Raw genomic sequence first — 57671 nt, forward strand, 5'->3', positions numbered from 1 at the left:
TTCCAGGCATCTATAAATCTCAAGACTTATGGAGAAAAATTTGCAGGCTGACACTGAAACGTTAATGCAAATATGTACGGATACGTTAGTCCGGAATTTACGCCTATGGAGAGTACAGGAACTTGTGAGTAGATTGATATTTATATCATCAAAAGCATACTCGTTGAAGTAGGAATGGAACATAGAAGTTTATAACTTTTTATAAGTTTTCAGTAACGGCAGAAGATGCTGACAGAACAGAAATTTGACATTATCTGAAAAAGGAGGATTTTTAAGTGATCAATAATATTAGTGATTAAATGTGTTAAAATATGCTCATGGAGGTATTGCTATGAACACATCGAATATCACTAATTATAAACCAAAAGATTTTGCTGAATTATTAGGTGTCTCTGTGAAAACATTACAGCGTTGGGACAGGGAAGGAACGCTAAAAGCAAATCGAACTCCAACTGACAGGCGTTATTATACTTACAATCAATATCTTCAATTCAAAGGCATAGATACAGAGAATGATACTCGACAAATTGTTATTTATGCAAGAGTTTCTACAAGAGATCAAAAGGATGATTTACAGGATCAGGTATCGTTTTTACGTCAATTCTGTAATGCCAGAGGAGTGATTGTAGACCAATGTATTGAATAGTATGGCAGTGGTTTAAACTATAACCGCAAAAAGTGGAATCAGCTGTTAGATGAAGTGATGGAACAAACAATTAAAACCATCATAGTTACACATAAAGACAGATTTATCAGATTTGGATATGACTGGTTTGAAAAATTCTGTATGAAGTTCAACACAACTATAGTGAACAATGAAGAACTATCACCGCAAGAAGAACTTGTACAGGATATTGTATCTATACTTCATGTTTTTTCCTGCAGATTGTATGGACTTCGTAAGTATAAAAAACAAATAGAAAGGGATGAAGAGATTGCTAAAGAGCTTCAAGACGGAAATCAATCCAACTGAAGAACAGAAAGCCAGGATCCGCAGGACGATAGGCACTTGCCGATATGTCTATAACTTCTACCTTGGTCACAACAAAGCTCTGCATGATAATGGTGAAAAGTTTATGACTGGTAAGGACTTTAGTCTATGGCTTAACAACAAATACATTCCAGATAATCCTGACAAAACATGGATCAGGGAAGTGTATTCAAAAGCCGTAAAAAAGTCTATCGAAGATGGATGTACTGCTTTTACAAGATTTTTTAAACATCAGAGTGATTTTCCTAAATTTAAAAAGAAAGGTAAATCTGATGTGAAGATGTATTTCGTCAGAAATAACCCAAAGGATTGTCAATGCGAAAGGCACAGACTTAAGATTCCAACCTTGGGATGGGTCCGCATCAAAGAAAAAGGATATATCCCAACAACAAAGGATGGATATATGATCAAAAGTGGTACAGTGTCTGTTAAGGCTGGCAGATTTTATGTTTCTGTTCTTGTAGAGATTCCTGATATCAATATCGACAATAACTCAAACGAGGGAATCGGTATAGACCTTGGACTAAAAGATTTTGCCATTGTTTCAAATGGAAAGACATACAGGAACATCAACAAATCGGCAGGATTAAAGAAACTTGAAAAACAACTGATCCGGGAACAGAGAAGTCTTTCCCGAAAGTATGAAAATTTAAAGAAAGGAGAGTCCACTCAAAGAGCAAATATACAGAAACAAAAGCTTAAGGTACAAAAACTTCATCATAAAATGGATAATATCCGTACTGATTACATTAACAAGACGATCGCTGAGATAGTGAAAACCAAACCATCTTACATAACGATTGAAGATTTAAATGTAAAAGGAATGATGAAAAACAGGTGTCTTTCAAAAGCTGTTGCATCTCAGAAGTTTTATGAATTTAGAACAAGGCTTAAAGCCAAGTGTGATGAAAACGGCATTGAATTAAGGGTAGCAGATAGATTTTATCCGTCTTCAAAGACCTGTCACCATTGTGGTTCTGTCAAAAAAAATTTAAAGCTTTCAGATAGAATTTACAGATGTGAATGTGGCTATGTTGCAGACAGGGACTTCAATGCGGCACTTAATTTAAAAGATGCTAAAACTTACAAGATTGCATGATTAAAAGCAAATGTAAGTATGTACCGAAGGCTGTTTCGGGAATTAACGACTGTGGAGTGTACAAGAACCTGTGAGTAGCGTATTGTTTGCAATCGTCAAAACATACACAATGAAGCAGTAAGAAGTATTCGTGAGAACTTCAATTTCTCGATGCGTTTGAGTATATTTAAACACATTTTGAGTGGCAGAGAGAAAATGAGTCTGAAAATTGAAAAGAAAAATGAAGGAACAAAAGATACGGTATTTTTGACCGGGAGATTAGATACAGCAACTGCACCTGAATTGGATACTTTTGCCGAGAAAGAGTTGATCAATACTCAGGAACTTGTATTGGATTTTGCAGGGCTTGAATATATTTCATCAGCCGGCCTGCGTGTTATTCTGAAAATGCAGAAATTTATGAATGTAAAAGGAACTATGAAATTGATTCATGTGAGTGATATCATACAGGATGTATTCGATATTACGGGATTTGCAGACATACTGTCAATCGAATGACTGTGGCTGTAAAGATACAGAACTGCACAGCGAAAAGGAGGATTCTATCTATCTGAACTGAATGAAGGAAGGAGAGGTGGATTTGAAAAGTATTACAGAAGAAGCAAAAATAGAGAATATAGCGGTAATTACAGATTTTGTAAATTCCATACTGGAAGCAAATGGATGTTCTGCAAAAGTACAGATGGAGATAGATATTGCGATAGATGAGATATTTGGCAATATTGCCTATTATGCTTATACGCCAAAAACTGGAGAGGCAACTGTACAGGTTGAAATAAAGAATTTTCCTGAAAGACTGGAACTGACGTTTATAGACAAAGGCATTCCTTATAATCCATTAGAAAATAAAGATCCGGATGTTACCCTGGATATAGAAAAAAGAAAAATCGGGGGGCTTGGAATTTTTCTGGTTAAGGAAATGATGGATGAAGTTTCATATGAATATGCAGACGGACAAAATATATTGAAATTAAAAAAGAATTTATAGATTTCATACATTGTAAGTGTATATTGCTATTCATGAACTTTTGAATAACTGCGCGTCGCATTATAGTTACTGTGGAGTGGACAGCAGCGATTTATGTGCTCATATGTTGCAAAATGACAGAAAAGAGGAGTTTTTGCGCATGACAATTCGGAAAATGTATGATATGATGAACTTATAAATATCAATTTGTAACTGTAAAAATATTATATTGTAAAAAAACACACATAATTACCCACAAAATAAGAAATTTAGACGCAAGAGCGTTCGAGAAATCAACTTGTCGGCACACTAACAGGAAATATGGGTAGAAAATATCTGTAAGAAATATGTATAAAATAATATGTAATCAGGAAGGAGATATAAATTATGGGATTGATCAAAGCAGCAGCCGGTGCATTTGGCGGAACAATGGCAGATCAGTGGAAGGAGTTTTTTTACTGCGATGCAATAGATAAAGATGTTCTGGTTGTAAAGGGTGAGAAGAGAGTAGGCGGACGTTCTTCCAACAAAAAAGGCAGTGATAATATTATTTCAAGCGGTTCCGGAATTGCTGTTGCAGATGGTCAGTGTATGATCATCGTAGAACAGGGAAAGGTTGTGGAGGTTTGTGCAGAACCCGGACAGTTTACCTATGATGCATCCACAGAACCAAGTATTTTTGCCGGAAGTCTGGGAGAGGGGATCCACAGGACTTTTGATACAGTAAAGAAGCGTTTTACATTTGGCGGCGATACAGGCAAAGACCAGAGGGTTTATTATTTTAATACAAAAGAACTGGTAGATAATAAATTCGGAACAGCAAATCCAATCCCATTCCGGGTAGTTGACAGAAATATCGGTCTTGACATAGATGTATCTGTGCGCTGTAATGGAGTATATTCTTATAAGATTGTCGATCCGCTCCTGTTTTATACAAATGTGTGCGGAAATGTTGAACAGCAGTATGACAGAGAAGAAATTGAAGTTCAGTTAAAGACAGAATTTGTAAGTGCTCTTCAGCCTGCATTTGCAAAAATCTCAGAACTTCAGATCCGTCCAAGTGCCATTCCGGGACATGTTCTGGAATTATGCGATGCCATGAATGAAGCCCTTACGAAAAAATGGCAGCAGACCAGAGGTCTTGCGGTTGTTTCCATTGCCATGAATCCTGTGACTCTTCCGGAAGAGGATGCACAGCTTATCAAAGATGCACAGAAGAATGCCATTCTCAGAGATCCGACTATGGCAGCAGCGACACTTGCCGGTGCTCAGGCAGATGCAATGAAATCAGCAGCCTCCAACACTGCAGGTGCTATGACCGGATTTATGGGAATGGGCATGGCAGGCCAGGCAGGTGGAGCGAATATGCAGAATCTCTATCAGATGGGGGCACAGCAGCAGGCAGCACAGAATATGCAGCCGGCATCCGGGGCAGGAACATGGAAATGTGAATGTGGTGCAGAGAATACAGGAAAATTCTGCTCTGAATGTGGTAAACCGAAACCGCAGCGGGAAGAGTGGATATGCAGCTGCGGCGCAGTAAATACCGGTAAATTCTGTTCTGAATGCGGAAGCCCAAGACCGACCGGAAAGTGGACATGTAGCTGTGGTGCGGTAAATACAGGAAAGTTCTGTGCAGAATGTGGAAAGCCAAGACAGTAAAATACAGCAGGGGGAGAAATGTCTATGTCTGATCTGAGAGAATATAAATGCCCTGCCTGTGGCGGTGCAATAGAATTTGACAGTAAGTCCCAGAAAATGAAGTGTCCATACTGTGATACAGAATTTGAACTTGAGACATTAAAAGAACTGGATGCGCAGATGGAGCGTGAAGCCGGACAGCAGGATGATCTGTCAGGATGGCAGACAGATGCCGGTGGAGAATGGCAGGAAGGTGAGACAGATGGAATGAATGTCTATACCTGTCAGTCCTGTGGTGGTGAGATTATCGCAGATGAGAATACAGGAGCATCAAATTGTCCGTATTGTGGAAATCCCGTAATTATGACAGAGAAGTTTAAAGGTGCATTAAGGCCGGATCTGGTGATTCCGTTCAAATTGGATAAGAAAGCGGCAAAAGAAGCATATTACAGGCATATTAAGGGAAGAACATTTTTGCCAAAAGCATTTCGCAGGGAAAATCATATTGATGAGATTAAGGGGCTGTATGTTCCGTTCTGGCTTTTTGACGGGGATGTTGATGCTGATGTGCGTTATAAGGCGACAAAGGTAAGAATGTGGAGTGACCATGATTATGATTATACGGAGACCAGCTACTATTCTGTGGAGCGAAGCGGAGAGATGACATTCGTTTCTGTACCTGTAGATGGATCAGAAAAGATGGCAGATGATTTGATGGAATCCATTGAACCATTTAAAATTTCAGAGTCTGTGGATTTTCAGACCGCATATCTTTCCGGATATCTGGCAGATAAGTATGATGTCAGTGAAAAAGAGAGCATCAACAGGGCACATGACCGTATGAAAAAGAGCGCAGAGGAAGTACTGGCAGATACAGTGAAGGGTTATGCTTCTGTTGTTCCCGAAAATACAAACGTAAATATTTCAGGCGGAAAAGCACAGTATGCACTGTATCCGGTATGGATTCTGAATACAACATGGAAAGATAAGAAATATATATTTGCAATGAACGGACAAACCGGAAAAATGACAGGAGACCTTCCGATTGACAGGGGAATTTATTTGAAATGGCTTGCCGGACTGACCGCTGTATTTACGGTTGTTTTGTGCCTTGCCGGACTGCTGATTTTTTAGGGGAGGACGAAAGATATGCTGAAGAAAAAGATCATACCTGTATTTCTGGCTTCTGTTCTTACTGTATCAGGTACAACAGGATTTGTGACGGAAGCATTTTCAGAAAATGTTTATGCGGCAGAAGAAGTGCATACAGAAAGGCTGGCAGATTTTGCAGATCTGTTAGATGATGGGCAGAAAGAAGAACTGGAGGCGAAACTGGATCAGGTCAGCGAGGACTACGGCTGTGATGTTGTGGTTGTCACAGAGGAGACTCTGGATGGTGCAGTTCCGCAGGATTATGCAGACGATTTCTTTGATTATAATGACTATGGCATGGGAGAGGACAAGAGTGGTATATTGTTTTTGATAACCATGTCAGAACGTAAGCGGTGTATCTCCACACATGGAGAGGCTATTCAGATTTTTACTGATGCAGGACAGGAATATATGACGGATAACTTTGTGTCATATTTATCCGATGGTGAGTATTATGAGGGCTTTATGAAGTTTGCTGATCTGTGCGAAGAATTTATCATTCAGGCACAGAGCGGAGAACCGTACGATGTAGAAAATCTGCCGGAGGAAACCATCCCTTTTTATATGATATTTCTCATTTCGCTTGTGGTCGGATTTGTGATCGCGCTGATCGTAACCGGAGTAATGAGAAGCCGGATGAAGACTGTACATATGAAGCCGGATGCAGCAGATTATATGAAAGACGGAAGTCTTCATATTAACAGAAGCCGGGATATATTTCTGTATCATCAGGTCACACGTACGGCGAAGCCGAAGGAAGAAAGTTCCGGTGGCGGTGGAAGCAGTACCCACACAAGTTCTTCGGGTGAGACGCATGGGGGTTCCAGTGGATCATTTTAACTGACTGGCATGACATATAAAAATCCTGATCTTTTATATTATTTTATGGGATAACCATAAAATGACAGGAAAGATTGGGATTTTATTTTGCGCAAAATTACGGATACCGGTTGCAAGACATCAGAGAATATGATACAGTACAAGGTGGTTTGTTTTGTGTAGAGACAGTTGTCCGGCAAAAAGAAAATAAACTGCGAAGCGGATTGCAAATATCCGCCTGACGATAACAGATTTCTGCACAAAAGAATTATAAAATGAAATAAAAAACAGAAATAATGGAGAGGACATGAAAAAATACGTTGATAATTTTATGCAATACCGGTTTCTTTTGTCAGAACTGGTAAAAAAAGGGATTAAGCTGAAATACAGACGTTCTTATCTGGGAATGATATGGTCTATGTTGGAGCCGTTGCTTACCATGATCGTGCTTACAATTGTATTTGGTACTTTGTATGGGAATACAGACAGGACCTTTCCTGTATATATCCTGACCGGACGACTCCTGTACAGTTTCTTTTCACAGTCCACCAAGGCCGCTTTGAAATCTATACGTCAGAACTCGGCAATGATCAAAAAGGTATATGTACCCAAATATTTGTATCCGCTGTCCAGTGTGCTTTTTAACTATGTGATCTTTCTGATCTCACTGATCGTACTGGCAATGGTGAGTGTGATACTTGGTGTAAAGCCTACGTTCTATCTGCTTCAGGCACCAATCGCACTGATACTGATTCTTATTATGTCATATGGATGCGGAATGATCCTGGCAACAATAGGTGTATTTTTCAGAGATATGGAATATCTCTGGTCTGTAGCACTTATGCTGGTTATGTATACATGTGCGATTTTCTATTATCCTGAAAAGCTTTTGAAGAGTGGATGGGCATGGATACTGAAATATAACCCATTGTATTGTGTGATTGATATTTTCAGATGTTCAGTATTTGGAAAAGCAATGAATATTCATTATTTTGCATATGCACTTATCTTTTCCGTTGTGGCAATGGTGATTGGATTATTCTGCTTCAAGAAGAAACAGGATGATTTTATTCTTTACATCTGAGAACTGAGACAGAAAGCTGCAGGGCAGCGGAACGAATTATTTTTGAAAAATAAGGAGAAAAAATGAGCAAACAACCAGCGATTATTGTTGATAATGTGAGTATGAAATTTAATCTCAGCAAAGAGAAAGTAGACAGTCTGAAAGATTATATTATCAAGTCAATTAAAAAAGAGATTAAATATAATGAATTCTGGGCTTTGCAGAATGTGAGCTTTACAGTGGAAAAAGGAGACAGGGTAGGAATCCTCGGACTGAATGGTGCAGGAAAGAGTACTCTTCTTAAGGTTATCGCAGGCGTTTTCAAACCAACAGAAGGTTCAGTTACAAAACATGGGAAGATGGTTCCGCTTCTGGAACTGGGTGCAGGATTTGATCAACAGTATACAGGAAAGGAAAATATTTATCTTTACGGAGCAATGCTTGGATATTCCAAAGAATTTATTGATGAGAAGTATGATGAGATCGTGAAATTTTCCGAATTGAAGGATTTTATTGATGTGCCGATCAAGAACTATTCATCAGGTATGAAATCCAGACTTGGATTTTCGATTGCTACAGTGGTTTCTCCCAAAATTCTGATATTGGACGAGGTATTATCTGTGGGTGATGCGAAATTCCGTAAGAAGAGTGAGAAGAAAGTACTCAGCATGTTTGATTCGGGTGTAACAGTGTTGTTTGTCTCTCATTCTCTGGCGCAGGTTCAGAGAATCTGTAATAAGGCGATGATCCTTGAAAAAGGAAAACTGATCGCTTACGGAGATATTGATACGATTTCTGAACAGTATGAGAAAATGACTAACTGACAGAGAAAAAATTTAAGAAGTCAGAAATATCCGGAGGAGTATATGACAAACGGATTAAAAAAAGAAGATTCAGCAGCTTTAAAAGGTCTTGCAGTGTTACTGCTGATCTTTCACCACTGCTACCGTCTTGCAGACAGAATCGAAAGATATCAGGTGGATCTGTGCGGGCTGACAACAGAACAGCTTGTTGCTATTGCGGAATGCTGTAAGATCTGCGTGGCAATATTTGCATTTGTATCCGGTTACGGGCTGATGTATGGATATTCGGCTAAAATGAAAAATAAAGAAAAGTATGCAGTATCAGAATGGATATCCGGACATCTTCTTTCCACTATGTCCGGATTCTGGTTTACTGCAGCTGTATCCTATCTTATTTACTTTGGATTTGGACTTAAGGATCCGAGCAAGTGGGGAGAAACCTTTTATGAAAGAGGATTCGCCGTATTTGCAGATATACTGGGAATCTCCAGACTTTTGGAGACTGAAAGTCTTAACGGGGCATGGTGGTATATGAGTGCTGCGTTTGTATTTATTATATTGCTTCCTCTGTTAGATGGGACGATTGAGAAATTTGGAGGCATATTCTGTATTGCAGTTATCTTTTTGCTTCCGAGAATTTTAGGTATTGGATTTCAGGGAGGCTCAAAGCCATATTCATTTCTTTTGATATTTGTGGCAGGAATGTTATGCTGTAAATATAATTTCTTTCAAAAATTGCATGAATACAGGCGGAAAAAATTAAAATTCATCTGTTTGTCTGCTTTACTGTGTGCCGGCCTTTTCCTGTACCATAAAATCGACCTGAAAATTTTCTGGGAATTTCGGTATGCACTTGTTCCATTCCTGCTGATTCTCTTTTGCGTTGAATATTTGTTCAGGATTACGCCTGTATCCTTGTTCCTTCAGTATCTGGGCAAGCATTCCATGAACATTTGGCTGGTACATACATTTGTGAGAGATTCTCTGGGAAAATATGTATTTGCATTAAAAAAATTCTGGCTGATTCCTGTTGCAGTTCTTGTGATTTCGCTGGGAATCAGTTACTGCCTGGATTTTCTTAAGAAGATTACAGGATATCAGAAATTGATACGGCTGTTAAAGAAAAAGGTGACGGAACATTATGCGGTACGGGAATGATTTTTCGAGAGGATCGCAATAGGATTCAGAGTGGACAATAGTGACGGATGGGAGAGCGTATCATGAAAATACTGCAGATTGGAATGGGAAATGTTGCCGGAGGTCTGGAAGCATTTGTGATGAATTACTATAGAGTTCTGGTGCATATGGATATACAGTTTGATTTTGTGTGTATGTATGATAAAATTGCATATGAAGAGGAAATCAGGAAACTGGGTGGAAGGATCTACTATATTCCAAATGTAAAAAAGAACTATCAGGGCTATATAAAAGAACTGAAAAAAATATTAAAAGAAACAAAATATGATGCAGTACATGTAAATATGCTTTCAGCTGCAAATATTGTTCCGTTACGTGTGGCTCATACAATGAAAGTGCCAAAGATAATTGCGCACAGCCACAGCTCTTCCTGTCCCGGACTGATCAGAAAAATCATGGACAACTGGAACAGACCAAAGATTGCAAAATATGCTACTGACAGGATTGCATGCGGAGAAATGGCGGGCAGGTGGCTGTTTGGAGATAAAGCTTTCCAAAGCGGTCAGGTTACGTTGATCAATAATGCCATTCAGGCAGAGAAGTTCAGTTTTTCAGAAAAAGACAGAGATTCACTCAGAAAGGAACTGGGATGGGAAAATAAAACAGTGATCGGTCATGTAGGAAGATTTGATATTCCGAAGAATCATGACAGAATGCTTGATATTTTCCAACAGATCGTTTCCGAAAAAAAAGATGTGATGCTGTGTCTGGTAGGTCCAAAGGAAGGTCTGTACAAAGAGATAAAAGAGAAAACAGTGCAGAAAGGACTGGAAGATAAGGTATATTTTGCCGGTAAACAGGAGAATATCCGCAGGTATTTATCTGCTATGGATGTTTTTCTGTTTCCGTCTGTTTTTGAGGGTGTGCCATTTGCGCTTATTGAAGCCCAGGCAAATGGACTTGCCTGCGTAATGTCAGAGGCGGTGTCTGAGGAGGCAGTTGTTTTTCCTGAGAGAGTCAGACGGCTGTCACTTGACAGAGATAATATACAGTGGGCGGCAGCAGTGATGGCAATGAGTTCTATGAACAGAGAAGCGGCTGATCTGATAAAGATGCGGCTGTCAGATGCGCATTTTAACATTGAGACAGAGGCAAAACGTTTGAAAGATTTATATTATCATACGAGGTAAATTACAGATGGACAAGATTGATTTTGTATTGCCATGGGTGGATGGATCAGACTCAGCCTGGATAAAGCAGAGAAATGAGTATCTGGGAATTAAAAATGACCAGACACAGGACAGCAGATTTCGGGACTGGGAAAATCTGCAGTACTGGTTCAGAGGTGTTGAAAAGTTTGCTCCATGGGTGAATCATATATATTTTGTGACATGGGGGCATATCCCTTCATGGCTGAATACAGATCATCCGAAGCTGACAGTTGTAAAACACGAGGATTATATTCCGAAGCAGTATCTGCCCACATTCAGCAGTCATCCCATTGAACTGAATATGCATCGGATCCGAGGTTTATCCGAACAGTTTGTATATTTTAATGATGATACCTTCATCATAAATAAAATGGAACCGGAAGACTTTTTCAGAAATGGTCTTCCAAGAGACTATTGTATAGAAACAGCGTTGGTACAGGATGATATCAATAATCCGTTTGCCTGCATTCTTATGAACAATGCGGCACTTGTAAATATGCATTATTCAAAGAGAGAAGTGATTGGCAGAAACTGGAAAAAATGGTTTCATCCTGCATATGGAAAAATGGTATTCAGAAATATGCTGATGCTTCCGTACAGGGAGTTTTCCAGTTTTAAATATTCTCATATCTCAAGCTCTTTTTTGAAGAGTACCTTTGAAGAAGTGTGGAGGGAAGAAGGCGAAGTGCTGGACAGAGTATGCAGGACACGATTCCGTTCTCCGGGGGATGTAAATCAGTATGTGATGAAATACTGGCAGTATATGGAGGGAAAATATGAACCTCAATCACCGAAAATCGGGAAATTTTTTACCATAGGTCTTCACGACCGGCAGATACATGATGTACTCAGAAATCAGAAGTGTAAAATATTGTGTATAAATGATACGGAAAATATAGGAGATTTCAGACAACAGAAAAGAAATATCAAAGATTCTTTTGAGAGTATCCTTCCCGAAAAGTCTGCATTTGAATTATCTTACAAAGATTCCGGAGGCATGTATGACAAAAAGTGCGATTAAAAAACATACGGAAAGGTTGGGCTTTTTCGGAATGATCCTGCACTATATCGGTCGTTTTATGACAAAAACAGAGCAGCAGGTCATTGGAAAGCTGACTGTGCGTTTTGGAAAAGTAAAGAAAAACCGGCTTGTGTTTAAAAATCGGGAAATGATGGACTGCACAGATAATCCGGAAGCTTTTTATGAATATCTTATAAGTTCCGGGTATAATAAAAAATATGAGATCATCTGGCTGGTCTCTGAAAAAAGAAAATTCAGAAATCAGAATACCGGAAATGTAAAATTTGTAACTGCTGAAAATAAATATGGATGGAGCAGTCCGCTGGCATATTATTATGGTGCTACAGCCGGATTTTTCTTTTATTCTCATAACAGTGCAGGACTGAACAGGTATCGGTGTAAAGGACAGACAGTTGTAAATCTGTGGCATGGGTGCGGTTATAAAGATGCAGAGCAGGGAAAGAAAAAACAGAATATAAAGCCTGATTTTGACTATGCACTTGTTCCCGGACCGGTATTTGTGAAAACGAAATCCGGACTATGGAACTGCGAACCGGACAGGCTGTTAATGATGGGATATCCCAGATATGACTGGATGCTGCATCCGTCAATGAGTAAGGATGAAATTCTGGACAGTCTGTTCGGATGGAAAGGGAAAAAAGTTGTTCTGTGGATGCCGACTTTCAGAAAAAGTGATCTGGGAGGGTGTGCGGAAAATGAGATTGAGCTTCCCTGTCAGCTTCCGGCAATACAGGATATGAACGAGCTGAAAGAACTGGACAGTTATCTAAGGGAGCAGGAGATTATTCTGATCATAAAGAAGCATCCGCTTCAGACGGAATGGGATGAGAATGAACAGGAGTTTACCAATATACGTTATGTTGCGGAAGCCCTGTTGGAGAAAAAACAGATAAAACTTTATGAACTGATAGGGATCAGCGACGGTCTGCTCTCTGATTACTCGTCAGTGGCAGTAGATTATCTGCTGTTGGACAGACCGCTTGGATATGTGCTTGCGGATTACAATATATATAAAGAAAAAAGGGGATTTGTATTTGAAGATCCGCTGGAATATATGCCGGGTGAGAAAATCTATAATGCCTGTGATATCAGAAAATTTATGAAACATCTGACTGATGGAACAGACAGTTACCGGCAGGAGAGAGCAAAGAATCTGAAACAGATGCACAATAAAACAGAAAACTATTGCAAAAGGCTTGCAGATTATTTACAATTGTAGCTGTTATATGAATGCGAAGAGAACAGTTATCTATTAATGCAATAAAACAGGGAGAATGTAATGGAGAAAAAAATAGGATATACACAGGGAACCTTTGATATGTTTCATATAGGACATCTGAACCTGATCAGAAATGCAAAAAAACATTGCGATTATCTGATTGTCGGTGTGAATGCGGATGATCTGGTAGAGTCATATAAAAACAAAAGACCGATCGTTCCGCTGGAAGAAAGGGCAGAGATTGTACGGGCCATCAGATATGTTGATGAGGTGATCGTGACGACAACCCTGGACAAAAAGCAGGTATGGGAAAAAGTCCACTTTAATGAAATCTATATCGGAGATGACTGGAAGGGCAATGCACGTTGGGAGAAGACTGGAAAAGAAATGGAAGAGCTGGGCGCTAAGCTGGTATTTCTGCCATATACCAAAGATACATCCTCAACGATGCTTCGTGAGAAATTAAAAGAATTCTAGGGAGCCAGATATGAAAAAAAGAATAAAAAAGAAAATAAAAAAACTGAAAAAATCCATTAACAAGATTAACAAGGTCAGAGTTCAAAAGGGAAGAAAAGCCATGTTGCAGGAGACATGGGCAACTGTGACCTATGGATTATATGATAATCGCAAGATCAGACGCCTTAAGAAATTCCCCCCTGCACTTGTAGAGAATAGAATGCTCTTTGAAACAAATGATGATTTTACGGATAATGGTCGTGCTTTGTTTGACTATCTTATTGAGAAAGGATACAACAAAAAGTATGAGATTGTATGGCTGGTCCATGAACCGTCTAAATATAAAGAATATCAGTTTGAAAATGTGAAATTTGTGCAGAACTTTAAGAAAGGTTCCACGATCCGAAGAGCAGAAGCATATAAATATGCACTGACATCAAAATATATTTTTTACACCCAGGCTTTTAACTGGATTGGTATGTCGAGAAGAAATCAGCTCTTTATCGATCTCTGGCATGGCTGTGGTTACAAGGCAAATAAGAACGGGCGTAAGGTTTTCTTTGATTATTGTCTGGTACCGGGGGACATTTTCATTAAGACCAAAATGGAATTTTTTGGATGTACTTCCAAAAAACTGCTCTCGTTTGGATATCCCCGTTATGATATGATGCTTAAGGGCAGTGAACGTGCAGATGAATATAAAAAGAAACTTCTGAAGGAAACAGACAGCGAGAAACTGATCCTGTGGATGCCAACCTACAGACATGCTTCCAGTGAGCGTCTGAACGAGGAAACCTTAAATAATGAATTCAATATTCCTATCATTGATGATGCAGATAAGCTTCTGGAACTGAATAAGTTCTGTAAGGAGAATCATATTCTTATTGTTATCAAGAAGCATTACCTTCAGGTACCTTATGATTTTGGTGAGAATGTCCTTACCAATATTGTTTATCTGGAGAACAGAGATCTTGCGGATAACGGACTGCAGCTTTATGAGTTTATCAACTGTTCGGATGCGCTGGTTTCTGACTATTCTTCTGTTGCGATCGATTATCTGCTGTTAGACAGACCGCTTGGATTCACACTGGATGATTATGAGGCTTATACGGAATCCAGAGGATGGGTGTTTGATGATCCGCTGGAATATATGCCTGGCGAACATATGTATAATATGCAGGATTTTGAGAATTTCATCCTGGATATTAAAAACGGAAAAGATAATTATAAAGAACAGCGTGCCAGTGTAAGAGCAAAAACACATAATGTGTGTGACAATTACTGCCAGCGTGTGTTGGATTATTTTAACATTACAATGTAATGATATTATAGCAATTCTATAAATTACTGCAAACAATCCAGTCCATCATAGCGTGAAGTCCTGCGTCAGATATCTTTGCCGTGCGTCAGCACGCCTGCAGATATCTTCCTTGTCCTTCACACTCTGCTGAACTGTCTTGATTGCATTATTTTATGGAATTGCTATAGGATACAGATATCAGAAAGTCATAACAGGAGAAAAAGATAAATGAAAATATGTATTTGGTGCACCAAGATATTTGATCTTGGCGGAACTAAGCGAGTTGTCACACTTCTTGCGAATGAACTTGTAAAAGAGCATGATGTGACGATCATGGTATATCAGGACAGATTTAAAGAAGACCGGAATATGTATCATATGAGTGAGGATATCAAGGTTGACTTTATTGATAATAATGAGTTTGTCAATCGACATCATACACCGGCTTTCTGCTGGCGTTATCTTGTTCAGAAACTGAATGCCAAATATGGGATTTTTAATAAAGAAAAATATAATGATATTCTGGCAGATGCGATTTTCCCGAAAAAGACCAGAGAAAAATGGGTAAAATATTTAAATGAGCAGAATTATGATATTATTATCACAACTGCAAGTTTAAGCCTTCGTCTGGGTATGCTGGCGCCGGAGCTGAATGCAAAGACAATCGGATGGCAGCATAACTGTTATGCCGGATATCTTGATGTTCCTAATGTCGTATTTTGGAAACAGGAATGTCTGCTCCAGGAATATCTGCCGAAGCTGGACAGATACATTGTTCTCAGTGACTATGATAAGCGCGATTACAAAAAATTTCTGGATATTGATACAGAAGTTAAAATTAATCCCCGAAGCTTCGTGAGTGAGAGAAAATGCGACCCAAAATCCAAGCGTTTCCTTATGGCTACACGATTTGTATATGCCAAGGGTCTTGATCTGATGATGGAATCTTTTGAAGAGTTCTGTAAGCAGGATGATGAATGGCAGCTGGATATTATCGGAGCCGGTGATCTCTGGAATCAGATTGTGGCGGATGCAAAGAGACGTGGTATTGAGGACAGAGTTAATTTTGTCGGTTATACAAATGAGCCGGAGAAGTATTACCTGAATTCTTCTGTTTTCCTTCTTCCGTCCAGGTGGGAAGGATGGCCGATGGTTATCATGGAAGCCTTTGAATTTGGTCTTCCTGTCATCGCATTCCATACAGGAGCGATGGATCTGATCATCGATGATGGAAAAACAGGATACCTGCCGGAAGCTTTTGATACAAAGAAATTTACAGATGCGATGCTGAAGCTGGCACATGATGAAGAACTCCGCAGAGAGATGTCCAGAAATGCAATCTGGAAATCTGAAGATTTTGCCATTGAGAAGGCAGTTAAAGAGTGGAATCGTCTTTTTAATCGTGTAATGGGAATCAAGACCTTTTATATGAAAAATGAAGAACAGATTCTGGAGTGCAGGGAGAAATATCCGCTTAGAACCAGCTATGCCGAGTTTGTAAAGGAATACCAGATAAGAGATAATACAATTCTTTATGAAGCTTTTGGCGGACGTGGTATGATCTGTAATCCTTATGCTCTGTTTTTGTATCTTCTTGAAAAAGAAGAGTATCAGGATTATACCCATATCTGGGTGCTTGAGGACTTCGAGGATAACAGAAAACAAATTGAAAAATACGAAAAATATCCGAACGTGCGATTTGTAAAATATAAATCAAAGGAATACTGTAAAGAACTTGCGACAGTGAAATATCTGGTAAATAATGTAAGCTTTCCAAGCTATTTCCTTAAAAGAGAAGGTCAGGTACTGATCGATACCTGGCATGGAACTCCTCTGAAGAATATGGGATTTGATATTCCGGGAGCAAATATTTCTCAGGGAAATACAGCAAGAAATCTGCTCAGTGCAGATTATATAGTTTCCTCCGGACCTTATATGACAAAGACAGCATACAAAGATTCGTATAAAATGCAGAATCTGTATGAAGGCACAGTGCTGGAAGAGGGCTTCCCGCGTAATGATAAGCTTTTTGACAGTGACAGAGCAGAAGTGATACAGGAACTTAAGGATTGCGGAGTGGACGTAAAGGAAGATAAAAAGATTATTCTTTATGCACCGACATGGAGAGGCGAACAATACAGCCGTCCGGATACAGATTTGCAGGATGTCTATAAGCTGATCAATGTAATGGAGAACAGTATAGATACAAATGAATATCAGATCTTTGTCAAGCTTCATCAGATCGTATATCACTATATGAAAGAGAATGCCATGGAACCTGGTGATGCGCAGACAAAATTTATTCCTGCAACAATGGATACAAATGAGATTTTGTCAGTGACAGATGTACTGATTTCTGATTATTCCAGTATTTTTTATGATTTCATGCTGACAGGAAAACCGATTCTGTTTTATGTGCCGGATGCGGAGAATTTTGAAGATTACAGAGGTCTGTACTTCGGATTTGACAAACTTCCGGGACCGGCAGTGTCTACCCCTGAGAAGCTTGGTGAACTTCTGAAGGATCTTCCGGGAGTGGCTGCTTCCTGTAAAGAGAAGTATGAAAAAGCAAGAGAACAGATATGTCCGAGAGATGATGGAAAAGCATGCAAACGTATAGCAGAAGTCCTGCTTGATGGAAAAGAACCGGTAAATCCGATATATCTGAATCAGACAGATAAAGTAAAACTTCTGGTATATGCAGGAGATTTCAGTGATACACAGGAGACAGAGGCATTCTATGAATTTCTGAACAAAGTGGATTATGAGCATTTTGATGTGACGTTGATCGGGAATGGTGCAAAAGAAGAGGAGTCTTCTGAGAAACTGGATAGTCTGCCAAAAGAAATCAGGGTTTTATACTGGAAGCGTTCCTACCCGGCTACGGACGAAGAATATGTATGTCATAAAAAATTTATGAAATCTAAGAAAACAGAAGTGCCGGAGATGCTTCTGGATTTTTACAGGCGTGAGCTTCGTAGGATGATCGGAATGTCAAAGTTCGACTATGCTCTGGTATTTACTGATATGAAGAAGTTCTTTCCTGCAATGTCAGGGGCTCTGGATGTGAAGCAGATATTTAATATAGAAAACTGGCAGAATTTGTTGAAGTGTTAAAGCTTCATTAAAGCTTCACAGACGGATCAGAACTTCATTGGAAAGAGGCGGAAAACGGTATATTTTAAAAGATATGTAAGGCAGTCTGGCAGGTATTGGGCCAGGCTGCTTTTCTGAATACGGATCTTGAATTATCATTTTATGGACGCAGATAATTACGCATGGATTTCAGTGCATTTTTTTCGAGACGACTGACCTGTGCCTGGGAGATGCCGATTTCCTGAGCTACTTCCATCTGCGTCTTTCCTTCGTAGAAGCGCAGTTCTATGATATGCTTTTCGCGGCTGTTCAACCTCTGCATAGCTTCGCGGAGAGCAAGATTTTCAATCCAGCGTTCTTCTTTGTTTTTTTTGTCACTGATCTGATCCATGACATAAAGAGTATCACCGCCTTCTGTATAGACCGGTTCAAAGAGACTCACAGGATTTTGGATAGCATCAAGGGCATATACGATCATTTCTTTTTCGATACCAATTTCCTGTGCAATTTCGGTAACTGTAGGTTCTTTCAGGTGCTGTTTCATATAATTTTCGCGGGTATAGATTGCTTTGTATGCAATATCACGAAGAGAACGGCTGACGCGGATACTGTTGTTATCCCTGAGATATCGCCTGATTTCGCCTATGATCATTGGAACTGCATAAGTGGAAAATTTTACCTGTAAAGTGGTATCAAAGTTGTCAATGGCCTTGATCAGACCAATACATCCGATCTGAAAAAGGTCATCGGCATTTTCGCTGCTGTTCTGAAATCGTCGTATTACGCTGAGAACAAGACGTAGATTTCCTTTAATGTACAATTCACGTGCCTGTTCATCGCCGTTTTTGATCCGTCTGAACAGTTCCGCTTTTTCTTCTGCTGTAAGAACAGGAAGTTTCGACGTATTGACTCCGCAGATTTCAACTTTGTTCAGTGCCATCTTATTGAATCCTCCTTATTATCTCTGGATGTAAACCGACTATTCGCAGATATGAGCCAGGATCCTCCGAAATCATTTCAGGAAATAAAAAAAGGACAGTGGCTGCCGAATAGTTGTCATATACTTCAGTAAGAATGATTCTCATATAGCAGTGGATTTATACTTTGACCGGGAAAATATAAAAAATATAGGTCCTTGACAATTCTCTGCGGTGAAATATCAGCCTTTATGGAAACATTTTTCTTCGTCTATTTTCACAAGGATGATATCGTCCCCGATCTGGCTGATACATTCCCAGGGAATGATATATTCATTATCACGTCCGAACAGGCAGCAGAATCTTCCGGGGCCTGGAAGTATAAGGGCAGTGAGCTGACTGCTTTTGCAGTCAAATTCCGCATCAATGGGACATCCGAGACTGCGGCAGGTACAAATATTAATTACTTCTTTTTGCTTTAATTCACAGATTTTCATAAATCAGATACAGTCCTTCCGGTTAAAATCAGACTGTCGTGCCAATGCTTTCAGAATCTGATATGCGTTTGATAACAATTTATGTATTTTTGCAAAAATTTATGCAAGTCCTTTTATTGACACCTTAAATAGAAATACAGTATAATAAAACTATATATAACTGTTTGTATTTGTGTTACTGAGAATGGAGTGAACAGTAACGTATTTGTAGCCGTTTAACCGAATCAAGTATATAGTACATAAGCAGAAAACAGTAATACGAATTAAAGGGGGACGTCGTATGAAGTGTCCATTTTGTAATCAGGATAATACGAGAGTAGTTGATTCCAGACCGGTAGAAGATACCAATTCTATCCGTCGCCGTCGTTTGTGTGATGCCTGCGGAAGGAGATTTACCACATATGAAAAGGTGGAAAGTATTCCGCTTACTGTGATCAAAAAAGATCAGAACAGAGAACAGTATAATCGCAGTAAAATTCAGTCGGGAATTCTGAGAGCCTGCTATAAAAGACCAATATCCATAGATAAGATTGAAGAGATGATGGATGCCATAGAGGGAGAAATCTTTAATACCGAAGAGAAAGAGATTTCCAGCACCAGAATTGGTGAGATCGTTATGGAACATTTGAAAGATCTGGATGCAGTTGCTTATGTACGTTTTGCGTCTGTATACAGAGAATTTAAAGATGTCAGTACTTTTATGGACGAGCTGAAGAAGTTTATGAATTAAATAAGAGTTCTGTGTGAACAGTAATGTATGAATGCTCTGTGTGAAAGGATTTACGGGCAAATATAAAGAGCCGACGAGAATAATATCCCGCCGGCTCTTTATGTGTATTTTTATGGGGGTAATTAACTAAAATAAATTAAACAATACCCTGAGCGATCATAGCATCTACAACTTTCTCGAAGCCTGCGATATTAGCGCCTGCAACATAGTTGCCTTCCATATCATAACGCTTGGAAGCATCATCAACTTTATGGAAGATATCAACCATGATCTGATGAAGTTTTGTATCAACTTCTTCTGCTGTCCAGGAAAGTCTTGCAGAGTTCTGGCACATTTCAAGTGCGGAAGTAGCAACACCACCGGCATTAGCTGCTTTACCAGGCATAAATGTTACACCGTTTGCCATAAGGTAATCAGTTGCCTCGCGGGTAGTAGGCATATTTGCACCTTCTGCAACATATTTGCATCCGTTTGCAATAAGGATCTTAACAGCATCAAGGTCAAGTTCATTCTGAGTTGCGCATGGAAGATAGATATCACATTTGATGTTCCAGATACCTTTTCCTTCTGTATAAGTAGCGCCTTCTACGCGATCTGCGTATTCTTTGATACGTCCACGTTTTACTTCTTTGATATCTTTAACGATGTCAAGTTTGATTCCTTCCGGATCATAGATATATCCGTTGGAGTCGCACATAGCAACAACTTTACCGCCAAGTTCGGCAGCTTTCTCTACTGCGTAGATGGCAACATTACCGGAACCTGTTACGATGAGAGTTTTACCGGAGATTGTGTCGTTTTTAGCTTTAACCATTTCGTTCAGCATATATACAAGACCATATCCTGTAGCCTGTGTACGAATCAAAGATCCACCGTAGGAAAGACCTTTACCTGTGAGAACACCCTCGTATAATCCGCGGTTTCTCTTGTACTGTCCGTACAGATAACCAATCTCACGTCCGCCTACACCGATATCACCTGCAGGAACGTCCATGTCAGCACCGATATATTTGGAAAGTTCTGTCATAAAGCTCTGGCAGAATGCCATAACTTCTCTGTCAGATTTTCCTTTAGGATCAAAGTTTGAACCACCTTTACCGCCACCGATCGGAAGACCTGTAAGGGAGTTCTTGAAAATCTGTTCGAAACCTAAAAATTTAAGGATTCCCTGGTTTACTGACGGATGGAATCTTAAACCACCTTTGTATGGTCCGATCGCACTGTTGAACTGTACACGATAACCTTTGTTTACCTGTACAACACCTTTATCGTCTACCCACGGAACTCGGAAAGAGATGATTCTTTCAGGCTCAACAAGACGTTCCAGAATGGAAAGCTTGCGGTATTTCTCTTCATTTTTGTCGATTACGACTTTAAGGGAGTCTAAAACTTCCTTTACTGCCTGATGGAATTCAGGCTCATTTGGATTCTGTGCTACGACTCTTTCGTATACTTCTTCAGTATAAGACATTATGATTTCCTCCTCGTCCATCGTATAATTATTTTTTAAATCGACGTTATTATACACTAAAGTGTTACAAATGGAAAGAGCCAAATGAAAATTTTTTTATGAAAATTTTTTGAACAAAATTTGTACTTGCGAAATGGCGCCAAGTATGAGAAAATGTTAAAAATCATCCATACAATTTATAGCAATTTCTAAAAAATACAGTATATTTATAAAAACTGCATAAATTCGCACTGTACGTTTCGGTTCTTATATTGCCATGTATCCGTAAGAAACTGCAAATGGAAAGTCAAGCGGATATTCGCAATCCGCTTCGCTACTTGCTCATAACCGAATAACTGCTTCGCAGGACAGTAGTGCGTGAACAGTAAGTGGCAATCTGGAATGAATTTTGGCTACGTTACTGTGAACGGAGTGAACAGTAACAATCTGGTTTTTTATGTTCAGAAACAGAATATATAAGATGTAGACCGAAAGAGAAAAAAATGCTATAATATTTACAGAGATGTGCATCTGCAAATTGTTGCGATGACAGAAACGAGGAGGGAATCATTATCGAGAGAATTGTGAAGAAAGGAGATTTATTACATGGCGGGATTTAAAACCAAAGTAACACCTGAAATTGAAAATCTGACGGAGGTTTGCAAGGAACATACAAGTCTGGATCTTTCTCTGTATGCAAAATATGATGTGAAGAGAGGTCTTCGTGATATTAATGGAAAAGGGGTTCTTGCAGGCCTGACTCAGGTTTCTAATGTGAAAGCCACAAAGATTGTTGATGGCAAAGAAGTTCCATGTGCTGGAAGTCTTTCCTACAGAGGATATGATATCAAAGATCTTACCAGGGGATTTATCGAAGATGACAGATATGGATTTGAAGAAGTTACCTATCTTTTATTATTTGGCAGTCTTCCGGATAAGAAACAGCTTGCAGATTTTACACAGCTTCTGGCAAATCAGCGGTCACTTCCTACAAATTTTGTGCGTGATGTTATAATGAAGGCCCCGAGCAAGGATATCATGAACGGGCTTTCCAGAAGTGTGCTTACTTTATATTCTTATGATACCAACCCTGACGATACATCTTTGCCGAATGTGCTCAGACAGTGTCTGAATCTGATCAGTGTATTTCCGCTTTTATCTGTTTATGGATATCAGGCTTATAACCATTATATTAAAGATAAGAGTCTCTATATCCATAATCCGAAGAAAGAACTTACCACAGCAGAGAACATTCTGAGAATGCTTCGCCCGGATAAGAAGTATTCACATCTGGAGGCAAAGATCCTGGATATTGCGCTTATCCTTCATATGGAACATGGCGGAGGTAATAACTCTACATTCACAACTCATGTGGTTTCCTCATCAGGAACTGATACATATTCTGCGATTGCCGCAGCACTTGGCTCATTAAAGGGACCAAAGCATGGCGGTGCCAACATTAAAGTTGTCAGGATGTTTGATGATATGAAGAAGGAAGTTAAGGACTGGAAGGATGAAGACGAGGTCCGGACATATCTGAAGAGACTTCTTCATAAAGAGGCATTTGACCGGAAGGGACTGATCTATGGAATGGGACATGCGATTTATTCAGTGTCTGATCCGCGAGCTGAAGTTTTCAAGGCATATGTGGAAACTCTGGCAAGGGAAAAAGGCAGAATGAAAGATTATGCCCTGTATTCTATGGTGGAACGTCTGGCACCTGAAGTAATTGCAGAAGAGCGTCGTATTTATAAAGGTGTAAGCGCCAATGTAGACTTTTATAGCGGTTTTGTGTACAGTATGCTGGATCTGCCACTGGAATTATATACACCGATGTTTGCAGTTGCACGTATCGTAGGATGGAGTGCGCACCGTATGGAAGAGCTCATTAATGCAGATAAGATCATCCGTCCGGCATATAAGAATGTTCTGGAACCGGCAGTATATGTTCCTCTTAATGAACGCTGATCATAATGATTCAGTATTTCGGGGACAGCGTACTGTTAGACACTTATCGCTGATCTTGTTTTCAGAAAAATATAAATAAAGGAAATGACTACGGATGTTTAATTGCTTTTTTCCGGATGAATATCTGGATTCTACCTATGTGATAAACTTCGATGATCTGTATGCGCAGGGATACAGAGGACTTCTGTTTGATATAGATAATACTCTGGTACCTCATGGTGCACCGGCAGATGAGAGAGCATGTGCGTTGTTTGCACATCTGAAGGAACTTGGATTTAAATGCTGTTTTCTGTCAAACAACCAGTACGAGAGAGTTTCTTCTTTTAATGATGCGATAGGAGCGCAGTTTATCGAGAATGCACACAAGCCTTCAACAAAAAATTATATCAGGGCAATGGAACTTCTTGGGACAGACAGAAGTAATACAGTTTTTATAGGAGATCAGCTCTTTACTGATATATATGGTGCGAAACGCACAGGAATCCGGAATATTCTGGTGAAACCACTCAATCCGAAAGAAGAGATTCAGATTGTACTGAAACGATATCTTGAAAGAATTGTACTATATTTTTACCGCAAAGAGGAGGGGAATTCATGAACCATATTGTTATCATAGGATTTATGGGTTCAGGTAAGACAAGAGTAGGAAAACGGCTGGCAAAAGATTTCAATCTTCCTTTTGTAGACGTTGACCGCGTAGTATCAAAGAAGATGAACCTTACAATGAAAGAAATCTTTGACAGATTCGGAGAACCATTTTACAGAGCTCTTGAGACAACTGTGATCAAGGCACTGATCGATGATCCGGAACAGAAGATCATTTCTCTGGGGTCCGGTCTTCCGATGCAGGAACAGAATGCAAAATATATTAAAAAACTGGGAACTGTAGTATATTTGAAGGGATCTTATGCAACGTTGAAGAAGAGACTGGAAAATTCCAGCAGCAATCCTCTGATCGAGGGAGAAGACAAAGAAGATAAGATCAGAAAACTTCTTAAACAGCGCGATCCGGTTTATACAAAGTTTGCAGATGTTGAGATGATCACAGGAGACAAGCCATTTGAGGATCTGATTGGTCAGCTTGAAGAAAAATTAAAAACATGTGTAAAAAATAGTTGAAAAAAACAGCAGAATATTATAAAATTAAATAAGAGTGTGTCACAAAACTGAGAAAAGCATGAGAGGGACACACACTTTGAACGGCTGTTGTTGTCAAAAGACACAGCATTGCTGAACTGTACTATTAAGGAGGAAATATAACTATGATTTCAGCAGGTGATTTCAAAAACGGTATCACACTTGAAATTGACGGAAACGTATGTCAGATTGTTGAATTCCAGCACGTAAAACCAGGAAAGGGTGCTGCTTTCGTAAGAACAAAATACAAAAACATTATTACAGGAGCAGTTCTTGAGAAATCTTTCCGTCCAACAGAGAAATTCCCGGCTGCACGTATTGAGCGTGTAGATATGCAGTATCTGTATGATGATGGTGATCTGTACTACTTTATGAACGTAGAGACATACGATCAGGTTGGTCTTACAAAAGATCAGGTTGGAGATTCTCTTAAATTCGTTAAAGAGAACGAGATGGTTAAGATCTGTTCCCACAACGGAAATGTATTTGCTATTGAGCCTCCTCTGTTCGTAGAACTTGAAGTTACTGAGACAGAGCCGGGATTCGCCGGAAATACAGCACAGGGTGCCACAAAACCGGCTACTGTAGAGACAGGTGCACAGGTTCAGGTTCCGCTGTTTGTTAACCAGGGCGATAAACTGAAAATTGATACAAGAACAGGAGAATATCTTTCTCGAGTATAATCAGGATGAAACCAGTTGTTTTTTCTGATTAACAGTTGTAAAGAGATAATCAGACTGCCATCGGTAAGATCCGGTGGCAGTTTTTATCTTTGATTGGAATAGGAGAAAAAATATGGAATACGTAACACTTGGAAAAACCGGTCTCAGGGTTTCCAGAATGGGCCTTGGCGGGATACCGATCCAGAAAATTGATGCGGAAGGAACAAAGACACTGCTGCATAAGCTAGCAGACCGGGGAGTAAATTATATTGATACAGCCAGAGGATATACGGTCAGTGAAGAATATCTGGGATATGCACTGGAAGGTATCAGGGACAGATTTATAATTGCCACAAAGTCCATGGCACGTACAAAGGAAGCCATGGCTGAAGATATTGAGAAGAGTCTTCATAATCTTCGTACAGATCATATTGAATTATACCAGGTGCATAATCCGAGTATGGAACAGCTTGATCAGGTGCAGGCGGCCGGTGGTGCCCTTGAAGCACTGCAGGAGGCAAGAGCAGCAGGAAAAATCGGACATATTGGTCTGACCGCTCATTCTGTGGAGGTTTTTGCCCGGGCTCTGGAGCTTGACTGGGTGGAAACTATTATGTTTCCATATAATATTGTAGAGAGTCAGGGGGAAGAGCTGATCTCAAAATGTGAGGAGAAAAACATCGGCTTTATTGATATGAAACCTCTGGCCGGTGGTGCAATTGAAAATGGAACGCTGGCATTGCGTTATGTCTGTTCGAATAAGAACGTTACTATTGTGATCCCGGGAATGGCGGAAGAGAGGGAAATCGAGGAGAATATAAAGGCCTGTCTTGATGATTCTCCGTTAAGCGAGAAAGAACTGGAGGAAGTTCAGACAGTACGGAATCAGCTTGGAACAAATTTCTGCCGCAGATGTAATTACTGTGCTCCATGCAGTGTGGGAATCGATATTTCGGGTGTGTTCCTGTTCGCAGGCTATCTTAACCGTTACGGGCTGGGAGACTGGGCAAGAAACCGTTACAGTTCTCTTGCGGTGAAGGCTTCCGCCTGTATAGAATGCGGCAAATGTGAAACCAGATGTCCGTACCATCTGCCAATCCGCGAAATGCTGAAAGAATGTGCACAACAGTTTGGTGAATAAAAAACATCCACAGGGAATTACCCTGTGGATGTTTTTTATGGACCTGGCGGGAATTGAACCCGCGTCCGAAAGCCTATTCATTGAGGCATCTCCCATCACAGTCGCTGTTTTAACATTCCCTTGGATGTACGCCCACCGACAGGCTTACAACCTTAGTAGCTTCATGATACATCTACCGGGGCAAAGCTTACCCGGCAAGGTTTCTCACATGGTCGACGTCAGATTCCTGAAGTGTGAGTGCATCAGGGCTGACGAGCAGCAATTAGGCTGCTAACGCGTACTGTTCGTCTGCGTTTATATTTAGTTTCCCGGTTGGTACGCAGTCTGGGAGTCTGCGGATGGCTTCCCCAACTTCAAAGCCCCCGTCGAAACCAGTACAAGCCCTGAAAATGAGTCTGCAACGCTGTTTTTTCATAAAATAGCACTGGTGATGAGACGAAAGCACTTTTTAATATTGATATATCATTCATTATATAAGATATATCGACTGATTAACAGTATAGAAATAAAAACAGAATTTGTCAAGAAGATTTTTATATTTGGGCCTGCTTGGTGTTGTGAACAGCAATACTTATAATTTTTCTGTCATATGTTCACAAATCTTACATAAATCTCTGTTATAGTAACCATATGAAAGATAAAATCTGTTGCTGAGGGCGATTTTCCCGGATTTTGCGCTGTGGCTGTAAAGGCGCTGAACAGTCGTGGATTTTAACAATACTCGGAAAACAGTATAAATAAAAAGTAAAAACTGTTTCGGAAAATAATGAAGAAAAACGGAGGGGATCAAATGGATACATTAAAAATCCTGGTGGTGGATGATGAGAGCCGCATGAGAAAGCTGGTAAAGGATTTCCTGACAAAGAAGAATTTCCAGGTACTGGAAGCCGGTAATGGTGAAGAAGCCATGGATATCTTTTATGAGGAGAAGGACATCGCACTGATCATTTTGGATGTCATGATGCCGAAGATGGATGGATGGGAAGTTTGCCGTGAGATTCGCAAGAACTCAAAAGTTCCGATTATTATGCTGACTGCAAGAAGTGATGAGAGAGATGAGCTTCTTGGATTTGATCTGGGGGTAGATGAATACATCTCTAAACCATTCAGTCCGAAAATCCTTGTTGCAAGAGTGGAGGCAATTCTGAGACGTACAGGTCAGAATAATCCGGAAGATGTGATTTCAGCAGGCGGCATTGTTATAGATAAAGCAGCACATCTGGCTACTGTGGATGGTAAGCCTATGGAACTGAGCTTTAAGGAATTTGAACTTCTGACATATTTTCTGGAGAATCAGGGAATCGCACTTTCCAGAGAAAAGATCCTGAATTCTGTATGGAATTATGACTACTTTGGAGATGCCCGTACGATTGATACCCATGTTAAGAAGCTCAGAAGTAAAATGGGAGATAAAGGTGAATATATAAAGACTGTATGGGGTATGGGATACAAGTTTGAGGTAGACGAATGACAGGAAACGGAAAAACAGATAAAAAATTTCATACTCTGCAACATCAGATTTCAGTAGTGTTTATATGTCTGTTACTGCTTTCGATCTTTACCATTACTCTGATCAATGGTCTTTTTCTTGAAAAATATTATGTATCCAAAAAAGTAGAAGTGCTGGAGGAGGCAAAAGAAGTGTTGTCTCAGATGAATCTGGATGACATCCTGCAGTATGATACAGATATAGAAGAGGACAAAAAAGGGGCAACAGATGAGATTTCGGATGAGATTGAGAGGAGCAGTTCCAGAAATAACCTTACCTGGATCATAGTAAATGAGGAAAACAGTGGTTATTATTACTGGGGAGAGAATAATATGGCAAAAATGCTCCGCAGTAAGCTGTTTGGGTATATTAATAATCTGGATCAGGATATGCAGCACAGTCGTGTGCTCAAAAAGACAGATACCTGTACCATGTGGCAGGTGCATGATCGCTTTGCAGGCATGGAATATGTGGAATGCTGGGGACAGTTTGATAATGGTTACTATTTCCTGATTCGTTCTCCTCTGGAAAGTATTAAGGAAAGTGCATCTATTTCCAACAGTTTTTACTTCATTGTAGGAATAATCATAATTGTGGTCAGCGGTATTGTGATTCTTGTGATGACAAATCGTATTACCCGCCCGATCAGTGAACTGACCAAATTATCAGAGAAGATGTCTGATCTGGATTTTGATGCCAGATATCAAAGCAGGGCAGGTAATGAGATTGATGTACTTGGCGATAACTTTAACAAAATGTCCAGAAAACTTGAGAGCACGATCTCAGAGTTGAAATCGGCTAATAACAAGCTTCAGAAAGACATAGAAGATAAGATTAAAATTGATGAGATGCGTAAGGAATTTCTTGATAATGTTTCTCATGAGCTGAAAACTCCTATTGCATTGATCCAGGGATATGCAGAGGGGCTGAATGAAAATATTTCCGATGATCCGGAAAGCAGGGAATTTTACTGTGAAGTTATTATGGATGAGGCTTCAAAGATGAACAAGCTGGTCAAAAACCTGCTGACGCTGAATCAGCTGGAGTCCGGTAAAGATGCCCCGGTGATGGAAAGATTTGACATTGTATCCCTGATCAGGGGTGTACTTGGTTCTATGCATATTATGATCGAACAGAAAGAAGCAACTGTGATTTTTGAAGAAACAGAACCTGTATATGTATGGGCGGATGAGTTTAAGATTGAAGAGGTTGTGACCAATTATACAAGCAATGCACTGAACCATCTGGAAGGAGAACGAAAAGTAGAAATTAAGGTTCTTCAGGAAGAGGACTGTGTGAAAGTAACCGTATTTAATACAGGTACTCCGATTCCGGAAGAGGATATCCCAAATCTCTGGAATAAATTCTACAAAGTAGATAAGGCCCGGACAAGAGAATATGGCGGAAGTGGTATCGGACTTTCAATTGTTAAGGCAATCATTGAGAGTATGAACCAGAAATATGGGGTATGCAATTATGATAATGGCGTGGAGTTCTGGTTCACTCTGGATTGCAGGCAGTGATAAGATATCCGGGTATTGTGAACGGAGTGAACAGTAACCGGTAGTATGACCGGAATAAAAACAGACAGAAGCAAAGAAAGCACTTTGCAACTGTCTGTTTTTGGGTTATACTGTATTGGAGCGTTTTGATCGGATATTTTATTCCGGTCTGACATGTGATCCGGAAAACCTTTGGATTACCATAATGAGGAAAACAGATAATGACATCAGGAGGATAACATGATTGCAATAATTGACTATGATGCCGGAAATATTAAAAGTGTAGAAAAAGCACTTCATTATCTTGGGGAAGAAACAACAGTAACCCGCGATCCGCAGACTTTGTTAAATGCGGATAAAGTAATCCTGCCGGGCGTGGGAAGCTTTGGACAGGCGATGGAGAATCTTCATACATACGGACTTGTACCTGTGATCCATGAGATTGTAGAGAAGAAGACGCCATTTCTTGGAATCTGCCTGGGACTTCAGCTCCTTTTTGAAAGCAGCGAGGAGACACCGGGGGTGGAAGGCCTTGGAATCCTGAAAGGGAAAATTGTTAAGATTCCTCCTGCGCCGGGGCTTAAGATTCCACATATGGGATGGAATTCCCTGCATTTTCAGAATAATGGCAGACTGTTTCAGGGAATCTCGGAACAGACCTATGTATATTTTGTGCATTCCTATTATCTGCAGGCAGAGGAGCCTGAGATTGTAAAGGCTACTACAGAATACAGCACCTGTATTCATGCTTCCGTAGAAAAGGACAATGTATTTGCCTGCCAGTTCCATCCGGAAAAGAGCAGCAAATGGGGACTGAAGATACTTGAAAATTTTGCTGCTGTGGGAAAAGACGGCAATACTGAGAAGGAGGGAAAATAAAATGTTTACAAAGAGAATTATTCCCTGCCTGGATGTAAATAACGGACGTGTGGTAAAGGGCGTAAATTTTGTGCAGCTTCGCGATGCGGGTGATCCGGTGGAGATTGCCAAAGCCTATGATGCAGCAGGAGCAGATGAACTGGTGTTTCTCGATATTACAGCATCCTGCGAACAGAGAGATACGGTAGTTGACATGGTAAGACGGGTTGCTGCCAATGTATTTATCCCGTTTACAGTAGGCGGCGGTATCCGTACTGTAGATGATTTCAAGAAACTGCTGAGAGAAGGAGCAGATAAGATTTCCGTAAATTCTGCAGCAATTGACAGACCGGAACTGATCAGTGAGGCGGCTGACAAGTTTGGAAGCCAGTGCGTAGTTGTGGCTATTGATGCCAAGCGCAGAGAAGACGGCGGATGGAATATTTACAAACATGGCGGAAGACTGGATACAGGGATTGATGCCATAGAGTGGGCAAAGAAAGTGGAAGCTTTGGGCGCAGGGGAAATCCTTCTTACCAGTATGGACTGTGACGGTACAAAAGCAGGATATGATCTGGCTCTTACCAGAGCAATCGCTGATGCTGTCTCCATTCCTGTGATCGCATCAGGCGGTGCAGGTACACTGGAGCATTTTTATGATGCACTGACCGAAGGGGGAGCAGATGCTGCACTGGCTGCGTCTTTGTTTCATTATAAAGAACTGGAGATTTCTCAGGTGAAGGATTATCTGTCTGACAGGGGAATTTCTGTCAGACGATGACCACGAAGAATATAAGAGGTGAAGGATAAGGTATGTCAGCAATTTCAGGTGACTGGCTGGAAGCCCTGAAGGGGGAGTTTCACCAGCCGTATTATGCGAAATTATATAAAACGGTGATGACAGAATATCAGACTAGGAAGATTTTTCCTCCTGCGGATGATCTGTTTAATGCATTTCATTTTACACCGTTAAATGAAGTGAAGGTAGTGATCCTGGGTCAGGATCCCTATCATAATGACGGGCAGGCTCATGGGCTTTGTTTTTCCGTAAAGAGAGGAGTGGAGACTCCGCCGTCCCTGGTGAATATTTATCAGGAGCTTCATGATGACTGTGGATGCTATATCCCCAATAACGGCTATCTGGAGAAGTGGGCGAAGCAGGGGGTGCTTCTTCTGAACACAGTTCTGACTGTACGCGCCCATCAGGCAAATTCACACAGGGGGATCGGCTGGGAGCAGTTTACGGATGCTGCGATCCAGGTTCTGAATGAGCAGGACCGTCCTATTGTATTTCTGCTCTGGGGACGTCCGGCGCAGATGAAAAAATCCATGTTGAATAATCCGAAGCATCTGATTCTGGAGGCACCGCATCCAAGTCCTCTGTCTGCTTACAGGGGATTTTTCGGATGTAAACATTTCAGTAAAACAAACGAATTTCTTGTTGCCAATGGTCTGGAACCAATCGACTGGCAGATAGAAAATATATAAGAAAAGAGGTAATGTGTAGTCAGGTAAAAGACACACAGTGATAACATGAATCAGAAAAACAATTTAGTAAAAAATGCATCCTTTCTGATGATTGCAGCTATGATCTCCAAGGTGATCGGTCTTCTGTACAAGAGTCCCCTTTCCAATATTATCGGAAGCCTTGGAATGGGCTATACAAGTCTTGCACAGAATGCCTATATGATCCTTCTGATGATCGCATCCTTTAGTATTCCACAGGCGGTATCCAAGCTGATCTCCGAGCGTATTGCTCTGAAGGATTACAGAAATGCACATAAGTTCTTTAAGGGTGCCATGATCTATGCCATGGTGATTGGCGGAGTGGTCGGTTTATTCTGTCTCTTTGGAGCAGGGTTGATCATCCCTCAGAATCAGAAGGATGCAATTCCGGCACTTCAGATCCTGGCTCCGACGATTTTTTTGTCCGGTATTCTTGGGGTATTCAGAGGATATTTTCAGGCATACAGAAATATGATGCCAACATCTATCTCCCAGATCATTGAGCAGGTATTTAATGCGGCAGTCAGTCTTCTGGCAGCCTGGGGATTCATCAATGCATTCTCAGATGGAATAGAGAACAGCATTGCAAAATGGGGGGCAGCAGGTTCCACAGTAGGAACCGGAGCCGGAGTGGTGACTGCATTGGCATTCATGCTTCTGGTGTATGGTGTAAACCGCAGAAAAATCCTGCACCGGGTAGAGAAAGACCACAGACATCAGGAAGAGTCCTACAAAGAGATTTTTCGTGTGATTATCCTGGTTGTTTCGCCGATCATTCTCAGCGCCTTTGTTTATAATGTAAATGCTTATATCAATGGGTATCTTTTCTCGGATATTCTGGGAAGAAGAGGTGGAGATGCGGCACAGATTGGTATTTTATATGCAGAGTATGCTACTTACTTTATGACAATTATTAATATTCCTCTGACGCTGTCCAGTACGGCACCTACTTCCATGATTCCGGAAGTTTCCGCCCTGTATGCCACCGGAGACATTGAAGCGACTAGAGAGTGCATTGACCAGACCGTACAGCTTTCTATGGTAGTTTCTGCCCCATGTGCCATGGGACTGGCAGTGCTTGCACAGCCGATTGTATTTTTGCTTTACGGAAATTCCACAGGACTGGCAGCCAACCTGCTGATCCTTGGTTCTTTTTCGATCCTGCTCAATGGAATGTCAAATATTTCCAATGGAGTTCTGCAGGCAATCGGACAGCAGAGGATTCCGGTGATTACGGCTGCAATCGCACTGGTTGTGGATATTGTGGTAGTGGTAGTGCTGCTGTTTACTACAAACCTTGGAGTTTATGCACTGCTGATCGCAATGGTGATCTATTCTGTGGTTGTATGTGTGTTAAATGACAGAGCCATGAAGAAATATCTGCAGTATAAGAATCCATGGAAAGAAGGATATCTGTATCCTGTTCTTGCATCTGTTCCCATGGGAATTGTTGCAGGCTGTATCTGCTATGGACTGAACATTTTTGTAAAATCCAATTTCATTTGTCTGATCGTTTCCATTCCTGTTGCTGCGGTTGTTTATCTGTTTGCTTACCTGATTATCAGCAAGCCGTCAGAATCACAGCTTAGAAGAATTCCGGGTGGAAGCTATCTGATAAGAATTGCAGAGAAACTTCCGTTCTGGCAGAATAATTAAACACTGAAATTGTAAAAAACAAAAGAGTTATATTTCATGGTTTAAATGTAGTTCTGAAATAGAAACACATTTAAAATTTCTGAAATATAACTCTTTTTTTGAGCGCGTTTGAAAAATGCTTTTCGCAAAGCAGGATATGTAGATTGCGGGAAAGCCTTTTTCAGACACGCTCTAAGGCGGACATATTGCAAGGTAAAATACATTGCAATATATCCATTACGGTTATTTATGCATTTTTTCTTCTACTTTTTTCAGATTCTTCTGGGCTGTGGAGAGCATCAGTTTGATTCGGTTGAGCTGATTGACTTCACTTGCACCCGGATCATAGTCGATGGCTACAATATTGGCTGTCGGATATTCTCTGCGGATCTCTTTGATAACACCCTTACCTACAATGTGGTTCGGCAGACATCCGAAAGGCTGGATACAAACAATATTCGGAACATCTCCATGGATCAGTTCCATCATCTCACCTGTCAGGAACCATCCCTCACCTGTCTGGTTTCCGGTGGAAACGATCGGAGATGCCATTTTTGCCAGATCTCTGATATCAGCAGGCGGTGCAAAATGGCGGCTCTGTGCAAGAGCTTCGCTTGCAGGCTTTCTCACCCATTCGATTGCTTTGATTCCCCAGTTTGCCATGGTTGCCTTGGACTTCTTGAATCCAAGATTTTCTACCTTAAAGTTCTGATTATAGAAGCAGTAGCACATGAAATCGATCAGATCCGGTACAACTGCCTCAGCACCTTCAGATTCCAGAAGCTCTGCCAGATGATTATTTGCAGCAGGCAGGAACTTGACAAGGATCTCACCTACGATGCCGACACGAGGCTTTTTCACATCACTGATCGGAATGGTATCAAATTCATGAACCATTTCGCAGCACATTTTCTTAAACTGGCTGTGGCTGATACTGCTTCCGCTTAAGAAAGAGATCACACGCTGTTCCCAGATTTTATGTTTCCTGTTTACGATTCCCTCTTCCAGTTCATAAGGACGCATACGATATACGCATTTCATCAGGATATCTCCGAATACGGCACCGTAAGCAACTTTCTTCACTAATGGAAGCGTAAGTTTGAATCCGGGATTGCTTTCCAGACCGCTTAAGTTAACAGAGATAACCGGAATCTGTTCCATACCGGCTTTCTTTAATGCGCGTCGTATAAATGCAATATAGTTGGAAGCACGACATCCGCCACCTGTCTGTGACATGACAACGGCCGTTTTGTTCAGGTCATATTTACCGGAAAGTAGAGCATCCATGATCTGTCCCACAACGATCAGAGACGGATAGCAGGCGTCATTGTTTACATACTTCAGACCAACATCCACTGCATGCTTATTGTCATTCGGAAGCACCTCCAGGTTGTATCCGCAGGAATTGAATGCTGCCTGCAGGAGGCTGAAATGGAACGGTGACATCTGCGGGCAGAGGATGGTATATTCCTTTCTCATTTCCTTTGTAAAGGATACTTTATCAATGGAAGCAGGTTTGACAGTACGTTTCTGTCCTTGTGCTTTCTTCGCGCGGATCGCTGCGATCAGGGAACGGATACGGATTCTTGCAGCACCAAGGTTATTTACCTCGTCAATCTTTAAGCAGGTATAGATTTTGTCACTTCCGTCAAGGATTTCATAAACCTCGTCTGTAGTAACTGCATCCAGACCACATCCAAAAGAGTTGAGCTGGATCAGATCCAGGTCATCGCGTGTCTTTACATAGTTTGCGGCAGCATACAGTCTGGAGTGGTACATCCACTGGTCGTTGACGCGGATCGGGCGTTCCACAGGTGCCAGATGAGAGATGGAATCCTCAGTAAGTACGGCAATACCATAGCTGTTGATCAGATCCGGGATACCATGATGGATTTCCGGGTCAATATGGTATGGGCGTCCTGCAAGGACAATACCATGGCGTCCTGTATCTTCCAGATATTTCAGGGTTTCTTCCCCTTTTTTCTGTACATCGCGGCGTGCAGCAGCCATTTCCTCCCAGCCCTTATGCACAGCAGCTTTGACTTCTCCTGCCGGGATATCCTTAAATTCCTCTACCAGACGATTTGCCAGAATTTCCTCAGAAGTAAATGCAAGGAAGGGATTGCGGAAGGTAATAGACGGATCATTTAATTCGTCTACGTTATTTTTGATATTTTCGGCATAAGAGGTAACGATCGGGCAGTTATAGTGATTGACTGCATCCGGGAACTCGTTACGTTCATATGGGATACATGGGTAGAAAATAAATTTCACGCCATTGCGGATCAGCCAGGTTACATGGCCATGGGCAAGTTTGGCAGGATAGCATTCAGATTCACTTGGAATGGACTCAATACCCAGCTCATAAATCTTTCTGGTGGAAGTAGGAGAGAGCACAACCTCATACTTCAGTTCTGTAAAGAAAGTATACCAGAAAGGATAATTCTCAAACATGTTCAGAACACGGGGGATACCTACTTTACCTCGCGTTGCCTTATCAGCAGTAAGCGGTGCGTAGGAGAAAATACGCTTATATTTATATTCATAAAGATTCGGAATATGATCTTTGTTCTTTTCCTTACCGATACCGCGTTCACAGCGGTTACCGCTTACATACTGGCGGCCGCCGGAGAATTTGTTGATAGTCAGACGGCAGTTATTGGTACATCCACGACAGTTTGCCATAGAAGTTGTATATTTCAGCTCGTTGATCTTATCAATGGAGAGCATAGTCGTTTCTGCGCCTTCCTGATGGCGTTCACGGGCAATCAGTGCGGCACCGAAAGCACCCATGATTCCGGCAATATCCGGACGGATGGCTTCGCAGCCTGCAATCTTTTCGAAGCTTCGAAGAACCGCATCATTGTAGAAGGTACCACCCTGTACAACGATGTGCTTGCCAAGTTCGGAAGCGTCAGAAACCTTGATAACCTTATACAGAGCATTTTTGATAACAGAGTAAGCAAGACCTGCGGAAATATCAGAAACCTCAGCTCCCTCTTTCTGTGCCTGCTTTACCTTGGAATTCATGAAAACAGTACATCTGGTACCAAGATCTATAGGATGCTGTGCGAAAACAGCAGCTTTTGCGAAATCCTGCACTGTATAATTCAGGGATTTGGCAAAGGTTTCAATAAAGGAACCGCATCCGGAGGAGCATGCTTCATTTAACTGTACGCTGTCAACGGTCTTATTGCGGATTTTGATACATTTCATATCCTGTCCGCCGATATCCAGGATACAGTCTACCTCTGGGTCAAAGAATGCAGCTGCATAGTAATGGGATACGGTCTCAACCTCGCCCTCATCCAGGATCAGAGCAGCCTTAATCAGAGCCTCGCCGTAACCTGTAGAACAGGAATAAGCAATCTTTGCATTCTCGGGAAGCAGCTCGTAAATCTCTTTAATAGAACGGATGGTAGTTTTTAACGGGTTTCCGTTGTTGCTGCTGTAGAAAGAGTAGAGAAGTGTTCCGTCTTCACCTACCAGTGCAGTTTTGGTTGTGGTGGAACCTGCATCAATACCCAGATAGCAGTTTCCTTTATATGTAGCCAGATCTCCTGTTTTTACTTTGTAGGAACTCTGACGTTTCGCAAATGTATCGTATTCTTCCTGAGAAGCGAAAAGTGGTTCCATACGTTCTACTTCAAAATCCAGCTTAATGGAATTGCGGAGTCTGTCTTTCATTTCTGTCAGGGAAATGGAGTTGTCTTCTTTTGCATTTAATGCAGAACCGATGGCTGCAAAAAGATGGGAGTTCTCCGGAATGATGGTGTGTTCCTCATCCAGCTTCAAAGTACGGATAAAGGACTCTCTCAGCTCGGACAGGAAGTGAAGCGGACCACCCAGGAATGCAACATGTCCACGAATGGGTTTTCCACAGGCAAGACCGGAAATAGTCTGGTTTACAACTGCCTGGAAAATAGAAGCTGACAGATCCGGTTTGGTTGCACCGTCATTGATCAGTGGCTGGATATCCGTTTTGGCGAAAACACCGCAGCGTGCAGCAATCGGGTAGAGCGCTTTGTAATCTTTGGCATATTCATTCAGACCTGTGGCATCTGTCTGGAGAAGAGAAGCCATCTGGTCGATGAAAGAACCGGTACCGCCTGCACAGATACCGTTCATACGCTGTTCTACGTTTCCGTTTTCGAAATAAATGATCTTGGCATCCTCACCGCCAAGCTCGATGGCAACATCTGTCTTTGGTGCCAGCTTCTGCAGAGAAGTAGAAACTGCAATAACCTCCTGGGTAAAAGGAACGCCCAGATGGTTGGCAAGGGTCAGACCGCCGGAACCTGTGATCACAGGATGGAGAGTCATCTCGCCATACTGGTCAAAGGCCTCCTGAAGAAGGTCTGCAAGGGTTTCCTGAATGTTCGCAAAATGACGCTTGTAATCCGCGAAAATGAGATTTTCATTCTCATCTAAGATCGCGATCTTTACAGTAGTGGAACCAATGTCAATTCCAAGTGTTTTGTAATTCATAAAGTAAATTCAAGCCTCCTCGTATTGTATATAAACAAAATTGAAATTTTCCTGTTACTGTTCACACACCACTATCCCGCGAGGTGTTTTGGCATGAATATGCCAAAATCCCGAGACATACAAGCCAAAATTCCATTGCCGCAGGCAATCTGGAATGAATTTTGGCTACGTTACTGAGAACGGAGTGAACAGTAAAAATCTATCCTGTTCTTTCCTATTAAATATCTGTTTCCAGATATGGAATATTCCGTAATATTATACGCTAATGGTCTGGAAAAGACAATATGAAAGTTTACCAAGGTTTGAGTGATTTGCAGTTGAAAATTCAGCTATTTCAAGATATAATGAAATTTACTCTGATATATTAAGATGTTGGAGCCAAAAGTCCTATTGTGCAGGCACGAAGGATTTTCCGGCTTTTTTGACACTGATATCATAATACAATTTTACATATTTACAGCAGTTATCGTGAGATAGATTGCTGTGAGAGAAAGAGGAGAAGAAAAATGGCAGAATATAAACTTCTTAAAACAGAAGGCCGTGCCAAACGTGCAGAGTTTCATACAGTGCATGGTACGATCCAGACTCCTGTTTTTATGAATGTGGGAACGATCGGTGCGATTAAAGGCGCTGTATCCACCATGGATTTACAGCAGATCGGAACACAGGTAGAATTATCAAATACTTATCATCTTCATGTGCGTCCGGGTGATAAAATAGTAAAGCAGTTAGGCGGCCTTCATAAATTTATGGTATGGGACAAACCGATCCTTACAGACTCAGGCGGATTCCAGGTATTTTCCCTTGCAAAGCTGAGAAAGATCAAAGAAGAGGGGGTTTATTTTAATTCCCATATTGACGGGCATAAGATCTTTATGGGACCGGAAGAGAGTATGCAGATTCAGTCCAATCTTGCCTCCACCATTGCCATGGCATTTGATGAATGTCCCAGCAGTGTGGCTGACAGGGATTATGTGCAGAAATCTGTAGACAGGACCACAAGATGGCTTGCCCGCTGTAAAGCAGAAATGGCGAGACTGAACAGTCTGCCGGATACCATTAACAAAGAACAGCTTCTGTTTGGAATCAACCAGGGTGCTGTTTATGAAGATATCCGCATTGAGCATGCCAAAGCGATCTCTGAAATGGATCTGGATGGCTATGCTGTCGGCGGTCTGGCAGTTGGAGAAACCCATGAAGAGATGTACAGGATCCTGGATGCGGTAGTCCCCTATCTTCCTCAGAATAAACCTACTTACCTGATGGGTGTGGGAACACCGGCAAATATTCTGGAAGGTGTTGAGAGAGGAATTGACTTCTTTGACTGCGTATATCCAAGCCGTAACGGCCGCCATGGACATGTATATACCAATCATGGAAAGATGAATCTGTTCAATGCAAAATATGAACTGGACACACGTCCTATCGAAGAAGGCTGTCAGTGTCCTGCATGCCAGCATTACAGCAGAGCCTATATCCGTCATCTTCTGAAAGCAAAGGAAATGCTGGGAATGCGTCTCTGTGTACTTCACAATCTGTATTTCTATAATCATATGATGGAAGAGATAAGAGATGCTCTTGATGCAGGAAACTTCGCAGAATATAAGAAAATGCGGTTGGAAGGCTTTGAAGAGGGCAAAATAAACTCAAAAAGATAATCTATATATAAAATAATTATTAAATATGCCAAAAACTCTTGAAGTAAAGCGTTTTTTTGTGTATGATGTGTAGTGACGCTTTAATCAGATTGTTCTGCATGAAAACAAGATTTCATACAGAAGGTAACGGAGATTATAAGTGGATCGCAAAGCAGCTCTTCAGTATGAGCAGCCGTCAGGACGGTCTGTGAATACATGATGGACTGCAAATATGCAGAATAACAGGAAAAGTTACAGGAGGAATCAAAATGGACGCATCAAGCGGAATGGGTATGGTTGGCGCTATTGTCTGGATGGTAGTACTGTTCGGAATTATGTACTTCTTAATGCTTCGCCCTCAGAAAAAAGAGCAGAAGAGACTTCAGGCAATGTTAAATGACATGGAGGTTGGCGACAGCATTGTTACTACCGGCGGCTTTTATGGAGTTGTCATTGATATGACAGAAGAAGACGTGATCGTAGAATTCGGTAATAACAAAAACTGCCGTATTCCTATGAGAAAACAGGCAATCGCTGAAGTTGAGAAAGCCGGAAGCGCTGCCGAATAATGAAAGAGAAATGATAAAAAGCAGAACACATAGTCAGTGATGACTGTGGTTCTGCTTTTTTGATTGGCACTTTTGTATTTTTTCACTTTAATAGGTTGAAATCTGTCGGAAAGTGCGTTATTATAATAACAATTACGCAATTAGAGTATTTTTGGAGGAAATTATTATGGATTATAAGATTGCATTGATCCCCGGCGACGGAATCGGACCGGAAATCGTAAGAGAAGCAAAGAAAGTACTGGACAAGGTATGCGAGAAATATGGACACAGCTTTTCCTATTCAGAAGTTCTGTTAGGCGGCGCATCCATCGATGTACACGGCGTACCCCTTACTGATGAGGCAATTGCCACTGCCAAATCATCAGACGCCGTACTGATGGGCTCTATTGGCGGAGATGCAAAAACTTCTCCATGGTATAAGCTTGAGCCGTCCAAACGCCCGGAAGCAGGACTTCTTGCAATCCGTAAGGCATTAAATCTTTTTGCAAACTTAAGACCGGCTTACCTTTACAATGAGCTGAGAAAAGCCTGCCCTCTCCGCGATGAGATCATCGGAGACGGATTTGACATGATCATTGTACGTGAGCTTACAGGCGGTCTGTATTTCGGAGAACGTCAGACTATTGAAGAGAATGGTGTGAAGAAAGCAATTGATACACTTTCCTATAATGAAAACGAAATCCGCCGTATTGCCATCAAAGCATTTGAGATCGCACGTAAGAGAAGAAATAAAGTGACAAGCGTAGATAAGGCAAATGTTCTGGATTCTTCCAGACTCTGGAGAAAAGTGGTAGAGGAAGTTGCCAAAGACTATCCAGATGTTACCTTAGAGCATATGCTGGTTGACAACTGCGCAATGCAGCTTGTACGTGATCCAAAACAGTTCGATGTTATCCTGACAGAGAACATGTTCGGAGATATCCTTTCAGATGAGGCAAGTATGGTAACAGGTTCCATCGGAATGCTTTCATCTGCAAGTTTAAATGAGACAAAATTCGGTCTCTATGAGCCAAGCCATGGTTCTGCACCTGATATTGCAGGACAGGATAAGGCAAACCCTATCGCAACTATCCTTTCCGCGGCAATGATGCTCCGCTTCTCCCTTGATATGGACAAGGAAGCAGATGCAGTGGAAGCAGCAGTGCAGAAGGTTCTGACAGAGGGATACCGCACAGGTGATATCATGTCAGAGGGATGCAAGCTTGTAGGAACAAAGGAAATGGGCGATCTGATCGCAGCAGCTCTGTAAGAATTGATATTAAGAGGATTCAGCCGGCGCAGGCAGATTACGGAGTCAGGAATTTCGGTTGAATCATTAAAAATAAATAAAACAGTAAGAAAAGAGGAAATAAAACAATGAGAAGTGATGCAGTAAAAACAGGCACACAGCAGGCACCTCACCGTTCCCTGTTTAATGCTCTTGGAATGACAAAAGAAGAAATGGACAGACCTCTGGTAGGTATCGTAAGTTCTTACAATGAAATTGTACCGGGTCATATGAATCTTGACAAGATCACACAGGCAGTTAAGCTTGGTGTGGCAATGGCAGGCGGCACACCTGTTATGTTCCCGGCAATCGCAGTATGCGACGGTATTGCAATGGGACACGTTGGAATGAAATATTCTCTGGTTACCAGAGACCTGATCGCAGATTCCACAGAAGCCATGGCAATGGCACATCAGTTTGATGCACTGGTAATGATTCCAAACTGTGACAAGAATGTACCTGGACTTCTGATGGCAGCAGCCAGACTGAATGTTCCTACTGTATTTGTAAGCGGCGGCCCAATGCTTGCCGGACATCTGAACGGACACAAGACAAGCCTTTCCAGTATGTTCGAGGCAGTAGGTGCTTACGCAGCAGGCAAGCTTGATGAAGACGGACTGACAGAATGTGAAATGAAAACATGTCCTACATGCGGATCCTGTTCCGGTATGTACACAGCAAACTCCATGAACTGTCTGACAGAGGTTCTTGGTATGGGTCTGAAAGGAAACGGAACCATCCCTGCTGTATATTCCGAGCGTATCCGTCTTGCAAAACATGCAGGTATGCAGGTTATGGAAATGTACAGAAAGAACATCCGTCCAAGAGATATCATGACAAAGGAAGCAATCCTCAATGCCCTGACAGTAGACATGGCACTTGGATGCTCCACAAACAGTATGCTTCACCTTCCGGCTATCGCTCATGAGATTGGAATGGACTTTGATATCAGCTTTGCAAATGAAATCAGTGCAAAGACTCCAAACCTCTGTCACCTTGCACCTGCAGGCCCTACATACATAGAAGACCTGAACGAAGCAGGCGGTGTATACGCAGTTATGAACGAACTGAATAAGAAGGGACTTCTTCATACTGAGTGCATGACAGTTACAGGCAAGACAGTAGGCGAGAACATCAAAGATTGTGTAAACTTAAATCCTGAAGTTATCAGACCGATTGACAATCCATACAGCCAGACAGGCGGACTTGCAGTTCTCAAGGGTAACCTTGCACCGGACGGTGGTGTTGTAAAACGTTCTGCAGTTGTAGAAGAGATGATGGTCCATGAAGGACCTGCAAGAGTCTTTGACTGCGAGGAAGACGCAATCGCAGCTATCAAAGGCGGCAAGATCGTAGAGGGTGACGTAGTAGTTATCCGTTACGAAGGACCGAAAGGCGGCCCTGGTATGAGAGAAATGCTGAACCCTACATCTGCGATCGCAGGTATGGGACTGGGATCTTCTGTAGCACTGATCACAGACGGACGTTTCAGCGGTGCATCCAGAGGAGCATCCATCGGACACGTATCACCGGAAGCAGCAGTCGGCGGACCGATCGCACTTGTTGAAGAAGGGGATATCATCAGTATTAACATTCCGGAACTGAAACTGGAGATCAAGGTTTCTGATGAAGAAATGCAGGCAAGAAAAGCTAAATGGCAGCCTCGTGAGCCAAAGGTAACAACAGGATATCTTGCAAGATATGCTGCTATGGTAACTTCCGGAAACAGAGGAGCGATCCTTGAGGTACCAAAAGCAAAATAAAGATGAACAAGTACCCGGCGGGAATTGCAGCATAACCTGTGATTCCTGCCTGAAAAGTTAGGAGGATACGTAAAGATGCAGCTTACAGGTGCTGAAATCATCGTTGAATGTTTAAAAGAACAGGGCGTTGACACTGTATTCGGATATCCGGGCGGTGCCATCCTGAATGTATATGACGCCCTCTATGAATATAAAGACCAGATCACACATGTACTGACTTCTCATGAGCAGGGAGCATCCCATGCAGCAGACGGATACGCAAGAGCAACCGGTAAAGTCGGTGTGTGTCTTGCAACTTCCGGTCCCGGAGCTACCAATCTGGTAACAGGAATCGCTACCGCATACATGGATTCCGTACCAATGGTGGCAATCACATGTAACGTGGGAACCCCGCTGCTCGGAAAGGATTCTTTCCAGGAGGTTGATATTACAGGAATTGTAATGCCTATCACAAAGCACAGCTTTATCGTAAAAGACATTACTACTCTGGCAGACACTGTACGCAGAGCATTCTATATTGCAAAGAGCGGACGTCCCGGTCCTGTGCTTGTAGATGTGACCAAGGATGTGACAGGTGCGAAATATGAATATACTGCCTGCGCTCCTGCTGAGATCACACCGAAAACAGACACCATCAAAGACGAAGACATTGCAACTGCAGTACAGATGATCAAAGAAGCGAAGAGACCATTTATTTTTACAGGTGGCGGCACGATTATCTCAGAAGCATCCAGAGAAGTGACAGAGCTTGCTCACAGAATCGATGCTCCTGTATGTGACAGTCTTATGGGTAAGGGAGGATTTTCCGGAGAAGATCCTCTGTACACAGGAATGCTTGGAATGCATGGGACCAAAACTTCCAATCTTGGTGTCTCAGGCTGCGATCTCCTGATCGTGCTGGGAGCCAGATTCAGTGACCGTGTCACAGGAAACACGAAGACCTTTGCAAAGAATGCGAAGATTCTCCAGATTGACGTAGATGCTGCAGAGATTAACAAGAACATCGTAGTAGATGCAAGTGTGGTAGGAGATGAGAAAGAAGTTCTCAAACGTATTCTGGCAGAGGTTCCGGAAATGAGACATCCGGAATGGACTGCACATATCAGTGAACTGAAGGAAAAATATCCGTTAAGATATGATCATTCCCAGCTTACAGGCCCATACATTATTGAAAAGCTGTACGAACTGACAAAGGGAGATGCCATCATCACAACAGAGGTTGGACAGAACCAGATGTGGGCAGCTCAGTATTTTAAATACAAAGAGCCAAGAACCTTCCTTTCTTCCGGTGGCCTGGGAACTATGGGATATGGACTTGGTGCAGCCATCGGTGCCAAGATGGGAAGACCGGACAAGACAGTGGTAAACATTGCAGGTGACGGCTGCTTCCGTATGAATATGAATGAGATCGCAACAGCAGTCCGCTGTGGCAGACCTTTAATTGAAATCGTATTGAACAATCATGTACTGGGAATGGTACGTCAGTGGCAGACCTTGTTCTATGACCACAGATATTCCCATACAATTTTAAATGATGCAGTAGATTTTGTGAAACTGGCAGAAGCCATGGGAGCAAAAGCAATCCGTATCACAAAGATGGAAGAGGTAGAGCCTGCATTAAAAGAGGCTCTGGCATGTCCGGGACCTATCGTACTTGACTGTATGATCGATCAGGATCTCAGCGTATTCCCGATGGTACCGGCAGGCGCAAGCATTGATGATATTTTTGATGAGGAGGATATGAAAAACAATGAGCAGAGTGTATAATTTTTCCGCAGGACCGGCTGTACTGCCGGAAGAGGTACTGAAAGAAGTAGCAGAGGAGATGATGGACTATCAGGGCTCTGGTATGTCTGTAATGGAAATGAGCCACAGAAGTGCTGATTTCCAGAAGATCATCGACGAGGCAGAGCAGGATCTCCGTGATCTGATGAAGATTCCGGATAACTATAAGGTATTATTCCTTCAGGGCGGAGCTTCCCAGCAGTTCGCAGCAATCCCTATGAACCTTATGAAGAACAAGGTAGCTGATTACATTGTAACAGGACAGTGGGCAAAGAAAGCATACCAGGAAGCACAGAAATATGGAAAAGCAAACAAGATCGCTTCTTCTGAGGATAAGACTTTCTCCTATATTCCTGACTGCAGCGACCTTCCAATCAGCCCGGATGCAGACTATGTATACATTTGCGAAAACAACACAATCTACGGAACAAAATTCAAGAAGCTTCCCAACACAAAAGGAAAAACTCTGGTAGCAGATGTTTCCTCCTGCTTCTTATCTGAGCCTGTTGATGTATCCAAATATGGCATCATCTATGGCGGTGTACAGAAGAATATCGGACCTGCTGGTATGGTAATCTCCATTATCCGCGAAGATCTGATCACAGACGATGTTCTGGAAGGAACACCTACTATGCTGAAATTCAAAACACAGGCAGACGCAGGTTCTCTTTACAATACTCCAAACTGCTACTGCATCTATGTATGCGGTAAAGTCTTCAAATGGCTGAAGAAAATGGGCGGTCTGGAAGAAATGCAGAGACGCAACATCGAGAAAGCAAAAATCCTCTATGATTTCCTTGATCAGAGCAAACTCTTCAAAGGAACTGTTGTACCGGAAGACCGTTCTCTCATGAATGTACCTTTCGTAACAGGTGACAAGGACATGGATGCCAAATTTGTAAAAGAAGCAAAAGAGGCAGGACTTGTAAACTTAAAGGGACACCGTACAGTGGGCGGTATGCGTGCAAGTATCTACAACGCTATGCCAAAAGAAGGTGTGGAAGCACTGGTTGCTTTCATGAAGAAGTTTGAGGAGGAAAATGCATAATGTTTCAGTATCATTGCCTGAATCCCATTGCAGAAAAAGGTCTGGGATTATTTGATGAAGAATATAAGAAAAGCGAAGATCTGCAGGAGTGTGATGCAGTCCTTGTAAGAAGTGCAAAGATGCATGACATGGAGCTTCCTGAGAGCGTAAAAGTAATCGCACGTGCAGGTGCAGGTGTCAACAATATTCCTGTAAAGGACTGTGCAGAAAAAGGTGTGGTAGTATTCAATACACCGGGCGCCAATGCAAACGGTGTTAAGGAGCTTGTACTTGCAGGTATGCTCCTTGCTTCCCGTGATATCGTAGGTGGTATCGAATGGGTTGCCAAAGAGAAAGACCAGGAAGACATCGACAAACTTGCTGAGAAACAGAAAAAACAGTTTGCAGGATGCGAGATCATGGGCAAGAAGCTGGGTATCATCGGTCTTGGTGCCATCGGAGCAATGGTGGCAAACGCTGCTTCTGCACTTGGAATGGAAGTATACGGATATGATCCATACATCTCTATTGATGCTGCATGGAATCTTTCCCGCACCATCAAGCACATCAAGAGCCTGGATGAGATTTATTCCCAGTGTGATTACATCACCATCCATGTGCCTCTTCTTGACAGCACAAGACAGATGATTAACAAAGAAGCATTAGACAAGATGAAAGACGGCGTAGTACTTCTGAATTTTGCCCGGGATCTTCTGGTTGATGAGGATGCCCTGATCGAAGCATTAGACAGCGGAAAAGTAAAGAAATATGTGACAGACTTTGCAAACCATACAGTAGCAGGACATAAGGGAATCCTGGTAACTCCACACCTTGGAGCATCTACAGAAGAATCCGAAGAAAACTGTGCGGTAATGGCAGTAAAAGAAGTCAGAGATTTCCTCGAGAACGGAAATATCAAGAACTCTGTAAACTTCCCCAACTGTGATATGGGAACCTGCGTAGCAGTAGGACGTATTGCCATCTGCCACAAAAACATCCCGAACATGATCAGCCAGTTCACCAAGATCCTTGGTGCAGAAGGTCTGAACATCGCAGATATGACAAACAAGAGCAAAGGCGAATACGCATATACTCTCATTGATCTGGAAAGCGCAGCATCCAAAGAAGCACTGAATGAGCTGAAAGCAATTGAAGGTGTTTCCAGAGTTCGTGTGGTAAAATAAGAAACATTGATCTGAAAAAGTAATAAAAAATCTCCTGTGATTCTGGTTGCAATCACAGGAGATTTTTTATTACTTTACTATAAACTATTTTTTGACTTTGAATTTTTTTATATCGGAATATGGACTGTAAACTCTGGATTTATCCTTGGAGGTCTTATTCCAGGAACGTACTGTCACATACCAGGTGCCTTTCTTTACATTTGTAAAGGTTACAGTTACGGTATTTTTGCCTTCTGTACGTTTCACATATTTCTTAACCGGATATTTCTCACCTGCGGAGGTCTTGTATTTGTTTCCGAGCAGGATTTCATAACCTGTGGCGTTTTTGCATTTTGTGTAAGTAACAGTCACAGTGTTTTCTTTTACAGTAATATCTTTGATCTTTGGCTGCTGTGGTGTGACAACAGTGATCTTGATCTTCTTGATCTTTGTCCAGGAACCATAGACCTTATTGCCCTGTGCATCCAGAACCCAGCTTCGGGCTGCCACATACCAGGTACCTTTTGAAAGATATTTGAAAGATGCCTGTGGCTTGCCTGTTGAGGAAACTGTTTTGCTGAATTTACCGGTCTGGAGCATATTTGATTTCTTGCTGATTACGAAGTCATAACCCTGAGCACCTGCACATCCTTTGGAAAGTTTGACAGTTAATTTATTTCTGTCAATGGAATGGCTGGAAATCTTTGTGTTAGCAGGACGCAGGTATGCACCGTTTTCATCTGTGATACTTCCGTCTGTGTGAATGACTCTGCCATTGAGAGATTCTGTACCAAATGCTATGAAATAATCCTGTCCTTTGGAAAGGGTAAAGTCAGCATATGGAATACTGCGCTCAAATGCACCGCCTACAGTTACAGTCTGGATACACTGCAGAACCCCATTCTCAGCATCATACCAGAACAGATTTGCCATAAGTCCTGCACAGGAAGCATCTGCCTTTACAGAAAGCACAGCCGGGAAATCGAAAGCTCCGTTTCTTCCAAGATGGAAACCGAAATCATTCTGGTTTGTGGAGATCAGGCTGTATAATGCTGCCGGGATATGTTCTGCTGTGTTTGTAACAGAAAGATCAGTATCGGCAGGTGTTTCTGCTGTAATGGAAGTACCGTTGATCTTCCAGATGAAACCATTCTCCATATCAAGATTCAGGGAAATATCTTTGCCTTTTATCCCGGATAAAACAGAAGCAGGAAGCGTCCTGGAACCGTTCAGGGTAATGGAAATGGTATCTTTTTCTTTGGAAGCCTTAATCAGATCGTTGACAGCATCCCAGCCTTTCTTCTGGAAACTTCCCTCAATGTAAGGTTCACCGTCGCCAAGTTTTCCGAGGTTTTTTGTATCCTGATGTTTGCACCGCTTACAGGTGTAAGTTATGATTCCGTCAGTTTCTGTAGTTGGTTCTGTAGTGATAACGCCGCTGTCATAGTCATGTCCATATGCGGAAATGGTATAACCATAGGAAATTGTTTTATTACAGTCTTTACAGTAGGTATCTCCACTGTATCCGCTGGAAGTACAGGATGGAGAGGAGTAGTAACGTCCTGCGGTGTGTTCGTGTGTACATTTACCTCTGATAATTGTGTAAGTAACAGTTTCTCTTTCATAATTGCCTTTGTCTGCATCAGAACCGGTATAAACTGCGATAACAGAATTACTTCCTTCCTGTAAATCCTTAGAAGAATCTTGCCAGTTCCAGTTTGTGGGTAAGTTAGTGGTTATATCTGCAACTTTCTTACAAGTCCATGGAACGAATATCTGGGGGTCCAAAGGAAGATTTGCTATCTTTGCTGGAAAGATTGTTGCTTGAATTTCATCAGAAACCCATGGCTCATAATTATCTTTGCTGATACGTATCCGTACTTTTGTTTTTTTAGAATCAGATACGTTTTTTACTTTCGGACAGGTTGTATTCCAGTTAGGACTTCCGGTTTCTGTTGAATATTCGACTGTACTGCCAGCTGGATAGGATGAATTTTCATTTATAACTGGGTGTTCGCATTCATCATATGTTCCACTATATGCTGTAATTTTGATGGAATCTTTATCAAAGGTTGCCGGATTAATCGTAAGTGTTCCGAGAGTTGCCTGTATATTATAATTTTTATTTGTATATGAAGCCATCGTGATTGACCAAGAGGTATTGGCATCTGTAATTGGTGAAGATTTTATTGCATTAGTTGTAAGTGTTATGCCTAAATCGTTGGTAGTATCATTAGGAGCTAGAGATGTTTGTTCAGATACTGAATAGGTTAATTCAGGATTATCTTCTCCATAGTTCCTTTCTTTATTATCAATTAAAATATTAAGGTTTCGACGCTCAATCGTGAAAGTCCAATCCGGATCTGTAAAACGGTTTCCTGCTATATTTGCCGTTACGGTATAAGTTCCTGCATTGATAGCCTCATTTGATTTCTGACCATCATCTTTATTATAATAGGACAGTGTAATTTTATCTTTTATATCTTCAATATTACATTCTAAAGGGGCTTTTTGCGCTGTTCCATCATATGTTAAATTCGATGGCTTAGTAAATGTAAAGTTCCGATTTGTAATAGGCTTGAATTCATTATTATTATTTTTTTTGTCAAAATAATAGGTTTGTGTTGTATTTCCGACAGAAATAGTATGCGTTTCACCGGTTAGCCATGCGTACAGCGGATCGACTGCTTGGTGATTCTTGGGTTCCCATGACGTAGGATTTCTATCAATTATTACAGCCTCAGATTTTGGATTTTCAATAGTACAACAGTAAACGTCTTTCCTTTGGGTGTTTTTTGGGGAGCTGGATACGGAAGAGGCTTTTACCGAGCCGCCATTAATAATAATATCAGAATTTTCACCGCCGATGCCAGTTCCACGTGTGGAAGATGCAGTTACCGAGCCGCCATTAATAATAATATCAGAGTTTTCACCGCCGATGCCAGTTCCACGTGTGGAAGATGCAGTTACCGAGCCGCCATTAATAGTAATATCAAAATTTTTACCGCCGATGCCAGTTTTGGATTCGGAAAATGCAGTTACCGAGCCGCCATTGATAGTAAGCGTAGAGTCGTGATTGCCGATACCAAAGTAACCCTTTGCAGTTAAACTGCCATTATTACCTGGAGAATTATTGATGCTAGTTTCAGAGCTAGGGTTAATCTGCAAAGCAGATTCTGAGCCGTGGTTTTCAAGGGAGTTGCTATTTTCTAAATATATATAGTTTTTACCTGTAGGATTATCTATAACTAGTGCTGGCACTGCGCCGGAAACAATATTTACATTATTTAGATAAATATAAAAGTTTCCATGCTGAGGTTGTTTGATTATAATGGGGTCATGAGTAATATTGCCATTACCATTAAATCTGTACGAACCAGGATCGCGTATTATCCAAGCATTTCTGGAATTATTATAAAGAGTATCGTTGGTATTATTCAAATCAATTTTTGTTAGATCAGCAGTAGCTGGCATAACATTTGCTTCATTGCTAAATTCAGGTATACTCTCTGAACTGAACACAGATAATTCTTCTTCTGTTTCTTCTATTACTTCCTGATTATCATCGGAAAAGATTTCAGGAATTTCTTCAGTTACCTCTTCCAGATTCCCGGAAGTAAATTCCCCCGCAAATATAGTCTGGGGGGGCATGTTTGTGGAACACAGTGCAAGTGCCATAACCCCGGCTAATAATTTCTTTCTCATAAAGATCGCCTCCCTGTTATAAAATATATGTTTATAGGGATATTATACATCATGGAATGAAATTATATAATGCCCGTTAGAAGGCAAAAAAGTGCCTTTTTGCTATTATTTATTTACAAATGGTTTCAATTCTTCGCGTTTTTCTATGCCCAGCAGATGGAAAATGCGGGAAAGATAATGTTTGATCGTATTTGGTGACAGAGACAGTTGTTTTGCGATTTCCTGATTGGTCCAGCCTTTGCTTGCGAGCATGGCTATGGAGAATTCCATAGGCGTCAGTTTATCTGTAACAGAGGACTGAAGCTGGGGATTATGAATAGCCATCCAGCCACGACTGAAGGCAATAACTGCCTGGGAAAGCTGTCTGTAACTTTCCGGTTCTGCAGGTTTGATGCAGGCTTCAATCTGTCCAAGCATCAACCCATGATGTTCGATAAACGGTTCCAGAAATCCATCCGGTTTTGCCATGTTCCATGCTTTTATCAGAGCTTCTCTGGCCTCATCCTGCTGTTTCAGGTTGATCAGACACATAATGATTACGCAGTAGAGATATTCCATGGCAACAGGATAGCAGCCGTCAAGCATCAGAAAGACAGACTGGCATAATCCCAGTGCCCGTTTATATTCTTTGTGAAGATAAGCGTTATGAGCGAGGATATAAACAGCATAAGCGCGAAGCCCTGAAGGTAAAGATGGCAGAAAATCCTGAAGAGGAGGAAGTCCGTCTGTGGGAAGATGCATCAGTACCATGGCCAGATAGTTGGCAAAAACACAGGAGGCCATGATTCCTTTTGGTGCAGAACTGTCTTTTGCGAGAAGAAGACATTCCTGAATATTTCTGAATCCCATTTTGGAGGCAGATGGATTGCCCAGAGTAAGATTGGAAAAAGAATATAAAAGTGCTGCGGACAGGCGCAGACAGAGATCTTTGTCCTGGAGATAAAGTTCCGCAATATTTCTGCATTCTTCTGCACGTCCCGAGAAATAATATAATTCAGCCTGTGCAATCTGCCGTTGATCCAAATCCTGAAAATTGTCCACAGTAGCCTGTGCCTGTCCGGGAGTAAAAGAACTGTTCATCAAGGGCATAAGACGGGAAAGAGCAGAATCCTGAAAATTATCTGATGAATTCATTATAAAAACACATCCTTATTATAATAGTAACAAACCGGAACCGGTATCAGCGTAAACAGTCCGGTGTAAATATGAGAATTAAAATGAAGCCCTGTCTGGCAGTGCAGCGGGCTTCATTATTGTCCATTAAGGAAATATATAAATTAACATCCTCTTGACTTCATAAAGTCAAGAACCTCTTCTTTGGTGGACATAACGCGAAGAGCACCCTTGCGTGTGGTGATCAGAGAAGCTGCCGCATTTGCGAATGTGAGCAGTTCTTTTAAGTTCTCTTCTGTCAGATTGTCCAGACCATGTTCCAGAACATAATTTAAGGAACTTGCGCAGAAGGTATCGCCTGCACCTGTTGTCTCGATAGTCTTTTCCTGAAGGAAAGGAGCAGCTTCCACTTTCATGTCTTTGTAGTAAGCGCGGCTTCCGTCTTTTCCAAGTGTGATAAGGATAAGCGGAATGTTGTATTTCTCTTTCAGAAGTGCGGCACCCTTGTCATAGTCTGTAGTTCCGAACAGGAATTCAACTTCGTTATCTGAGATTTTCAGAATATCGCATTTGCCAAGGCCATATTCAATCTCTGCCTTTGCGTCATCCAGAGATTTCCATAATGGCGGGCGAAGGTTCGGGTCGAAGCTGACGATACATCCGGCTTCTTTTGCAACGTCGATGGCATAGCGGGTTGCCTCGCGTACTCCTTCGTGAGTGGAAGAAAGAGTTCCGAAGTGGAAGATTCTGGAATCTCTGATCAGGTCTTCCTGGATTTCATCTTTGGTGAGCATCATATCTGCTCCCGGGTTACGGTAGAAGGAGAAATCTCTGTCTCCGTCAGGATAGGTGTGTACGAAGGCAAGTGTTGTGTGTACTTCGTTGTCGATCACAAGGTTGCGGGTATCGATCCCTACTTCCTCTACAGCATTCTTAAGCTGGGTTCCGAACATGTCGTTTCCGACTTTGCCGATGAATGCAGTTTTTTTGCCAAGTTTTTCAAGCATTGCAAGCACATTGCATGGAGCACCGCCTGGATTGGCTTCCAGCATCGGATTTCCCTGTGCGCTGTTACCGTTTTCAGTAAAGTCAATCAATAATTCGCCTAATGCGGTTACGTCAAAGGCTTTGTTTCCCATTTTGTATCCTCCTTGTTGTGATGGAAAGAAGCAAAGTATCCGGAACAAGATTCTTTCCATAGTTAATAACATAAATTTAGCGCAGGAAAGGGAATTTGTCAAACAATTTTCTTTATTTTTTTGTGCAAAGATGCTAAAATAAACATAACTTGATTTGTTATTGTTTACAGGTGACGTTTAATGTACCATAAATACGCTGCCGGTAAGAGTAACCGATCATCGTATTTCTGACAATCGGGGAGGTAGCACAGCTATGGACGAAAAAGTATACGGCTATATGGACTGGCCGAGGATTGAAGCTATTGTGTATGGAGAGGAAACTGCTCCCAGAGATGTGATGGGACCAAGGATCACACAGGACGGAGTTCTTATTCAGGGATTTTTTCCTGATGCAGAAGAAGTCAGTGTGATCAGCGGAAAGAAAACCTATGTCTGCGAGAAAGAAGACGAGGCCGGATATTTTGCAGTATTGCTTCCTGTACGCAAGGTGCCGGAATACAGATTCCTTATAAAAATGGGAGAGACAGAGACAGAATGTTATGATCCCTATGCTTTTCCATGCCAGATCACAGAGGAAGAGGAGAAGGCTTTCTGCGCGGGTGTTTATTATGAGGCATATAAGAAGCTGGGCGCACACCCTATGGAGATTAAAGGAGTGAAAGGTACTCTTTTTGCTGTCTGGGCTCCGAACGCAGTGAGTGTAAATATTGCAGGTGATTTTAATGGATGGATCGGACGTGCGACTATTATGCATCGTATGCCTATGTCCGGTATCTTTGAGCTGTTTGTACCCGGGGTAGAGGCAGGGACACATTATAAATATGAAATTAAAGTCAAAGGCGGCGAAGTTCTGTTAAAGGCTGATCCTTATGGGAACAGTGCAGACCATGATCCTGAGGGAGCATCTGTGGTAGCAGATGTAAGTGCTTTTCAGTGGAATGACGGAGACTGGATGAAAGAGCGTCACAGATTTGATGACAGGAAACAGCCGGTTTCTATATACGAAACATCTCTGGAGGAATGGAAATCCGCTGAGGAGCTGGTGGAATTTCTGGCAGAGGAAGATTTTACCCATGTGGAACTCCATCCTGTGATGGAATACCTGGATGATATTACAGGTGGTTATTCTACATATGCATATTATGCACCTACTTCCAGATTTGGAAGCGTGGCGGATTTTCAGAAGCTGGTAGATGAGCTGCATCAGGCGGGGATCGGTGTGATCCTGGACTGGACACCTGCACAGTTCCCACGTTATGCCTCCGGTCTGGAGAAATTTGACGGAACACCTCTTTATGAGAGACAGAATCCGGCAGAGGCGATTCATCCATTCTGGGGAACACTGCTCTATAATTACGGAAGCCCGATGGTGAAGGATTTCCTGATCTCCAATGCCTGCTTCTGGGCTGAGGTCTACCATGCTGACGGCCTGCGTATGGATGATGTAGATGCCATGTTGTATCTGGACTATGGCAGAAATCAGGGAGAGTGGACACCTAATATTTACGGAACCAATGAAAACCTGGATGCTCTGGAATTTCTGAAGCATCTGAATTCTGTGATAAAGGAGAGAAATCCCGGATTGCTTTTAGTTGCTCAGGAGAACGGACTCTGGCCGGAGCTGACAGACAGTGTGGAGAATGACCATCTGGGATTTGACTATAAATGGAGTGGCGGATGGACAAAAGATCTGCTTGAATATCTGAGTAAGGATCCTATTGAGAGAAAGAATTACCATGATCAGCTGACTATGTCCATGCTCTATGCATACTGCGAACATTATATTCTGACGCTTGGCAGCAGGGATGTTGGTACATTGAAGGATTTTGCGGATAAGCTGCCGGGAAGTGAAGAACAGAAGAATGCGCAGATCAGAGAGGCTTATGCTTATATGATGCTTCATCCGGGATGCAAGATGATGGCACCGGATAAAGATATGCCAAAGGAACTGGAAGTATTTGTCAAAGACCTCAATAATATGTATCTTGCTCATCCTGCACTTTATCAGCTGGATGATGAATATGATGGATTTGAATGGGTTCAGCTGATGAAGTATGAGGAGAATGTGATCGCATTCATGAGAAAGACAGAGAAACCGGAAGAAACTATTTTGGCTGTCTGCAATTTCGCGGCAATCCCATATGAAAACTACAATGTGGGAGTTCCTTTTGCCGGCAAATATAAAGAAATCTTTAACAGCGATGATAAAAAGTATGGTGGTAATGGTGTAGTAAATACGAGAGTTAAAGCGGCGAAGAAGGCTGAGTGTGATGAGAGAGAGTACTCCATCACAGTAAAGCTTCCGGCACTTGGCGTGGCAGTCTTTACCTGCACTCCGGAAGAAACTGAGAAAAAGCCTGCTGCCGAGCACAGCCAGATCAAGAAATCCATCACCAAGACAAGAACTGTACGCAAGGCTGCCGGGAAAACAAAAGCAGCTGTAAAAACTGCAGTGAAACCGGTGACGAAAACAGTATCTGAAATACCGGTCAAAAAGGACTTGACAGAGAAGAAATAATATTATAAACTAAATGCTGTGGCTGTCAGAATTATCAATTTCTGACAGATTACAGCATAAGCTGAAATAGCTCAGTCGGTAGAGCACTTCACTCGTAATGAAGGGGTCGTGAGTTCGAGTCTCATTTTCAGCTTGGAAGATATTGGGCAATTGTAATTTTATAGAAAATCCGCTATACTGAAAAGCAGAGTATAGTGGATTTTTTATGTTTTTATGGATGTTCGTATGGTGAGTACCTTAAAATTGCCGGTAGGAATTGAAATGATTGTAAAGAGAAATTTACGTTACTGTCCACACGCCACTATCCCGCGAGGTGTTTTGGCATGAATATGCAAAAATCCCGAGACATACAAGCCAAAATTCCATTGCCGCAGGCAATCTGGAATGAATTTTGGCTAAGTTACTGTGAACGGAGTGAACAGTAACAAATTTACTTGACAATCTCGGGCCTATCCTTTAATATAGCTTTTGGATTATACCAAATAAATAATGACCGGGAATCTATCAAGAAGAATGGTTGATTTCCGGTTTTCTTATGTGGACATCATGGTCAGGAGTGCACGCAGACTGGATGGAACAAAAACGGACCGGATATATCTATAATTGGAAAAATGGACATATACAGATGCGAAACCATGCAGAGACTGGCACTGTAACAGGCGTCAGCATTGGCATAAACCGATGTAGGGGCGAGAGCTTTTACGCGTGGTTTCGTATCTTTTTTAGTATAAAGAGGTATCTTTTTTACATGAAAGGAGCTGAGTATAGTTGGCAGAGGTTTCACTTGAACTGAAGGAGATAAAGAAAAGTTTTACAGAAGGCGAAGCAGTTCTGGATAATATCAGTCTTGAGATCAGTAAAGGGGAGTTTATTACTTTGCTGGGATCTTCGGGATGCGGCAAAACGACAACACTTCGGATCATTGCCGGTCTGGAACAGCCCGATGCAGGAAGTGTCTGGCTGGATGGCAGAGAAGTGACAGGTCTGGAGCCGAACCAGAGGGATGTGAATACGGTATTTCAGAATTATGCCCTCTTTCCGCATATGAATGTTGCGGAGAATATTGGCTATGGTCTGAAACTGAAAAAAGTTCCTAAGAATGAGATTAGGAAAAAAGTTTCTCAGATGCTGGAACTGGTACAGCTTGAAGGATATGAAAAAAGAAAGCCTTCTGAACTCTCGGGCGGTCAGAAACAGAGAGTTGCCATTGCGAGAGCACTGGTGAATAATCCCAAGGTACTGCTTCTGGATGAGCCGCTGGGAGCACTGGATCTGCAGCTTCGCCGTGCGATGCAGATAGAACTGAAGCATCTGCAGAAGAAGCTGGGAATTACATTTATCTATATCACTCATGATCAGGAAGAAGCTATCAATATGTCTGACAGGATCGCGGTGATGAGGGACGGACGTATTGAGCAGATCGGAACACCGGATGAGATCTATAATCATCCAAAGACCAGTTATGTAGCAACATTTGTAGGAAATGCCAATATCCTGCATGGGGCTGCAGAGAGTATTCAGGGAGAGAATGCAATCGTAAAGATTGGAAATGACAGGGTAATTGTAAAGCTTGAAACAAGTCAGCAGAATACAGAGGATACAGGGGGAAAACAATACCTGTCAGCAGGAGAGAAAGTAACTCTGGCTGTGAGAAGCGAAAATATATTGTTACAGGAAACTGCTGTAATCGGTGATACCGGTACAGATCACAGAGACACTGTTGATATAAGTGTGTCAGGCGGTGGTTTGGATGCACATAATAAGAATAGTGTATCAGGTTTACAGGCAACTGTTACAGAGAAGAACTTTGCAGGAGGTCAGCTTCGTGTAACTCTGAAGCTGAGTGATGGTACACAGTTGATCGCCAGCAGATACGGAATCGACGCATCCGTCGCAGAAGGCCAGACAGTAAGATGCAGTTTTCTGCCGACAGATGTAGTACTGGTAGACAGGGAGGACATTCATGAAGAAGCGTAGAAACCGTTCTGACAGTTCTGCATGGATGGCAC

44 protein-coding genes, 1 tRNA gene, 1 other RNA gene and 1 pseudogene (1 of these 47 running past the window's edge) are annotated in these 57671 nt (G+C 41.7%); 39 read left to right on the top strand and 8 right to left on the bottom strand.

Going from position 1 to position 57671, the window contains the following annotated elements; genetic code table 11:
- The first annotated feature begins 346 nt into the window (after window positions 1-346).
- From I4V44_RS10735 to I4V44_RS10810, 16 genes and pseudogenes are all read left to right on the top strand, one after another.
- Window positions 347-973: pseudogene (locus I4V44_RS10735) on the top strand (IS607 family transposase).
- Entirely contained in the window at window positions 927-2090 is a 1164-nt protein-coding gene (locus tag I4V44_RS10740; protein ID WP_196002703.1) for an RNA-guided endonuclease InsQ/TnpB family protein, read from the top strand. Before I4V44_RS10735 ends, I4V44_RS10740 begins: the two are co-directional and overlap by 47 nt.
- Before the next feature lie 195 nt (window positions 2091-2285).
- Entirely contained in the window at window positions 2286-2588 is a 303-nt protein-coding gene (locus tag I4V44_RS10745; protein ID WP_008703548.1) for an STAS domain-containing protein, read from the top strand.
- A gap of 76 nt (window positions 2589-2664) precedes the next feature.
- Complete coding sequence (locus tag I4V44_RS10750) at window positions 2665-3078, top strand: ATP-binding protein (RefSeq protein WP_319792452.1); 414 nt, start codon at window positions 2665-2667, stop codon at window positions 3076-3078.
- A 366-nt stretch (window positions 3079-3444) separates the two neighbouring features.
- A complete protein-coding gene (locus I4V44_RS10755) occupies window positions 3445-4719 on the top strand; it encodes an SPFH domain-containing protein (RefSeq protein WP_118669800.1) in 1275 nt (424 codons plus the stop codon).
- A gap of 24 nt (window positions 4720-4743) precedes the next feature.
- The gene (locus I4V44_RS10760; protein WP_008703545.1) at window positions 4744-5832 is read left to right on the top strand and encodes a hypothetical protein; all 1089 of its coding nucleotides are present in this window, start codon (window positions 4744-4746) and stop codon (window positions 5830-5832) included.
- A gap of 15 nt (window positions 5833-5847) precedes the next feature.
- Window positions 5848-6690: a TPM domain-containing protein gene (locus tag I4V44_RS10765; RefSeq protein ID WP_055058064.1), complete on the top strand. Its 843-nt coding sequence runs from the start codon at window positions 5848-5850 to the stop codon at window positions 6688-6690.
- Between the two features lie 286 nt (window positions 6691-6976).
- Window positions 6977-7753 carry an ABC transporter permease gene (locus I4V44_RS10770; RefSeq protein ID WP_008703542.1) on the top strand — a complete coding sequence of 259 codons (777 nt, stop codon included), beginning with the start codon at window positions 6977-6979 and terminating at the stop codon, window positions 7751-7753.
- Window positions 7754-7815: 62 nt separating this feature from the next.
- A complete protein-coding gene (locus tag I4V44_RS10775) occupies window positions 7816-8556 on the top strand; it encodes an ABC transporter ATP-binding protein (RefSeq protein WP_008703540.1) in 741 nt (246 codons plus the stop codon).
- Between the two features lie 42 nt (window positions 8557-8598).
- Complete coding sequence (locus I4V44_RS10780; protein ID WP_196002704.1) at window positions 8599-9693, top strand: acyltransferase family protein; 1095 nt, start codon at window positions 8599-8601, stop codon at window positions 9691-9693.
- A 62-nt stretch (window positions 9694-9755) separates the two neighbouring features.
- The gene (locus I4V44_RS10785) at window positions 9756-10862 is read left to right on the top strand and encodes a glycosyltransferase family 1 protein (RefSeq protein WP_008703536.1); all 1107 of its coding nucleotides are present in this window, start codon (window positions 9756-9758) and stop codon (window positions 10860-10862) included.
- Window positions 10863-10869: 7 nt separating this feature from the next.
- A complete protein-coding gene (locus I4V44_RS10790; RefSeq protein ID WP_025577094.1) occupies window positions 10870-11904 on the top strand; it encodes a Stealth CR1 domain-containing protein in 1035 nt (344 codons plus the stop codon).
- Window positions 11885-13144, top strand: a complete 1260-nt coding sequence (locus I4V44_RS10795) for a CDP-glycerol glycerophosphotransferase family protein (protein WP_196002705.1) — start codon at window positions 11885-11887, stop codon at window positions 13142-13144. Before I4V44_RS10790 ends, I4V44_RS10795 begins: the two co-directional genes overlap by 20 nt.
- 60 nt (window positions 13145-13204) lie before the next feature.
- A complete protein-coding gene (locus I4V44_RS10800) occupies window positions 13205-13621 on the top strand; it encodes an adenylyltransferase/cytidyltransferase family protein (RefSeq protein ID WP_008703533.1) in 417 nt (138 codons plus the stop codon).
- 10 nt (window positions 13622-13631) lie between these two features.
- Complete coding sequence (locus I4V44_RS10805) at window positions 13632-14921, top strand: CDP-glycerol glycerophosphotransferase family protein (protein WP_022381306.1); 1290 nt, start codon at window positions 13632-13634, stop codon at window positions 14919-14921.
- 207 nt (window positions 14922-15128) lie between these two features.
- Entirely contained in the window at window positions 15129-18017 is a 2889-nt protein-coding gene (locus I4V44_RS10810) for a CDP-glycerol glycerophosphotransferase family protein (protein ID WP_118575783.1), read from the top strand.
- Window positions 18018-18156: 139 nt separating this feature from the next.
- On the opposite strand, the gene sigG is transcribed toward I4V44_RS10810, so the two are convergent.
- Together sigG and I4V44_RS10820 are read right to left on the bottom strand one after the other, a co-directional pair.
- On the bottom strand, window positions 18157-18936 hold the full coding sequence (gene sigG / locus I4V44_RS10815) for an RNA polymerase sporulation sigma factor SigG (protein WP_008703529.1): 780 nt from the start codon (window positions 18934-18936) through the stop codon (window positions 18157-18159).
- Window positions 18937-19155: 219 nt separating this feature from the next.
- Window positions 19156-19410, bottom strand: a complete 255-nt coding sequence (locus tag I4V44_RS10820; protein WP_008703528.1) for a YlmC/YmxH family sporulation protein — start codon at window positions 19408-19410, stop codon at window positions 19156-19158.
- Between the two features lie 280 nt (window positions 19411-19690).
- On the opposite strand from I4V44_RS10820, the gene nrdR reads away from it, so the two are divergent.
- Entirely contained in the window at window positions 19691-20140 is a 450-nt protein-coding gene (gene nrdR, locus I4V44_RS10825; RefSeq protein WP_008703527.1) for a transcriptional regulator NrdR, read from the top strand.
- Window positions 20141-20276: 136 nt separating this feature from the next.
- Here the strand turns inward: nrdR and gdhA are convergent, their stop codons facing one another.
- The gene (gene gdhA, locus I4V44_RS10830) at window positions 20277-21611 is read right to left on the bottom strand and encodes an NADP-specific glutamate dehydrogenase (RefSeq protein WP_008703526.1); all 1335 of its coding nucleotides are present in this window, start codon (window positions 21609-21611) and stop codon (window positions 20277-20279) included.
- Window positions 21612-22196: 585 nt separating this feature from the next.
- Here gdhA and I4V44_RS10835 point away from each other — a divergent pair.
- The 5 genes from I4V44_RS10835 (at window position 22197) to I4V44_RS10855 (ending at window position 26498) form a co-directional block, all read left to right on the top strand.
- The gene (locus I4V44_RS10835) at window positions 22197-23558 is read left to right on the top strand and encodes a citrate/2-methylcitrate synthase (RefSeq protein WP_008703524.1); all 1362 of its coding nucleotides are present in this window, start codon (window positions 22197-22199) and stop codon (window positions 23556-23558) included.
- 94 nt (window positions 23559-23652) lie between these two features.
- A complete protein-coding gene (locus I4V44_RS10840; RefSeq protein WP_008703523.1) occupies window positions 23653-24156 on the top strand; it encodes a YqeG family HAD IIIA-type phosphatase in 504 nt (167 codons plus the stop codon).
- A complete protein-coding gene (locus I4V44_RS10845; protein ID WP_008703521.1) occupies window positions 24153-24677 on the top strand; it encodes a shikimate kinase in 525 nt (174 codons plus the stop codon). The genes I4V44_RS10840 and I4V44_RS10845 overlap by 4 nt, the downstream gene beginning before the upstream one ends.
- Window positions 24678-24820: 143 nt before the next feature.
- Window positions 24821-25378, top strand: coding sequence for an elongation factor P (gene efp / locus I4V44_RS10850; RefSeq protein ID WP_008703519.1), 558 nt, complete (start codon window positions 24821-24823; stop codon window positions 25376-25378).
- A gap of 112 nt (window positions 25379-25490) precedes the next feature.
- Entirely contained in the window at window positions 25491-26498 is a 1008-nt protein-coding gene (locus tag I4V44_RS10855; protein WP_118586446.1) for an aldo/keto reductase, read from the top strand.
- 35 nt (window positions 26499-26533) lie between these two features.
- On the opposite strand, the gene ssrA is transcribed toward I4V44_RS10855, so the two are convergent.
- Window positions 26534-26882, bottom strand: a transfer-messenger RNA (tmRNA) gene (gene ssrA / locus I4V44_RS10860).
- Window positions 26883-27288: 406 nt separating this feature from the next.
- Between ssrA and I4V44_RS10865 the strand changes: the two genes are divergently transcribed.
- The 6 genes from I4V44_RS10865 to I4V44_RS10890 all read left to right on the top strand — a co-directional run bounded on the left by I4V44_RS10865 (window position 27289) and on the right by I4V44_RS10890 (window position 33509).
- Window positions 27289-27969, top strand: coding sequence for a response regulator transcription factor (locus I4V44_RS10865; protein ID WP_020993968.1), 681 nt, complete (start codon window positions 27289-27291; stop codon window positions 27967-27969).
- On the top strand, window positions 27966-29510 hold the full coding sequence (locus I4V44_RS10870) for a sensor histidine kinase (RefSeq protein WP_118586449.1): 1545 nt from the start codon (window positions 27966-27968) through the stop codon (window positions 29508-29510). Before I4V44_RS10865 ends, I4V44_RS10870 begins: the two co-directional genes overlap by 4 nt.
- A 219-nt stretch (window positions 29511-29729) precedes the next feature.
- Complete coding sequence (hisH, locus tag I4V44_RS10875; RefSeq protein ID WP_118586452.1) at window positions 29730-30368, top strand: imidazole glycerol phosphate synthase subunit HisH; 639 nt, start codon at window positions 29730-29732, stop codon at window positions 30366-30368.
- Between the two features lies 1 nt (window position 30369).
- Window positions 30370-31128 carry an imidazole glycerol phosphate synthase subunit HisF gene (gene hisF / locus I4V44_RS10880; protein ID WP_008703500.1) on the top strand — a complete coding sequence of 253 codons (759 nt, stop codon included), beginning with the start codon at window positions 30370-30372 and terminating at the stop codon, window positions 31126-31128.
- 32 nt (window positions 31129-31160) lie between these two features.
- The gene (gene ung, locus I4V44_RS10885; RefSeq protein ID WP_008703498.1) at window positions 31161-31835 is read left to right on the top strand and encodes a uracil-DNA glycosylase; all 675 of its coding nucleotides are present in this window, start codon (window positions 31161-31163) and stop codon (window positions 31833-31835) included.
- 45 nt (window positions 31836-31880) lie between these two features.
- Entirely contained in the window at window positions 31881-33509 is a 1629-nt protein-coding gene (locus tag I4V44_RS10890) for a putative polysaccharide biosynthesis protein (RefSeq protein ID WP_196002706.1), read from the top strand.
- A gap of 222 nt (window positions 33510-33731) precedes the next feature.
- Here I4V44_RS10890 and I4V44_RS10895 read toward each other — a convergent pair whose 3' ends face one another.
- Window positions 33732-37976 (bottom strand): 2-hydroxyacyl-CoA dehydratase, encoded by a 4245-nt coding sequence (locus I4V44_RS10895; RefSeq protein WP_196002707.1) that lies wholly within the window; start codon window positions 37974-37976, stop codon window positions 33732-33734.
- A gap of 506 nt (window positions 37977-38482) precedes the next feature.
- Here I4V44_RS10895 and tgt point away from each other — a divergent pair.
- The 7 genes from tgt (at window position 38483) to I4V44_RS10930 (ending at window position 47208) form a co-directional block, all read left to right on the top strand.
- The gene (tgt, locus tag I4V44_RS10900) at window positions 38483-39634 is read left to right on the top strand and encodes a tRNA guanosine(34) transglycosylase Tgt (protein ID WP_008703492.1); all 1152 of its coding nucleotides are present in this window, start codon (window positions 38483-38485) and stop codon (window positions 39632-39634) included.
- Between the two features lie 248 nt (window positions 39635-39882).
- Window positions 39883-40182 (top strand): preprotein translocase subunit YajC, encoded by a 300-nt coding sequence (gene yajC, locus I4V44_RS10905; RefSeq protein ID WP_117844208.1) that lies wholly within the window; start codon window positions 39883-39885, stop codon window positions 40180-40182.
- Window positions 40183-40348: 166 nt separating this feature from the next.
- Window positions 40349-41431, top strand: a complete 1083-nt coding sequence (gene leuB, locus I4V44_RS10910) for a 3-isopropylmalate dehydrogenase (protein WP_008703487.1) — start codon at window positions 40349-40351, stop codon at window positions 41429-41431.
- 107 nt (window positions 41432-41538) lie between these two features.
- Window positions 41539-43212, top strand: a complete 1674-nt coding sequence (ilvD, locus tag I4V44_RS10915; RefSeq protein ID WP_022380362.1) for a dihydroxy-acid dehydratase — start codon at window positions 41539-41541, stop codon at window positions 43210-43212.
- A gap of 75 nt (window positions 43213-43287) precedes the next feature.
- A complete protein-coding gene (gene ilvB / locus I4V44_RS10920; protein ID WP_055059475.1) occupies window positions 43288-44979 on the top strand; it encodes a biosynthetic-type acetolactate synthase large subunit in 1692 nt (563 codons plus the stop codon).
- Window positions 44963-46045 carry a 3-phosphoserine/phosphohydroxythreonine transaminase gene (gene serC / locus I4V44_RS10925; protein ID WP_055058074.1) on the top strand — a complete coding sequence of 361 codons (1083 nt, stop codon included), beginning with the start codon at window positions 44963-44965 and terminating at the stop codon, window positions 46043-46045. The genes ilvB and serC overlap by 17 nt, the downstream gene beginning before the upstream one ends.
- A complete protein-coding gene (locus I4V44_RS10930) occupies window positions 46045-47208 on the top strand; it encodes a phosphoglycerate dehydrogenase (protein ID WP_196002708.1) in 1164 nt (387 codons plus the stop codon). The genes serC and I4V44_RS10930 overlap by 1 nt, the downstream gene beginning before the upstream one ends.
- An 84-nt stretch (window positions 47209-47292) precedes the next feature.
- On the opposite strand, the gene I4V44_RS10935 is transcribed toward I4V44_RS10930, so the two are convergent.
- From I4V44_RS10935 to I4V44_RS10945, 3 genes are all read right to left on the bottom strand, one after another.
- On the bottom strand, window positions 47293-50892 hold the full coding sequence (locus I4V44_RS10935; protein ID WP_196002709.1) for an MBG domain-containing protein: 3600 nt from the start codon (window positions 50890-50892) through the stop codon (window positions 47293-47295).
- A 105-nt stretch (window positions 50893-50997) separates the two neighbouring features.
- On the bottom strand, window positions 50998-52026 hold the full coding sequence (locus tag I4V44_RS10940) for a helix-turn-helix domain-containing protein (RefSeq protein WP_196002710.1): 1029 nt from the start codon (window positions 52024-52026) through the stop codon (window positions 50998-51000).
- 143 nt (window positions 52027-52169) lie between these two features.
- Window positions 52170-53144, bottom strand: a complete 975-nt coding sequence (locus I4V44_RS10945) for a carbohydrate kinase family protein (RefSeq protein WP_025577613.1) — start codon at window positions 53142-53144, stop codon at window positions 52170-52172.
- A 253-nt stretch (window positions 53145-53397) separates the two neighbouring features.
- On the opposite strand from I4V44_RS10945, the gene glgB reads away from it, so the two are divergent.
- The 4 genes from glgB to I4V44_RS10965 form a co-directional block, all read left to right on the top strand.
- The gene (glgB, locus tag I4V44_RS10950; protein ID WP_196002711.1) at window positions 53398-55662 is read left to right on the top strand and encodes a 1,4-alpha-glucan branching enzyme; all 2265 of its coding nucleotides are present in this window, start codon (window positions 53398-53400) and stop codon (window positions 55660-55662) included.
- Between the two features lie 60 nt (window positions 55663-55722).
- Window positions 55723-55795, top strand: a tRNA-Thr gene (locus I4V44_RS10955).
- A 635-nt stretch (window positions 55796-56430) separates the two neighbouring features.
- Window positions 56431-57639 carry an ABC transporter ATP-binding protein gene (locus I4V44_RS10960; RefSeq protein ID WP_196002712.1) on the top strand — a complete coding sequence of 403 codons (1209 nt, stop codon included), beginning with the start codon at window positions 56431-56433 and terminating at the stop codon, window positions 57637-57639.
- A protein-coding gene (locus tag I4V44_RS10965) for an ABC transporter permease (protein ID WP_062807754.1) crosses the window boundary here: on the top strand, window positions 57626-57671 show its 5' end (the start). Its footprint extends 818 nt past the window's final position; the window shows 46 of its 864 coding nt (coding positions 1-46); its start codon is at window positions 57626-57628; its stop codon lies off the right edge, out of view. The genes I4V44_RS10960 and I4V44_RS10965 overlap by 14 nt, the downstream gene beginning before the upstream one ends.

Origin of the sequence: Blautia sp. 1001283B150304_161114_C9, from assembly GCF_015668165.1 — a bacterium.
In the GTDB taxonomy this organism is placed as follows: domain Bacteria; phylum Bacillota; class Clostridia; order Lachnospirales; family Lachnospiraceae; genus Blautia_A; species Blautia_A wexlerae.

Excerpts from the sequence above, each read along its gene's own strand:
- I4V44_RS10740 (WP_196002703.1), top strand. The coding sequence starts at position 927 with ATGAAGAGATTGCTAAAGAGCTTCAAGACGGAAATCAATCCAACTGAA.
- I4V44_RS10765 (WP_055058064.1), top strand. The coding sequence starts at position 5,848 with ATGCTGAAGAAAAAGATCATACCTGTATTTCTGGCTTCTGTTCTTACT.
- I4V44_RS10760 (WP_008703545.1), top strand. The coding sequence starts at position 4,744 with ATGTCTGATCTGAGAGAATATAAATGCCCTGCCTGTGGCGGTGCAATA.
- I4V44_RS10895 (WP_196002707.1), bottom strand. The coding sequence starts at position 37,976 with ATGAATTACAAAACACTTGGAATTGACATTGGTTCCACTACTGTAAAG.
- serC (WP_055058074.1), top strand. The coding sequence starts at position 44,963 with ATGAGCAGAGTGTATAATTTTTCCGCAGGACCGGCTGTACTGCCGGAA.
- sigG (WP_008703529.1), bottom strand. The coding sequence starts at position 18,936 with ATGGCACTGAACAAAGTTGAAATCTGCGGAGTCAATACGTCGAAACTT.
- tgt (WP_008703492.1), top strand. The coding sequence starts at position 38,483 with ATGGCAGAATATAAACTTCTTAAAACAGAAGGCCGTGCCAAACGTGCA.
- gdhA (WP_008703526.1), bottom strand. The coding sequence starts at position 21,611 with ATGTCTTATACTGAAGAAGTATACGAAAGAGTCGTAGCACAGAATCCA.
- I4V44_RS10865 (WP_020993968.1), top strand. The coding sequence starts at position 27,289 with ATGGATACATTAAAAATCCTGGTGGTGGATGATGAGAGCCGCATGAGA.
- I4V44_RS10890 (WP_196002706.1), top strand. The coding sequence starts at position 31,881 with ATGAATCAGAAAAACAATTTAGTAAAAAATGCATCCTTTCTGATGATT.
- hisH (WP_118586452.1), top strand. The coding sequence starts at position 29,730 with ATGATTGCAATAATTGACTATGATGCCGGAAATATTAAAAGTGTAGAA.
- I4V44_RS10795 (WP_196002705.1), top strand. The coding sequence starts at position 11,885 with ATGACAAAAAGTGCGATTAAAAAACATACGGAAAGGTTGGGCTTTTTC.
- I4V44_RS10930 (WP_196002708.1), top strand. The coding sequence starts at position 46,045 with ATGTTTCAGTATCATTGCCTGAATCCCATTGCAGAAAAAGGTCTGGGA.
- I4V44_RS10820 (WP_008703528.1), bottom strand. The coding sequence starts at position 19,410 with ATGAAAATCTGTGAATTAAAGCAAAAAGAAGTAATTAATATTTGTACC.
- I4V44_RS10775 (WP_008703540.1), top strand. The coding sequence starts at position 7,816 with ATGAGCAAACAACCAGCGATTATTGTTGATAATGTGAGTATGAAATTT.
- I4V44_RS10870 (WP_118586449.1), top strand. The coding sequence starts at position 27,966 with ATGACAGGAAACGGAAAAACAGATAAAAAATTTCATACTCTGCAACAT.
- I4V44_RS10855 (WP_118586446.1), top strand. The coding sequence starts at position 25,491 with ATGGAATACGTAACACTTGGAAAAACCGGTCTCAGGGTTTCCAGAATG.
- yajC (WP_117844208.1), top strand. The coding sequence starts at position 39,883 with ATGGACGCATCAAGCGGAATGGGTATGGTTGGCGCTATTGTCTGGATG.
- I4V44_RS10810 (WP_118575783.1), top strand. The coding sequence starts at position 15,129 with ATGAAAATATGTATTTGGTGCACCAAGATATTTGATCTTGGCGGAACT.
- I4V44_RS10805 (WP_022381306.1), top strand. The coding sequence starts at position 13,632 with ATGAAAAAAAGAATAAAAAAGAAAATAAAAAAACTGAAAAAATCCATT.
- I4V44_RS10745 (WP_008703548.1), top strand. The coding sequence starts at position 2,286 with ATGAGTCTGAAAATTGAAAAGAAAAATGAAGGAACAAAAGATACGGTA.
- I4V44_RS10770 (WP_008703542.1), top strand. The coding sequence starts at position 6,977 with ATGAAAAAATACGTTGATAATTTTATGCAATACCGGTTTCTTTTGTCA.
- I4V44_RS10755 (WP_118669800.1), top strand. The coding sequence starts at position 3,445 with ATGGGATTGATCAAAGCAGCAGCCGGTGCATTTGGCGGAACAATGGCA.
- ilvB (WP_055059475.1), top strand. The coding sequence starts at position 43,288 with ATGCAGCTTACAGGTGCTGAAATCATCGTTGAATGTTTAAAAGAACAG.
- ung (WP_008703498.1), top strand. The coding sequence starts at position 31,161 with ATGTCAGCAATTTCAGGTGACTGGCTGGAAGCCCTGAAGGGGGAGTTT.
- I4V44_RS10785 (WP_008703536.1), top strand. The coding sequence starts at position 9,756 with ATGAAAATACTGCAGATTGGAATGGGAAATGTTGCCGGAGGTCTGGAA.
- glgB (WP_196002711.1), top strand. The coding sequence starts at position 53,398 with ATGGACGAAAAAGTATACGGCTATATGGACTGGCCGAGGATTGAAGCT.
- I4V44_RS10840 (WP_008703523.1), top strand. The coding sequence starts at position 23,653 with ATGTTTAATTGCTTTTTTCCGGATGAATATCTGGATTCTACCTATGTG.
- I4V44_RS10790 (WP_025577094.1), top strand. The coding sequence starts at position 10,870 with ATGGACAAGATTGATTTTGTATTGCCATGGGTGGATGGATCAGACTCA.
- leuB (WP_008703487.1), top strand. The coding sequence starts at position 40,349 with ATGGATTATAAGATTGCATTGATCCCCGGCGACGGAATCGGACCGGAA.
- I4V44_RS10845 (WP_008703521.1), top strand. The coding sequence starts at position 24,153 with ATGAACCATATTGTTATCATAGGATTTATGGGTTCAGGTAAGACAAGA.
- nrdR (WP_008703527.1), top strand. The coding sequence starts at position 19,691 with ATGAAGTGTCCATTTTGTAATCAGGATAATACGAGAGTAGTTGATTCC.
- I4V44_RS10800 (WP_008703533.1), top strand. The coding sequence starts at position 13,205 with ATGGAGAAAAAAATAGGATATACACAGGGAACCTTTGATATGTTTCAT.
- I4V44_RS10780 (WP_196002704.1), top strand. The coding sequence starts at position 8,599 with ATGACAAACGGATTAAAAAAAGAAGATTCAGCAGCTTTAAAAGGTCTT.
- efp (WP_008703519.1), top strand. The coding sequence starts at position 24,821 with ATGATTTCAGCAGGTGATTTCAAAAACGGTATCACACTTGAAATTGAC.
- I4V44_RS10945 (WP_025577613.1), bottom strand. The coding sequence starts at position 53,144 with ATGGGAAACAAAGCCTTTGACGTAACCGCATTAGGCGAATTATTGATT.
- I4V44_RS10940 (WP_196002710.1), bottom strand. The coding sequence starts at position 52,026 with ATGAATTCATCAGATAATTTTCAGGATTCTGCTCTTTCCCGTCTTATG.
- I4V44_RS10935 (WP_196002709.1), bottom strand. The coding sequence starts at position 50,892 with ATGAGAAAGAAATTATTAGCCGGGGTTATGGCACTTGCACTGTGTTCC.
- hisF (WP_008703500.1), top strand. The coding sequence starts at position 30,370 with ATGTTTACAAAGAGAATTATTCCCTGCCTGGATGTAAATAACGGACGT.
- ilvD (WP_022380362.1), top strand. The coding sequence starts at position 41,539 with ATGAGAAGTGATGCAGTAAAAACAGGCACACAGCAGGCACCTCACCGT.
- I4V44_RS10835 (WP_008703524.1), top strand. The coding sequence starts at position 22,197 with ATGGCGGGATTTAAAACCAAAGTAACACCTGAAATTGAAAATCTGACG.